The organism is Methylobacterium sp. AC315, assembly GCF_979253755.1.
Genome location: NZ_CEEDEA010000012.1, coordinates 1 through 56,132, shown reverse-complemented (window position 1 = coordinate 56,132; position 56,132 = coordinate 1). Strand labels below are relative to the sequence as shown.

Genomic DNA, 56,132 nt, shown 5'->3' with positions numbered 1-56,132 from the left:
GGTGAACGGCACGGCGGTGATCTCGGCCGACCCGGATCTCCTGGATTCGTTCCGCGTGGACGGGCACGCGCCGCGCACGGCCCTCGTGATCACGGTCGAGGCGGCGTATTTCCAATGCGCCCGGGCGATCATCCGCGCCCGGCTTTGGGAGCCCGACGCCCGGGTCGATCCGGCGGACCTGCCGAGCCCCGGGGCGATCCTGGCCGCGCTCACCGCGGGGGAGGTCGAAGGCCAGGTCTACGACGCGGAATGGCCGGGACGGGCCGCCAAGACGATGTGGTGACGCGGCGTTCGATTTTCTGGATCCGCCTGTAGAGTGCGTGCATTACGGGCGCATGCCGTCCATCGGATCGGCCATGCCGCTCGCCTCCGCTCACCCCACCAGGGCGAGACCCGGCTGGGAAAAATCCTGCGTCTCGGTCTCGGGGATCACATCGACCTCGACCTTCAGGCGCTGCTTGCCCGAGCCGCTGACGATGCCGTCCACCGGCGCCACGTCGCCGTAGTCGCGGCCTCGGGCCACCACGATGTGGTCGTCCCGCACCGCCACGCCGTTGGTCGGGTCGAGGCCGAGCCAGCCGTCGCCGCACCAGACCGCCACCCAGGCGTGGCTCGCATCCGCGCCGCGCAGGCGCGGCCGGCCCGGCGGCGGCACGGTCCGCAGGTAGCCGCTGACATAGGCGGCCGGCAGCCCCATGCCGCGCAGGCCCGCGATCATCACGTGGGCGAAATCCTGGCAGACCCCGGCCCGGAGCGCGAAGGATTCGGCGAGCGGCGTGCGCACAGTCGTGGCCTTGGCGTCGAACCGGAAGTCGGCGCGGATGCGCAGCATCAGGTCGTAGGCCGTCCCATAGGCGCTGCGGCCGGGCACGAAGCTGGCGCGGGCGTAGTCGGTGACATCGGGGACGAGGGGGACCCGGCCGCTCGGGAACAGGAAATGGACCGGCGCCCGGCCGCGGAGGTCGCACCCGGCCACAACGGCGTCGCGGACCCGCTCCCAGGGCTGGCCGGCCTCGGGCTCCGGCGGGACGCGGCGCTCGACCCGCACGGTGGACAGCGCCTCGACGCTGAAGGTGGTGTGGGGCGTATCGAGCGTGATCGCCACGGCCTCGATCCCGAAATAGTCGCGCCGCATCACCGCGGTGGTGGGGCTCGGATCGATGGTCACGGCGCTCGCCAGCACGCTCTGGCCCTCGCCGTCCTGCGGCTTGAGCCGCAGGGCGCAGCGGGCGAAGCGCACCGGCTTGCCGTAGCGGTAGGTGGTGCGGTGGCGCAGCGTGTAGATCATCGCGACGACCGCGCGCCGCGGGCCGTCCTCAAGGCGGCTTCAGGGGCGCACATCATCAAGCCAGGCCTGTCAGCTTTTCCGGGCGCAGCGCGTTCGGCCCGGCCGGAAAGTAGCGCACCGCGATGCCGTCGGCGAGGCGTTCGAGGTCGGTCTCCAGGGCCGTCAGGCGCACGGCGTCGAAATCGGCGGCCTCGCCGCTGCGCAGTTCCGCCAGGATCCGGGAGGCGATGCGGCGATGCGGCTCCGGGATGCCGTCGGCCGACAGGGCCGGCAGGTCGTCGAGGTGCCGGGCGATCGCCTCGGCCTGGAAGGCGATGGAACGCGGGTTGTAGGGGTCGAGCAACACCATGTCGCGGACCGGGTCGAGGGCCGCACCCTGCATGTAGCGCCGGCCGTAGCTGATCTGCGAGTCGCTGAGCGACAGCATCACCCCGAGGCAGCCCGGGGTCGCCTCGTCGTTGGCGAAGGACAGCGCGAAGGTGCAGGTGTTGACCGCCCGCTCGACGCGCCGGCCGAGCTCGACGAAGTGCCAGCCCTCCGCCCGGCTCATGTTCTCGTGGGTGAGCCCGGACAGGGCGGCGAGCTGGCTCAGCGCCCGCTCGGCCCGCCCGGCGAGCTGCGACTCGGTGAAGGCCCGCTCGGTGTCCAGCGACACGATCTCGATCAGGTCGGCCAGCACCCGCCAGGCCTCGCCGGAGAGGCGGGCGCGGAGCGCGGCGGCGTTGCGCCGGGCCGAGACGATGTGGGCGCGGGCCGAGCCGGAGCGCTCGCGCCCGGTCAGCGCCTCCTGGGCGAGCCGGGCCGTGGGCAGGTCGGTGGCGCCGGTGGCGCCCCATTCGTAGAGCAGCGCCCGCAGGGCCAGGGCGGCCGGCGTGTCGAGGGCCCCGGAGATGTCGGCCCCGACGGCGTCGCCGACGCTGCGCAGGTGCGCCAGGACCAGCCGGATCACCGCTTCGGCGCGCTCGAGGTAGCGGCCGAACCAGAACAGGCCGTCGGCGGCACGCGACGGCAGGTGGCCGCCGACCCGGCGCACCCGCGGGGCCGCGTGGGAGCCGATCAGCGGCGCCTCGACCGGGCTCTCGGACAGCACCCACAGGTCGGCCGAGCGGATGCCCAGCCGCATCTCGATCGGGTCGACGTCCTCGCGCTCCGAGACCCGGCAGAAGCCGCCCGGCATGACCTGCCAGCCCGCGGGGGTCCGGGCCGCGAAGACGCGCACCACGAAGGGGCGGGGCACCAGGTAGAGGCCGTTGTCGCCACGCTCCCAGCCCGGCATGGTCGAGAGCGGCGCGGCCTCCTGGGCGACGTAGTCGAACGGCCGGTCGCGCAGGGCCGCCACCACCCGGGCCCGCTCGGCCGCCAGGGCCTGGGGCGCCAGGATCGCGTCGCGGCCGGCCCCGCGCTGGGGCGTGGCGGCCGGGCGCAGGGTCAGGCTGTCGAGGTTGGCCTGGGCGTGGGCCAGGCCTTCGAGGTCGCCGCACCACCAGGCCCGGGGATGCCCGAGCCGCAGCGGCGCGCCCAGCAGCCGGCGGGCGATGCCGTCGAGATACGGGGCGAGCGCCGCGGATTCGACCAGCCCGGAGCCCGGCATGTTGGCCATCACCAGGGAGCCGTTGCGCAGGGCCTCGATCACTCCGGGCACGCCCAGGCGCGAGGCCGGGTTCAGTTCGAGGGGATCGAGATAGTCGGCATCGATCCGCCGCCACAGGGCGTCGGCCCGCTTCAGGCCCGAGACGGTGCGCACGTGCAGGGCGCCGTCGCGCATGACGAGGTCGTCGCCCTCGACCAGCATCAGGCCGAGATACCGGGCCAACGCCGCCTGCTCGACATAGGTGCTGCTGTAGGGCCCCGAGGTCAGCAGGCAGATGCGCGGGTCGGAGCGCTCGGCCCCGAGCGCCAGCCCCTCGCGGAAGGCCTGGAAGAAGGCCGGCAGGCGCTCGACGTGGAGGTCCTGGAAGAAGTCCGGGAAGGTCCGGGCCAGGACCATGCGGTTCTCCAGCGCCCAGCCGAGGCCCGAGGGGGCCTGCGTCCGGTCGGCCAGGACCTGCCAGCGCCCGTCCGGTCCCCGGCCGATATCGGCGGCGTAGAGCTTCAGGTAGTGCCCCCCCGGGGGTGCGACCCCGTGAAGGGGGTGGAGGAATTCGGGCGTCCCGGCCACGATCGCGGCGGGCAGCAGCCCGTCGGCGACCAGGCGGCCCTCGCCGTAGCAATCGGCAAGGATCGCCTCCATCAGCTCCGCGCGCTGGACGATCCCGGCGCTGAGGTCGCGCCACTCGGCGGCCTCGACCACCAGGGGCAGGCAGTCGAGCGGCCAGGGATGCTCGCGCTGGTCGCCGGAGATCCGGAACGAGATGCCGGCATCCCGGATGTGCCGCTCCGCCGAGACGAAGCGGGCCAGGATCTCCGGCTCGGTGAGCGCCCCGAGATGGTCGAGCAGGCGCGGCCACGCCCCCCGGGGGGCGCCGTCGCCGCCCAGGAACTCGTCGGGACGGCCGGAGACGGGCCGATAACCCGCGGTCCAGCGCGCGACGCGCTCCCGCGGGCTTTCGCGCACGTTCTCGCCCGCCTCGGTCCGGGCGGCGCCGGCCGCGAGCGCCGCCTCCATCACCGGGCTCCGGTCATGTCGGGGCCGGCATGCGCAGGTCGAGGGTCAGCGGGAACTCGGCGTTCGTCTCCGCGCGGGGCATCTCGACCCGGCCCGGCGTGTGACCGAGGGGCTCGAAGCGGGCGAGGCGGCGCCCCTCCGCCTCGTAGGCGTTGACCGGGTGGGTCTCGTAGTTCCGTCCGCCCGGGTGGGCGACGTGGTAGCGGCAGCCGCCGAGCGAACGTCCGCTCCAGACGTCGAGGATGTCGAAGGTCAGCGGCGAGTGGGCCGGGATCGTGGGGTGCAGCGAGGAGGCCGGCTGCCACGCCTTGAAGCGCAGGCCCGCCACGGCCTCGCCGCCACGGCCGGTGCCGGTCATGGGCAGCCGGCGCCCGTTGCAGGCGATGACGTGCCGCTCGGGCACGAACCCCTCGACCTTGACCTGAAGCCGCTCGACCGAGCTGTCGACGAAGCGCACGGTGCCCCCGCTGGTCCCTTCCTCGCCCATCACGTGCCAGGGCTCCAGCGCCTGGCGCAGTTCCATTCGGACCCCGCCCTGCTCCACCACGCCGAAGACGGGGAAGCGGAACTGGGCCTGCGCCTCGAACGCGACCGGGTCGAAAGCGTAGCCCGCCGCCCGCAGATCCTCCAGCACCCCGAGGAAGTCGGCCCAGAGGAAATGCGGCAGCATGAAGCGATCGTGGAGGTTCGTGCCCCAGCGGACACAACCCCCGGTCTGCGGCTCGCGCCACAGCCACGCCACCAGGGCCCGCAGCAGCAATTGCTGCGCGAGGCTCATGCGGGCGTCCGGCGGCATCTCGAAGGCCCGGAACTCCAGCAGGCCGAGACGCCCGGTCGGACCGTCCGGCGAGTACAGCTTGTCGATGCAGATCTCGGCCCGGTGGGTGTTGCCGGTGACGTCCACCAGGATGTTGCGGAACACCCGGTCGACCAGCCAGCGCGGGATGTTGGGCGCGTCGGCGGCCGGGATCTGGGCCAGCGCGATCTCCAGCTCGTAGAGCCCGTCATGGCGGGCCTCGTCCATGCGCGGGGCCTGGCTGGTCGGGCCGATGTAGAGGCCGGAGAACAGGTACGAGAGCGCCGGGTGGCGCTGCCAGTAGAGCACCAGGCTCTTCAGCAGGTCGGGCCGGCGCAGGAACGGCGAATCGTCCGGCGTGACGCCGCCCATGACCACGTGGTTGCCGCCGCCGGTGCCGGTGTGGCGCCCGTCGACCATGAATTTCTCCGCGCCGAGCCGGGTCTGCCGGGCTTCGGCGTAGAGGTCGGTGGTGATCGCCACCGCCTCGCGCCAGGACGCGGCCGGGTGGACGTTGACCTCGATCACGCCGGGATCGGGGGTGACCTTGATCAGGCCGATGCGCGCATCGTAGGGCGGCTCGTAGCCCTCGACATGGATCGGCAGCGCCAGCTCGGCGGCAGCCGCCTCGAGGTGGGCGGCGAGCTCGAGATACTCGTCGGCCCGCTGGGTCGGCGGCATGAACACGCGCACGATTCCGTCCCGGGGCTCGATCGCCAGCGCGGTGCGGACCGCGACGCCGGTGATGCCGGCCCCGTTGACCACCGTCGCGGCCTTGGGATCGTCGGGGAGCGGCCCGCGGGGCTCCAGCGGGTCCTGCGGCTGGTAGTAGGGATAGTGCTCGGGCGGCACGTAGGGCAGGGACGACAGGGGCAGGCGGAAGCCGAGGGGCGAATCACCCGGCACCAGGAAGGCCTGGCCCCGGCGGAACGCCCACTTCTCCGAGATCCAGACCCGGTCGGAATCGCCGTCCTTGCCGGTGGGCAGGCTCGCGAGCGGCAGGACGTAGCCCGCCGGCTCCCCGAGGCCGCGGGCGTAGACGCGCCGGATCCGGGCGTCGAACTCCACGGAGCCGGACTTGGCGGCGGCCGGCGTGACGTTGACCGGCAGGTCCGCCGCCTTCTTCTCCCAGAGCTCGCCGTCCTCGAAGGTCGGGAACACGTAGTCGGACAGCCCGAGCCGGCGGGCCAGCGCGTCGGCCAGCGCCTTGGCCTGCGCGATGGTGGCGGTACCGTGTGAATCTTGGCCTTCCGCCCCTTCGCCCACCTCGGGGGCGATCAGGGCCGGGTCGGTCCAGATCGGCTTGCCGTCCTTGCGCCAGTAGAGCGCGAAGGCCCAGCGCGGCAGGCTCTCGCCCGGGTACCACTTGCCCTGGCCGTAATGCAGCAGCCCGCCCGGGCCGAACCGGTCGCGCAGGCGCCGGATCAGCGTGTCGGCCATCCGCCGCTTGGTCGGGCCGACCGCGGCGATGTTCCATTCCGGCGCCTCGAAATCGTCCACCGACACGAAGGTCGGCTCGCCGCCCATGGTCAGGCGGACGTCCTGGGCCACGAGGTCGGCGTCGACCCGCTCACCCAGCGCGTCCATGGCCGACCAGACCGTCTCGGAATACGGCTTGGTGATCCGCGGCGTCTCGGCGACCCGGGTGATCCGCATCTCGAAGCCGAACTCGGTCTTGGCCGGCTCGGCCGCACCCGAGATCGGCGCCGCCGAGCGGTAATGCGGGGTCGCGGCGAGTGGGATGTGGCCCTCGCCGGTGAGCAGCCCGGAGGTCGCGTCCATGCCGATCCAGCCGGCGCCCGGCAGGTAGACCTCGGCCCAGGCGTGCAGGTCGGTGAAGTCCGCCGACGCGCCGGCGGGACCGTCGACCGCGGTGGTGTCGGGCACGAGCTGGATCAGGTAGCCGGAGACGAAGCGCGCCGCGAGCCCGATCCGGCGCAGCACCTGCACGAGCAGCCAGGCCGAATCGCGGCACGACCCGCTCTTGAGCCGCAGCGTCTCGGCCGGCGTCTGCACGCCCGGCTCCAGGCGCACGCCGTAGGCGATCTCGCGGGCGATCAGGCCGTTGAGCGCCACTAGGAACAGCACCGTGCTGGGCTCCTCGGGGAGCCGCGCGAGCAGCGCCTCGATCTCAGGCCCGTCCGCGTCCACGGGCATCAGGTAGGGCGCCAGCTCCTCCGACAGGTCCGGCTCGTACGCGAAGGTCCGAGCCTGCGCGTAATCCTCCACGAAGAAGTCGAACGGGTTGATCACCGCCATCTCGGCGGTGAGGTCGACCTCGATCTTCAGCTCGTCGGTCTTCTCCGGGAAGACCAGGCGGGCGAGCCAGTTGCCGCTCGGATCCTGCTGCCAGTTCAGGAAGTGGTTGGCGGGCGTCACCGTCAGCGCGTAGGCCGGAACCTTGGTGCGCGCGTGCGGAGCCGGGCGCAGGCGCACCACCTGGGGACCGAGGCTGATCGGCCGGTCGTAGCGGTAATGCGTGACGTGGTGCAGGGCGGCTTTGATCGACACGATGGCTCCGTCTGAAGGATCGAATGCGGTCTCGTAGCCGGCACCGGGCGCCGCGGCGGGTCGATCGCCGAGCCCACCGCGCGGTTATGTGCCAAGGACGGGGTCACAAGCAATTTTCGTGCGGTGCCCTCTGCGTCCGCGGAGCGCCGCCGACCTTGGCCGGAACTTTGCCGGTCGCGCTCATTTGATCGAAAAGTGGGCCGGTTGCCGGCCCGGGACCACGCGATGAAGCTCTTCCAGTGCCAGGCCTGCGACCAGCCGGTCACCTTCGAGGCGACCGCCTGCGAGAGCTGCGCGCGCCGGCTGGGCTATGTCTGCGCGGCGCACGAGGTCTCGGCCCTGGAGCCCATGGGCCTCTCCGCCCATCCGGCCATGGGCGGCGCCCAGACCTTCCACGCCTATGCGGGTTCCGGACGGCGCTACCGCTACTGCAGCAACGCCTCGTCGGGGGCCTGCAACTGGCTGGTGCCGGAGGACGAATCCGAGATCTTCTGCACCGCCTGCCGGCACAACCGAGTGGTGCCGGACCTGTCGCAATCCTGGAACCTCGCCCGCTGGCGCCAGATCGAGGCGGCCAAGCGCCGGCTGTTCTACTCGCTGCTGCGCCTCGAACTGCCGCTGGCGACCCGGGCCCAGTACACCGACGGGCTGGCCTTCGACTTCCTGGTCGATCCGTCGGAGAGCTTCTCGTACGGGCCGCCGGTGCTCACGGGCCACATCAACGGCCTGATCACCATGAACATCGCCGAGGCCGACGACGTCGAGCGCGAGCGGCGCCGGATCCTGTTCGGGGAGCATTACCGCACCCTGCTCGGCCATTTCCGGCACGAGATCGGGCATTACTTCTGGTACCTGCTGGTCATGAACGGGCCGACCATGGGCGCCTTCCGGGGGTTGTTCGGCGACGAGAACCTGAACTACGTCCGGGCCCTGCAGGACCACTACGCCCACGGCGCCCCGGCCGAGTGGGAGGATTCCTACGTCTCGGCCTACGCCACCGCCCATCCGTGGGAGGATTTCGCCGAGACGTTCGCGCATTACCTGCACATCGTCGACACGGTGGAGACCGCCTCGACCTTCGAGCTGCACGTGCGCCCGCGCCTGCGCAACGCCACGACGGCACCCACGGTGATCGATTTCGACCCCTACGACACCCACGACCTCGACCGGCTGATCGAGGCGTGGCTGCCGCTGACCTACGCGATCAACTCCCTGTCCCACAGCATGGGCCAGCCGGCGCTCTACCCGTTCAAGCTGACCCCCACGGTGATCGCCAAGCTCGCCTTCGTGCACGAGCGGATCTACGCCTCCCGCTCCGGCACCCTGCCGGATCCCGGCGAGGCCGGGGCCGAGATGCTGCGGGCGGTGATCCTGGGGTTGCGCCAGAAGGTGGCGGCGCCGACCGTGTGATCCGGTCGGCGGCCTGTCAGGGCCGTGGGCGCGGAATCGGCTTCAGGGTCATGAACCGGCACGTCCGGGACGAATCGGCCTCATCGACCTGCCAGACGGTTCTGACCCGTGGATCCGCGCCGGGACGGGCAGCGAGAGGGCCCTCGAAAGACGGCTCGATGGCCCGATAGGAATCCGCGCACATCCGGACGTCGGCCGTGATCGAACGGCGCATCGATCAGGGCGTCCGGATCACCCGGCGTGAATCCGCATGCGGCGAGGAAGCGACAATTCGCGGCCCCGTCCCGGTGGCTCGGATTGAGCAAGTCTGCGGTGACCTTGACCAGGGTGGCGAGGAAGCGGGACGGCCAACCGTCCGGATCGGTCACCCGACCACCCGCTCTACCGGGCACACGCCGCCCGCCTCGACCGTCGCCGGCATGTCGAACGGCTCCGTGAACTCGACCTCGAAGGCCTCGCCGTCGGCATAGACGGCGGCGACGTGCCTGTCGTGCCCGCCCGGGACCGGCACGTCGTCATCGCCCGAGACCGCCCGCAGGACGCGGCCGAGTTCGCCGGCCGGCGGCAGCGACACACACGATACGCCGTCCCGCATCGCACGCTATGCGCCCGGTCTCCGATCAGATCTCCTCCCGCCCCTCCACGAAGGCGCGGAACGCCGCCAGGGTCTCGGCGCTGACGTGGTGCTCGATCCCCTCGGCATCCCGCCGGGCGGTCTCGGGGCTGACCCCGAGGGTGCACAGGAAGCGCTCGACGATGCGGTGGCGCTCGCGCGCCTGGGCGGCCAGCCGGCGGCCAGCCTCGGTGAGGAACACGCCGCGATAGGGCCGCTGCTGGACGAAGCCGTCCTCGCACAGCCGCTTGAGCATCTTGGCGACGGTCGGCTGGGCCACGCCGAGGCGGGCGGCGATGTCGACCTGGCGCGCCTCGCCGCCGTCACCGATCAGGTCGTCGATCAGTTCGACGTAATCCTCGACGAGTTCGGAGCGCCGGGCCTCGCGGGCCTGGCGGAAGCTCTCCACGTGCCGCTCGGGATCGACCAGCGCGGTCTCGGGCAGGCCCTGGGTTTCGGAGGCACGCGGCTCGGACGGTTCCTGCATCGGCTCTCCCTCTCGCCGCCCCCCGGCGCCGCCCGACCCTTGTTAGCAAAATCCGCCCCGGGGAGGGGAGTCCCGCGACGCGGTTGCGGGCCTGTCTTAAATGCCCCCTTGAAACACGCGGCCGATCCCTTGAATATAGCCCAAGCTATATTTTTGAGAGAAGGGTGAGGCATGGCAACGCCGGATGCGGCGACGGTCCCGGGGGGCCAGATGCCCGAGGGACGTACGCCGACGGGAACGGTACCTCCGGCACCGGCGGGCCCTGCGCTCGGCAGGATGAGCCGGCGCACGGAGCAGGCGATCCGCGACACGCTCGACGGGCGGCCGGGCGGCCGCGGCCGGTTCCTGCTGTTCGTGGGCCCCGCCGTGACGGCGTCGATCGCCTACATGGACCCCGGCAACTTCGCGACCAACATCCAGGCCGGCGCCCGCTACGGCTACGGCCTGCTCTGGGTGGTGCTGCTCGCCAACATCACCGCGATGCTGTTCCAGGCGCTCTCGGCCAAGCTCGGGATCGTCACGGGCAAGAACCTCGCGGAGCATTGCCGCGACGCGACGCCGTTGCCGGTGCGGCTCGGCCTGTGGGGCATCAGCGAGGTCGCCGCCATGGCCACCGACCTCGCCGAGTTCCTGGGCGGCGCGATCGGGCTGTCGCTGCTCACCGGCATGCCGCTGATGGCCGGCATGGCGGTCACCGCGATCGTCACCTACGCGATCCTGCTGCTGGAGCAGGAGGGTTTTAGGCCGCTGGAGATCGCGATCGGCGTGATGGTCGGCACGATCGGCCTCTGCTACGCGGTCGAGCTCGCTATCGCCCCGGTGGACTGGGCCGACGCCGCCAAGGGTCTCGTCACCCCGCGGATCCCCGACGCGCAGGCGCTGACCATCGCGGTCGGGATCATCGGCGCCACCGTGATGCCGCACGCCCTGTTCCTGCATTCGGGCCTGACCCAGGGGCGGGGCAGCCCCCGCAACGACGCCGACCGGCGCCTGCTCGTGCGCTTCTCGAACCGCGAGGTGGTGGTGGCGCTGCTGCTGGCGGGCCTCGTCAACATGGCGATGGTGATCATGGCGGCCGCCGCCTTCCATGCCGGCCACAGCGAGGTCGCCGAGATCGACCAGGCCTATCGCACCCTGACCCCCCTGCTCGGGCCGGCGGCCGGGGCTGCCTTCCTGGTGTCGTTGCTGGCCTCCGGGATCTCCTCCTCGGTGGTGGGCACGCTCGCCGGCCAGATGGTGATGCAGGGCTTCACCGGCTGGCACATCCCGCTCATCGTCCGGCGGCTGGTGACCATGCTTCCGGCCTTCGTCGTGGTGGCGATCGGCGTCGACCCGACCCGGGCCCTGGTGCTGTCCCAGGTGGTGCTGTCGCTCGCCCTGCCGGTGCCGATGGTGGCTCTGGTGGTGTTCACCCGCCGCCGCAGCGTGATGGGCGCCTTCGCCAACGGCCCCCTGACCCAGGCCGCCGCCATGGCCGGGGCGGCCCTGGTGCTCGGCCTCAACATGGTGCTGCTGGCCGCCGCCTTCGGGGTGCCGATCCCGGGGCTGGAGTAGAGCCCACCGGGCCCCTTGCCCTGCCCTCAAGACTTGCCCATCCCGTTGGAGGGGCCTGCCCTAACGCCATGGGTTGAGCAGCGTCACGCCGGTCGCGGCGAAATCGGCGCTGTTGCGGGTGACGATCGTCAGGTCGTGAGCGAGGTCGGTCGCCGCGATCCGAGCATCGTGCTCGCGCCTGGGATCGGGGACGTGAAGTTGGGCGCCGCGCGATCGCGGTATCGATCGGCAGGATGGGGCCGGCGAAGGCCGGCATGCGCATGCCGGACCTCGCATGTCGGTCCAGACAGTCATTGGAGGCCCGGCAAGCGCCGTCAATCGGCTGCCGGGCCCTCGGACTCCGCCCGTGTTCGGGGTCGATGCCCCCGGGCGCCCCCGGTCAGCTCGCCCGGACCACCACCTCCACGAGGTTGGCGCCCCCTGACCGGATCCCGGCCTCGATCGCCGGGGCGATGTCGGCGGCCCGGGTCACCCGCCGCGACGGCACCCCCATGGAGGTGGCCAGCGCCAGGTAGTCGACGCGCGGGTCGGTGAGATCCATGGCGATGAAGCGGTTGGCGCGCACCGAGGCGTAGTGCGCCTGCCCCTTCATGAAGTTTTTCAGGATGTTGTACTCGGCGTTGTTGATCACCACGAAGGTGACCGGCAGCTTTTCGTGCGCGGCCGTCCAGAGTGCCTGGGGCGAGTACATGGCCGCCCCGTCGCCCACGACGCAGACCACGGGGGCGCGGTCGATGCCGAGGGAAAAACCGACCGCGGCCGGCATGCCCCAGCCGAGCACGCCGCCGCGCATCGCGGCGTATTGGTGGACGGAGTTGCTGTTCAGGAACGTGCGCAGGTGGGTCAGGGTCGCGGGCGCCTCGTCGATGATCGTGGTCTGCGCCCCCACGGCCCGGGCCACCTCGCGGGCGGCGACCAGGGGGGCGATCACCGGATCGTCGAAGGCGGCGTCCGCCGAGGCGGCGAGTTGCGCCCGGCGCTCGGCCTGGGCCGTCGTCGCCGCCGCGCGCAACTCCGCGAAGGCGCCGGTCCGGTCGGCCACGCGCGGCGCCAGCAGCGGCAGCAGCGCGTTCAGGGAGGCCTGGATGTCGCCCACCGTGGACAGGCTGGTGGCGTAGGTGCGCCCGAGGTCGCGGACATCCGCGGAGAGCTGGAACACCTGCGTCCCCGGCGGCACCGCCGAGACCTCCGAGTACAGGATGGTGATCAGCGACTTGCCGCCGAGCGCGAAGACCGCGTCGTAGCGCCCGAGGAGGTCGGCGATGGCGTCGGCCCGGGTCGGCAGGTTGCCGGCCCAGAGCGGGTGGGCGGTGGGGAACGGGATGTGGGCCGGCCAGGACGAGCCGTAGACCGGCGCGGCCAGCAGGTCGGCGAGCGCCACCATCTGGGCGGAGGCGTCCGAGGCGTCGATCTCGTCGCCGGCGATCAGCGCCAGGCGGCCGGGCGCGATGGCGGCAAGTTTCTCGGCCAGGCGATCGAGGGAGCCCGCCACCGCCCGCTGGTCGATGGTCGAGGTCTCGCCCGCCGGGGTCGTGGTCATCGCCTCCATGACGTCCATCGGCAGGGACAGGAAGACCGGACCGGACGGGGCGGCGCCGCAATCGTGGAAGGCCCGGCGCAGGAGCACCGGGATCTGGTCCGGGCTCGTGACCTCGCGCGCCCACTTCACCACCGGGTCGGCGATGGCGACGAGGTCGCCCATCAGCAGCGGGTCGGACAGGGCGTGGCGCAGGTCCTGCTGCCCGGCCGTCACCACGAGCGGCGTGCCGCTGACCTGGGCGTTCCACAGCGCACCCATGCCGTGGCCGAGGCCGCCGGCGGTGTGCAGGTTGAGGAAGGCGGGCCGGCGCGCGCCCTGCGCGTAGCCGTCGGCCATCGCCACCGCGGTCGCCTCCTGCAGGGCCAGGATATAGCCGATGTCCTGCGCCTCGGTGAGCGCGTCGATCAGCGGCAATTCGGTGGTGCCGGGATTGCCGAAGATGTAGCGCACGCCCTCCGAGCGCAGCACATCCAGCAGCAGGTCGGCGCCCCTCCGGCTCCCGGCGGCGTCCACGGTCTCGATCGGCATGCGCAAACCTCCTCCGCCCCCCGGCGGAATCAGCGCGACGCTACCCCATGGCCGCGCCGCGACGAAGACCTGCGGCGCGGGATCTGGTTTCCAAAGGGCGAGCCCTTCGGCGGGTTGTCAGGGTGGTGCCCCGACGACGCCGAACGTTACAGCCCCATCGGCAGCAACCCGGGTGCCAAGGCCGCGGCGGCCCGCGGCCCATCCTTGACCAGGCGAATCGCCGTGCGGGCGACGCGGTTGCGCAGGCGCCGGGCCCGCCAGAGCGCGCCCGTCTCCACGGCGAGGCCGCGGGCGTAGACGCTGGCGCGCAGGCTGCGGGCGTCGCAGGCCTGCTTGACCGGGTCGGCGTAGAAGCCGGCGATCTTGTCCCGGCCCATGCCGGGGGTCGCGAGCCAGGCCGGCACGTGGACCCGCGCGAGCTGGTCGGCATCGGTCAGCAGCTTGCCGATCCCGGTACCCGGGATCGGGCAGGCGGTCTGGAAGGCGTCGCCGATCAGCACCAGCCCGTCGCGCTCCACCCCGTCGGCCCGGGCGAGGTCGATCGGCCGGACTTCGAGGGGGCCGGACACCGACAGGTCCGGGCAGTGCCGCGCGAGGCGGGGCATCATCGCCCGCAGGACCGCCTCCGGGTCCCGGCGCAGGGCCGCGACCCACGGCTCGCCGGGATCGCGGTAGCAGAACAGGTTGGCCCGCATCACGTCCCCGATCGGGAACAGGGTCAGGTAGGCGTCGCGGCCGCCGAACCCCTCGGAGAAGTAGGTCATGGCCGGGAACGGGAAGGCGGCCCGGGGCGCCGCCATGTCGAAGCCGACCGCCAGCGAGTGACGCGGGCTCAGCGCCCGCTTGGTGATGCCGGCCTTGGCCAGCAGCGCCTGCCCGAGCCCGGTGGCGAGCACGACCAGGCGCGCCTCGATCCGGCGGCCGTCGCTCAGGGAGAGCATCTGGCGATCCGGCCCGAGGTCGAAATCGGCGACCCGGCCGGGGGTCAGCAGCCCCTCCGGCAGGGCGGCCCGGGCGGCCCCGACCAGCACCGGATAATGCGCGCCCCATTCGCGGGAGGCCTCCCGGTAGGCGAGGCGGCCGTAGCGCACCACCGCGACCTCCTCGGTCGCCGTCGTGCAGGCGGCGAGCGCCCGGCCGAAGCCGAGGCCCTCGAACAGCGCCATCTGGTCGGCCCCGAATTTCTCCGCCCGGAAGTCGCGGCGTGCCTCACCGCGCTCGGCCTGAGCGTCGATCAGCGTGACCCGGGTCCCGGCGCGGGCGAGCGCCCCGGCGAGGCAACTCCCGGCCAGCCCGGCCCCCACCACGGCCACGTCGCAGGTTTCCACCGCGCTGCCCATTGCTGTCATCTGAAAGTCGTCCTGCGGCCGCGCCAGAACCTGAACGCGCGAAAACGCATGAATGATAGCGATCGGGAACCCTGTAAAGCACGTACGTAATTTTTCGCGACCCCGGAAACATACGTTTACGCTGCCGCGCAGGCTCCGGCGGCATGCTCATCTTCTGATTGAATTGCTGCATCTTAGCGGATCTACCGCCCGGCCCGGATCTTCCTCGGCTCGATAGCGGCGCCCGCTCCGGTTGGGTTTTGACTTGCTCAGCGTTCCTTGCTGAGCGTTCCTTGCCGGGTGCTACTTGCAAGGTGCTACTTGCAAGGTGCTACTTGCCGGGCGCTACTTGCCGGAGCGGACTTCCGTGCAGGTGAGAGGGGGCTTGCCCGCCTCCGTCCAGGTGACGGTGCGCCCCTTGCCGCGCAGCTCATGGCTCGCGTCTCCGTACTGGATCCCATCCGCGTGCGGCTCGACCGGCAAGGTGACCGACGGGCCGGCGGGCGGGTGAACGACGGCCGGCCCGTTCAGGTCGGCGGTGTCGAACTCGACCGTGAGCGTCCGCCCCGCGGGACACGCGAACGCGACCCTGTTCATCGCGGACGATGCGGCGTGCGCCTGTTCCACCGCACCCGGAAGTCCCATGGCGAGAAGGAGGGCGATGCCGCCCCGGGAGAGCAAACGGTTCACGGTACCTCCTGCTGTGCTGATCCCGGCACCGCTCCGATGTGCGGGACATCGGAGAATCGGCCTTCGAAGACCGGGCGCGCAACCTACCGCGATTTCGCCGATCACATCAGGATCGATGGACTCGGGACGACGCTTCAGCCCCGCAGCTGCGCCACGAAGGCGCGCATGAACGGCGGCAGGCCGTCGAGGTCGCGCAGGCACAGGGTCAGGTCGCGACGGGCCCACGGATCGGAGAGCGGCACCACCGCGATGGCGAGGCCCTGAGCCGCCCGGGCGGCGGCGCTCTCGGGGAGCACCGCGAGCCCGACCCGGGCCTGGACCAGACGGCAGACGGCATCGAAGCCGCGCAACTGCACCCGCAGACGCATCGGCCGCCCCTCCCGCACTGCCTGGGCGACCAGGAACCGGCTGATGGCGCTGCGCCGGTCGAGGCCGACCAGGTCGTGGCCGAGCACCTCCACGAAGGGGATGTCGGCCCGCGCCGCCAGGGGATGGTCCCGGGCCGCCACCAGCACGAACCGGTCCTCCCGGAACGGGAAGGTCTGGAGCGAGCCGGTATCGACCGTGCCGGACAGGATGCCGAGATCGGCCGCGCCCTCGGCCACCAGCCCGACGATCTCCTCGGAGGTGCGCTCGTCGATCTCGACGCCGATCCCGGGATGGCCGGCCAGGAAGGCCGAGAGCGCGTCGGGCAGGAACTCGGTCAGCGCGTTGGTGTTGGCAAGCACCCGGATCTGCCCGGCCGCGCCGCCCGAGAACACCGCCATCTCCTCGCGCAGGCGCTCGACGCCGGCCAGGATCTCCCTTGCATGGGCCAGGAGCGTGCGCCCCGCCGGGGTCGGGCTGACGCCCTGCCGTCCTCGGGTGAGGAGCGCGGCGCCCAGCGAATCCTCCATGATCCGGATCCGCGTCGAGGCGGCCGCCAGGGCGAGGTTCGCCCGCGCCGCCCCGTGGGTGATCGAGCCGGCCTCGACCACGTGCCGGAACAGGCCGAGGTCGGTGAGATCGAACCGCATCATCGCCGAAGGCCCCTCTCAGCAGCGGCACCACCGGGCGCCTTGGTCCCGCAGCGACGGCGCGGGACGGTAGCGTCGCCCGGCACGCGTGTCAGCGACCGCCGGAGGCCGCGTCGCCCGAAGCCGCGTCGGCAACCGGAGCGGCGCAACGGGGGATCGGACACCGCAGAATCAACACAGGCACCGGATCGACATTTTTATCGGTCGATATCATTTGTAATCGCACTACTAATTCTGAAATATTACGTTCTCGATTCATAAAAGACTGCGTCAATCCAACCTCAATCTGATATTTACTGACGCATATCAAGTTATAATCTAAGAGCGCGAGGGCGAAATCATTTACTCCCCTTTAACGTGCACTATTCCAAATGTATCGCATCACCGCCGAGACTTCCCCGATCGCGGACGGCACCGTCACCCGCGATCGTCACCGGATCGGATCATGACCGCTTCCAGCCCTCCGGATCCGACGTCGGAGACCCGCGGCTCCCGGCGCCCGCGGGCTGCCGTGATCGCGGCGCCGACGCCCCGCCCGTCCTGCATCCGGACCGCCGAGCGAGGCGAGACGCCATGATGGACGCGCTCCTGGTTGACGACAGCGCAACCATGCGCCTGCGCCTGCGCCAGATGCTGGAGGCCAAGCCCGACGTCAGCGTGACCGACTACGCCGACCCGGCCGCCGCCCTCGTGGAGGCGCAGATGCGCGCCTTCGACATCGTGCTGGTCGACTACCACATGCCGGCCATGGACGGGATCGCGTTCATCCAGCGCATGCGCACCATCCCGCACTACGCGCAGGTGCCGATCGCGATGGTGACCAGCGACATCTCCGACGCGGTGCGGCTCGCCGCGCTCGAGGCCGGGGCGACCGACTTCCTCGACAAGTCCATGCGCGGCATCGAGCAGACCGTTCGGCTGCGCAACCTGATCCGCCTCGCCAAGGCGGTGCGGCGGCTGGCCGAGCAGGCCGCCTGGCTCGACGGCGAGGTCGAGGCGGCCCTGCGGCACATGCGCGAGCGCGAGGAGGAGATCATCTTCCGCCTGTCGCTGGCCGTGGAGTATCGCGACAACGACACCGGCGACCACACCTGGCGGGTCGCCCGCTACAGCCAGATCGTGGCCGAGGCGCTCGGCCTGCCGGCGGAGGCCTGCCGCAACCTGTACCTCGCCGCGCCGCTGCACGATGTCGGCAAGGTCGCCATCCCGGACGGCATCCTGCTGAAGCCCGGCCGGCTCGATCCGGACGAGTTCGCCCTGATCAAGACGCACGCGACCATCGGCCAGCGCATCCTGGGCGGCAGTTCCTCCGAGCTGATCCGGCTGGCCGCCGAGATCGCCGAGGCGCATCACGAGAAGTGGGACGGCAGCGGCTACTCGAAGGGGCTCGCGGGCGACGCGATCCCCCTGGCGGCCCGGATCGTCGCCGTGGCGGACGTGTTCGACGCCCTGACCACGCAGCGCCCCTACAAGGAGGCGATGCCGTTCGAGGCGGCGCTGGCCTGCATCCGGGCCGACAGCGGCCGCCATTTCGACCCGGCCTGCGTAAAGGCGTTCTGCGCGCGCTGGCCGGACGTCCTCGTGGCCGGCGGTCAGGAGCGGGCCACCGGCCGGCGGGACGCCCACGCCGTCACCGAGCCCTGGGCCCGGGTGCCGACCCTGCTCCGCGAGATCGCGGCCGAGACGCCCGTCCTGGCGAGCCGGCTCGTCGACAGCCCCGACGCCGACGAGCCCGCCTACAGGCGCCACGGATGAGGCCGCATACGTCCTGATCCCCGGAAATCCCGGCTTCGAACGGGCGAGACCTTTCGCGGGACCAAGGCAGAGCCCTGGTGCGCAGAGCCCTGGTGCATCGGGCCCACCGGGCGCGACACCGCCGGCACCGCGGACCGAGCCGGGGTGACGCGGCGCAAAGCTGCGCCTAACCTGCCCCCATGCGCGTCTTCCACACCGCCGCCTCCGCCCGGCACGATCCCGACCAGTATTTGCGGCGGGGCACGCCGATCCCGCATCCCGAGCAGGCCTCGCGCTACGCGATCCTGCACGAAGCGGCCCGGGACGGCGGCCACGCCCTCGCGGAGCCCGCCGATCACGGCCTCGACCCGATCCGGGCGGTGCACGATCCCGGCTACCTCGCGTTCCTGGCCGAGGCCTGGGCACGCCGGTCGGAGATCCCGGGGGTGGCCGACGAAATCCTCACGGGCAGCTTCGCGCGCCCGCAGATGCACCGGACGCCCGCCGGCCTGCTCGGGCTCGCCGGGCTCTACACCGCCGACACCTCGACGCCGATCCGGGCCGGAACCTGGGCGGCGGTCTACGGCGCGGCGCAATGCGCCGTCGCGGCCGCCGACGCGGCCCTTGCGGTCGGCCACGCCTACGCGCTGTGCCGGCCGCCCGGCCACCATGCCTACGCGGATTCGGCCGGCGGCTTCTGCTTCCTCAACAACAGCGCGATCGCGGCGGAGCGGATGCGGGCGGCCGGGGGCGGCCCCGTGGCGATCCTCGACATCGACGTGCACCACGGCAACGGCACGCAGGGGATTTTTTATGCCCGCGGGGACGTGCTTACCGTTTCGGTCCACGCCGACCCGTCGGACTACTTCCCATTCTTTGCCGGATATGCCGACGAGGCCGGGGCGGGGCCCGGCGCCGGCCTCAACCGCAACCTGCCGCTGCCGCCGGGCTCTGGCGACGCGCCCTGGCTCGCCGCCGTGGAGGCCGGGCTCGCGGCGATCGCGGCGTTCCGGCCGCGGGGCTTCGTGGTGGCCCTGGGCCTCGACGCCGCGGCGGACGACCCGATCGGCGTCCTCACGGTGACCGGAGCGGGCTTCGCCGCGGCGGCGCAGCGAATCGCACGCGCCGGGCTACCCACCGCGATCGTCCAGGAGGGCGGCTACCTCTGCGCGGCCCTGCCGGAGAACCTGACGACCTTCCTGGGCGCCTTCGACGCGGCCCGCTGAGCCGGGCCTCGGCGCAGCCCGGAGACTGCACGGCGTGGTGCGAATATGGCGCAGCACGACACGAATAGTGTCACCCAAGCCTCTGCACGCGCCGACGCGGCGGCGGCGACCTGTATACCTGCCGGGGAGGGGGCCGCGTCGGTTGCGGTCCCACCGGGAGGGCGCGAGCGATGCGTGGGGGCGATGTCCGGCTACCCGATGGGGCCAACGCACCCTGGCACGCCGGCCTGACCCGGCGGCACTGGCGCATTCTCTGGGGCAGCTATCTCGGCTGGATCTTCGACGGCTACGAGGCGGTCGCCCTGGTCTACGCGCTCCGCCCGGCCCTCGGATCGCTCCTCACCCCCGAGCAGGCCCAGGCGCCGGCCTTCTACGTGGGGGCGGCGATCGGGATTACCCTCCTGGGCTGGGGGCTCGGCGGGCTGATGGGCGGAATCGCGGCCGACTACATCGGCCGCAAGCGCATGATGATGCTGTCCATCCTCGGATACGCCCTGTTCACGGGGCTGACGGCGTTTGCCGGGAGCTTCGCTCAGCTCGCGATCCTGCGGTTCATCACCGGTCTCGCCATCGGCTCCGAATGGTCCACCGGCATCGCCCTGGTCGCCGAGACCTGGCCGAACCGGGCCCGGCCGAAGGGCTGCGGCTTCCTGCAATCGGGCTTCGGCGGCGGTGCGGTGCTCGCCGCGATCGTCTGGGCGCTGCTCGCCGCCTTCGAACCGCTCGGCCCGGAATCGTGGCGGATCATGTTCGCGCTGGGGGCGCTTCCGGCTTTCGTCTGCCTGTACCTCCGGCGCGCCCTGGAGGAGTCCGAGCAGTGGATGCAGGCCCTTCGCGAGCAGCGCTGGGCCGCCACCGCCGAGGACGCCGCGAGCACGCAGCGCAGGGGACGGCGTCCGTTCTCCCTGACGGAGATCTTCCGGGAACGCGAGAGCCGCCGGCGGGTCCTGCTCGCCACCCTGATGTCGTTCGCCACGACGGTGGGCTGGTGGGCGGTCTCGTCCTGGCTGCCGGCCTACACGGAGGGGCTGGCCAAGGTCGCAGGCGAACCCGCCAACGTGTGGGGCCCGCGCATGGGCATCATCTACAATGTCGGGGCGATCACCGCCTACCTGCTCTCCGGCTTCGTGGCGGATGCGGTCGGGCGGCGCACCTTCCTCCTGATCACGTATGCCGGCTGCATCGTCACCTCGCTCGCCTGCTATCTCTGGACGGGCGGGCTGGTGCCCTTCATGGGGCTCGCGTTCCTGAACGGGTTCTTCACCCTGGGCTTCGCCTTCTCGTGGATGGCGATCTACCTGGTGGAACTGTTCACCCCGGCGGTGCGGGCGACGGCAGCCAGCGCCGTGTTCAACGGTGCGCGACTGATCGCCTGGATCTTCCCGATCATCGCCGGGCAGATCGTCACCCTGTCGGGCGGCGTGGCCGCCGCGGCCCTGACCATGTCGAGCGTCTACGCGATCGGGCTGATCGTGCCGTGGTTCATGCCGGAGACGACCGGGAAGCCGCTCCCGGATTGACGGCCTCGGCCTGCCCGCCGGAGAAGGGGAGGGACGTCGGCGCACCTGCCGAGACGCCCATCGCGGATGCGCCCCTCGCCCACGGCGGGCGCGGGGCGCGGATCGCCGATCCTACGCCTCGTCGTCCTCGCCCTGATGCCGGCCCTTGAGCTTGGCGAAGACCGAATCGGCGTCGATCCGCTCCTCACGGCCGCCATGCTCGCCGGCGTCCTCGGCTTCGGGGGCCGTCGAGACCTCGGTGGGCAGCAGCGAGGCGCCGGAATCGGCCGCGAGCGCGGCCGGGCGGTCGGCCGCCGCGCGCTGGACCTCGAAGTCGAGGTTGATCTGGGTGGTCAGGCCCAGGGTCACCGGGTCCATCGGCTGGAGCGAGCCGGAATTCCAGTGGGTGCGCTCGCGGATCTGCTGGATCGTCGACTTGGTGGTGCCGACCAGGCGGATGACCTGCGAATCCTTCAGCTCGGGGTGGTTGCGCAGCAGCCACAGGATGGCGTTGGGCCGGTCCTGGCGGCGGGACAGCGGGGTGTAGCGGGGGCCCTTGGTGGTGCGCTTCACCTCAGGCAGCTTCACCTTGGAGACGGCCGGCTTGAGCTTGTAGTGAGGCGCCTTCTGGGCCTTCTCGATCTCGTCGCGGGTGAGCTGGCCGGTGGAGACCGGGTCGAGCCCCTTGATGCCGGCCGCGACCTCGCCGTCGGCGATGCCCTTCACCTCGAGCGGGTGCAGCTTGCAGAAGTCGGCGATCTGCTCGAAGGCCAGGGAGGTGTTCTCGACCAGCCAGACGGCGGTCGCCTTCGGCATCAGCGGACCCTGGGACATGTACTCTCGTGCTCCGGCCTGGCGGGACGGGGGCCGGGCACCGGGCCGCGGGCTCCGGATGCAGATCCAGAAGTCCCGTCTCACGCTGTCGAATGGGGATGAGCGACTATAGGGCCGCCCGGGGAAGGGCGCAATCGCGAGTTCGGGACGCCGGGCGCCGATTAACCGAAGCCCGAGCCCCGGCGACAAACCGGATGTGAGCCTGACCGACCCAGCGGCGAACGCCGCACGCGGCCCGATGCGGCCGGGAGTGCAGAGAATGGTCATCGTACTGGCATGGTCCAGAAAAGCGAATGGCGGTGGAGCTTCCGGCTCCGCCTCGCCATTCCTCTCTGGGCTTGGCTACACCTCAAGCAGGTGAATGCCAGGGATCGGCGGTAGCCGCCAATCCCGCTCCCGAACGTAACGCGGCCCGGAGCGGGCAACAATGTCCGGGCCGACGCCCTACTTCCCCGGCAGCCCGTGCACGATCGGGAAGAACGTGTCCTTCCAATCCTTGGGCTCGGCCTTGATGGTCTTCATCGCGTAGAAGTGCCGGGCCTGGAGCATGATCCCGTACGGGGTGGTGGAGAAGGTGGTGCCGGGCTCCTTCATGATCGCCACCAGCGTCTCGGGGGGCGTCTTGTCGTTGGTGGCGGCGACGTAGTCCTTGGCGGCCTGGAGCGGGTCCTTGGCGATCTCGGCATTCGCCTCGTCGATGGCGGCCACGATGGCGGCGGCGAGCTTGGGGTTGCGGGTGAACCAGCCGGTCCGGGCGTAGAAGATCGCGTTGCTCACCGGCTCGCCGACCAGCTCGTAGGAGTTGAGCACCGCGTGGATCGCCGGGTCCTGGAGCTCGCGCTGCTGGAACGGCGGCAGCGAGAAGTGGCTGTTGACCTCGTTCTGGGGGCTGGCCAGCGCCGCCACCGCGTCGGGATGGCCAAGCTGGACGGTGAGCGGATCGAGCTTGGTCGCCCCATCGGGGCCGAAAGCCTTCTTGGCGGCGATCTGGAGCAGCACCGCCTGGGACGAGACCTTCACGGAGGGCAGGGCGATCTTGTCCTTGCCGGAGAAGTCGCCGACCGTCTTCACGTCCGGGTTGCGGGTGAGCAGCAGCATCGGCGTGCTGCCGACGCCACACAGCCCCTTCACGTCGCCGCGGGTGCGGTCGTTCAGCAGCAGCATGTTGGTGGAGCCGCTGTCGACGATGTCGATGTTGCCCGAGAGCAGCGCGTCGTTGCCGGCTGCGCCGCTGGTCAGGTTCACCCACTCGACCGTGACGTCCCCGAGCCCGGCCGTCTTGGCCTGCTTCTCGATCAGCTTGTGCCGCTCGGCCAGCACCGCCGGCAGGTAGACGAAGCCGGGCTGCCGGCTGATCCGGACCTTGGCGTCGTCGGCCTGGGCCGGGACAGCGAGCGGGGCGGCGAGCGCCAGCCCGGCCAGCAGCAGGGCGGCGTGGCCGCCCCGGAAGAGGTGACGGCAGAGTCCCGGAATCGTCCTCGCCCGCAGCGCACGCACCATGTGTGTCCTCCCTGGCCCGCCGGCTTCATGTCCGGATGCGGGCTTTATTGGCGCCGAGTGGACAGCCTCATGCCGATAAGCGCAAGGCCCGGCGCGGTCTTCACGGCGCGGTAATGGTAACGTCGCACCGTCTCTCCGCGTGAAATTTTCGTTCCGGAGGGGGCCGAAGGGACCGTCCGCCGCGCCGACGCGCTCGACCGCCTGACCCGGGCCTTCGAGGCCCAAGGGGCGACCTGAGCCGGGGCCTCGCGGCGGCGGCCACCGAGGAGATGTCGGCCTCGGTCCAGGAGATCGCCGGGCAGGTGCACCGCACCTCGGAGGTCGTCGGACGCGCGGCCGAGACCACCCGCCAGGGGGAGGCGACCGCGCGGGCGCTCGCGGACGGCACCGAGCGGATCGGCGACGTGGTCGGGCTGATCGCGTCGATCGCCAGCCAAACCAACCTGCTGGCGCTCGATGCCACCATCGAGGCGGCCCGCACCGGCGAGGCCGGGCGCGGCTTCGCGGTGGTGGCCTCGGAGGGCAAGGCGCTGGCCGGGCAGACCGCCCGGGCCACCGACGAGATCGCGACCCAGATCGCCCGGATCCAGGGCGAGACCCGTCAGGCCGTGGCGGCGGTCGGCGAGGTCGGCCAGACCATCGAGGAGATGCGCAGCATCGCGGTCGGGGTCGCGGCCGCCATGGAAGAGCAGAACGCCGCGATCCAGGAGATTGTGCGCGGGGTGGTGAGCGCCAGGAGACCGGACGATCGGGCTCCCGAAGGACTCGGCCTTTCGCGGGGCATCGGGGCGGAGACCCGACCGTTCCAGCCAGACCCTGATCGCGGACGGGTTCAGGCGTACGGAAAACCCCGCACCGCGGCCCGCACCAGGGCGTCGATCATCGGGCGGACATCCGCCGCCCCGAGGGGCCCGAGGCCGCCGAGATCGGCCAGGTAGGTCATGCCGTGGACGCTCGACCAGAGCGCCCGGGCCATCACCGGAATCGCGGCCTCGGCGAGCTGGCCGCCATCGCGCAGCACCCCCTCCAGGACCCCGAACAGGGCCGCGATGTCGGCCTGGACCGAGGCGGGCGCCGCCACCGTGCGCCGCTCGAAGATCGCCACCCAGGCGGGATGGTGCTCGGCCGCGAACGCCAGGTAGGCGTCGGCCAGGCACAGCAGCCGGGCTTCGGTCTCCCGGGACGGGCAGGCGGAAAGCGCCGCCGCCAGGGCGTCCCGCAGGCGCCGCATCGTGATGGCGTTGGCCTCCAGCCGCAGCAGCTCCAGGCTGTCGAACTGCGTGTAGACCGAGCCGACCGCGGTGCCGGCCCGCTCGGCGACCGCACGGGCGGTGAGTGCCCCCGGCCCGCCCGCGTCCAGGATCGCCACCGCGGCCGCGATCAGCGCCTGACGATCCGCCTGGCGGTCGGTCTGCCCCTTGCGCGGGCGGCCCCTCAGTTTTTTCTGAACGTCGTTCATTTAATGCCTTGCCGGGCCCGTCGGGCTGTGCTTATGTCTTTCATGAACGGCGTTCAACAAATTCCGGACAGGGTCCGGTGCGCCGCTCCCCGAGGTGAACCGTGATGAGGACCCTCTCCCTCCTGATGCGCGGCGTGATCGCCGACAACGCCCAGGCGATCCACGACGCAAACGCGGTGACGATCCTGCGCCAGCAGATCCGGGAGGCGGCCGGAGCTGTGGCGACGGCCCGGCGCGAACTCGCCGTCGCCATGGCCTACCACGCCGCCGAGGCCCGCGCGCTGGACGCGATCGACGCCCGGATCGAGACCCTGTCGGACGGGGCGCGCCGGGCGCTCGCCGACGGACGCGCGGATCTCGGCAGCGAGGCGGCAATCCACATCGCCGCCCTGGTGGACGAGCGCTCCGACCGGCAAGCCGCCGCCGCCCGCTTCGGCGCCGAGATCGAGCGGCTGAAGCGCCTGGTCGGGCAGGGCGGCGACCGGCTTCGGGACCTCGACCGCGGCCTTCAGACCGCCCGGACCACCGAGGCGCTGCGGCGGGCGGGGATCCAGGGGCGCCGGGTCACGGCCTTGTCGGCGGGCGCCCTCGGTGAGGCCGAGCGGACGCTGGAGCGCCTGCGCGAGGCCCAGGCCGCCGAAGCGGATGCCGCCGAGGCCCTGGCGGGCCTGGAGGCCGAGGCGGCGTCCGGGATCGAGGCCGCCCTCGACGCCGCCGGCTACGGCCGTCCCCGCACCGACCCGCGGACGGTGCTCGACCGCCTCCGGGCCCAGGCCTGACCCGTCGTTCCGTTCGCCACCCGAAGAACCACCCGAGCAACCACCCGAGCCACAGGAGCACGACCTATGATGCCGCAGATGCCCCACACCGCCGCCTGGAAGACCTTCACGCTGGTGAGCTTCACCGCCGCCGCCGCCATGCTGGCGATCGGGATCTTCTTCCTGCCCGCCGATATCTGGATCAAGGGCTACCTCGCCATGGCGGCGCTCTTCCTCACCGGCACGACCTTCACCCTCGCCAAGACCCTGCGCGACGAGCACGAGGCGAGCCGGCTGATCAACAAGATCGAGGACGCCGCCGCCGAGCGGGTGCTGCGCGAGGCGGTGCCGGGCCGGCTGTGACGGCGGTCACCGCCCTGTCTCAGGCTGTGGCGGCCAGGAACGCCGCCACGGCGTCCGAGAATTCCGGGGTCCGCAGGTAGCCGTAGGATTTGTGCCGGTTCTCGGTGCCGTCCGGCCTGCGGTAGGCGTTGATCACCGGCACGTCCCGCACCCGCACTCCGGCGGCGTTGGGCGGGTAGGTCTCGGCGAGGTCGTCGCCCACCGTGGCGATGTCCTGGCGGTCCATCAGGTTGGTCCAGGCCGTGACCGCCTCCGGCACGCGCAGGTCGCCGTGTTCGTCCGCGAGCTTCAGCTTCAGCTCGGCGAGCCCCAGGGGCGAGCCGAGGGTGACCAGGGTGCAGCGGGGCAGGGGAGTCCCGTCCCGCTCGGCGGCCCGGAGCACGTCGTAGGCGATCAACCCACCCATCGAGTGCGCGGCGATCAGCACGTCGCGGTCGACCGTCTCGGTCAGGGCCTCGTGCAGGCGCGCGCGGGCTGCGGCCCGGAACGCCGCGTCCGCGTGATAGCCCCAGAGGTCGTCGAGGCGGTATTCCAGGATCAGGTCGTCGACCGGGGTGAACCCGGTGGCCTCCTCCAGGTACGAGAGGCCGCGATAGATCCGGTCGGTGAGCGTCGGCTCGGCCTGCTCGGGGTCCGGGGACGGGAACGGGCCAGTGCCGGGTTCGGCATCGTAGGGCTCGCGGTTGCGGTCGCCGGCCAGGGGCTGCGGGTAGCGCAGGTCCGCCCAGTACACGAAGGCGAACGGCACCTCGGGCGGCGCGGCGCCGCGATTGCGGGCGAGGCCTTCCAGGATCGCCGCGCGCCACCACGCGGCCTTCTCATCCCGGGGCGGCTTGTTGGCGAGCCCGTGGATGCCGATGAGTGTCGTCCGGCCCAGGGCCCGCCCTCCCGGATCGCGATGCATCCGCAGCCGGGAGGTAGCGCCGAAATCCCGCGCCGGAACTGCGACGAATGCTGCGCCGGCTGTGCGGCGCGTCGAAGACATGCCGCGCGTCTCCGCGGAGAACCCGCGCGGTCAGTCGAACAGGCTCGAAACGCTGGCCTCGGTGGCGGTCCGGCCGATCGCCTCGCCGAGCAGCGGCGCGATGGTCGCCACCCGGATGTTGCGGGCGAGCTTCACGGCCTGCGTCGGCTGGATCGAATCGGTGATCACCAGCTCCTTCATCCGCGAGGCGGCGATGCGCGAGACCGCGCCGCCGGAGAGCACGCCGTGCGTGATGTAGGCCGACACGTCCTTGGCGCCGGCGTTGAGCAGGGCCTCGGCGGCGTTGACCAGGGTGCCGCCGGAATCGACGATGTCGTCGACCAGGATGCAGGAGCGGCCCTCGACCTCGCCGATGATGTTCATCACCTCGGATTCGCCCGGGCGCTCCCGGCGCTTGTCGACGATGGCCAGCGGGCAGTCGATCCGCTTGGCGATGGCCCGGGCGCGCACGACGCCGCCGACATCCGGCGAGACCACCATGCGGTCGGCGCTCGGCAGCCGCTCCTTGATGTCGCGCACCATCACGGGGGCGGCGAACAGGTTGTCGGTGGGGATGTCGAAGAAGCCCTGAATCTGGCCGGCGTGCAGGTCGAGGGTCAGGACGCGGTCGGCCCCGGCCTCGGTGATCAGGTTCGCCACCAGCTTGGCCGAGATCGGGGTCCGGCCCGAGGTGCGCCGGTCCTGCCGGGCGTAGCCGAAATACGGGATCACCGCCGTGATGCGCCGGGCCGATGACCGACGCGCGGCGTCGATCATGATCAGCAGCTCCATCAGGTGGTCGTTGGCCGGGAACGAGGTCGACTGGACGATGAACACGTCCTCGCCGCGCACGTTCTCCTGGAGCTCGACGAAGATCTCCATGTCGGCGAAGCGCCGGACCATGCACTTGGCCAGCGGCAATTCGAGATAGGCGGCGATCGCCTCGGCCAAGGGCCGGCTCGCGTTGCCGGCGATGATCTTGATCGAGGATTTCATGACGTCCGCCCAATCGCGGCCGCGCTTCGCGCCGCGCTCCGAAAACCGGCCCGCACCGGGCCGGATGGATCTGATGACGGGCGAGGCTCTTAGCAGCGGGCCGAAGGTGTCACAATGCCTTCACGGGCGCGCCGCACAGGCGGGCGCCCGGACCGGCCGGTGCCGGAGGCCAGCTCAGGCGACCGGCGGCTCCAGTAGCCGGTGCAGGTGGACCACGAAGTAGCGCGTCTGCGCGCTGTCGACGGTGGCCTGCGCCTTGGCCCGCCAGGCGGCCTGTGCGGTGGCGTAGTCCGGGAAGATGCCGACGATGTCGAGGCCCTTGATGTCCCGGAACCGGACGCCGTCGAGGTCCTGCAACTCACCACCGAAGACCAGATGGAGCTTCTGATCGTTATCGATCGCCGTCGCCATGACCTCTCCTCTCGATGTCCCGCCCGCGGCGCTCGCAGATGGCAGCCGCCCGGTCAAGCCCGAATGTCCGTCCCCGCCCCATCACACAACCGGGAGCTGGCGTGCCCCGGGACGGCACCATCGCCGGTCCCCGACCCGGCCTCCACTGGAAGCCCCTGACGGAACCCGGGCGCGGCGACGCGGCAGGTACGAAACCGGCCCGCGTCCATGCTAGGGGCGAGGCATGACACGCATGCTACTCCGCGTCGCCACCCTCGCGCTCGGGCTCTGCGCCGTGCCGGCGCTGGGACAGCCGGCGGCCAAGGCGCCGGCTCGCGCGGGCCAGGATCGGACTGGCCAAGATCGGACTGGCCAAGATCGGGCGAGCCAAGATCGGACTGGGCACGACAAGGCCGCCTCGGACAGGAAGAATGCCGGGTCAGCCGGCGGACAGGTGATCGGCTGCCCGTCCCTGGCGAACTACCGGATGCTGATGCACGACGGCGCCCCCGCGGCGGCGGCCGTGCTGGCCGACCCCAAGGCGGACCATCTCGGCTGCACCCTGATGTCGCGCGCCGACATCACCGGCCTGGCCGACCGGGTGTCCCTGGGTGGGCGGAACTACGAGTGCGCCGGCGTGCCGGGGACCACGGCCTGCCACTGGATGGAGGCGGGGGCGGCCGGTCGCCCCGCTCCGGCGAGCCCGACGGGGCGCTGACCGGCCGCCTCAGCGCAGATGACCGCTCGCGCGAAGGTCCCGCTCGACGGCCTCGTGGACAGTCTGGAGAGGGTTGTCGTTGATGGCGGCCGGCGGGTGCAGCGGCTTCATCGGGCCGGGCCTCGGATCGTGGTCGAGCCGGATCGCGGGCACGTCGGCCGCGCGCGACGGCCACCGGGCGGCGAGCCTGCGCAGGGCCGCCTGGGCGCCCGGCGGGAGGAGCGGAAGGACCTTGTCGATCATGGCATGCGGGACGGTGCGGACCAGCGCGGGAGAACCCGGCGCGTCGGGCGGGCCCCCGGGGAAACGGGCCGGCGGATCCGCCGTTCCGTTTTCGAGCCGGACGGGGCGATTCGGGTTGGGGGATCGGCGCCTCATCGGCGGCCCGGGCCGAGGCGCGACAGGTCGGGCAGGAACGCGGGATCGGTCAGGGCGGCGGCCAGCACCGCGAGCAGCCCGAGATGCAGGCCCGCCGCGAGCGGGAGGCCCTGGACCGACCAGAGCCCGATCGCGCCCGCCGCCATGAGCGGCGGCCCGACGACGTAGATCGGCGTGCGCCATGGGCCGGCGGGCCGGGCGAGGCGCCAGAAGCAGCCCACGAAGGCCGCCAGCGCGAAGCCACCCTTCATCAATGCCATGAAGCGGAGCACCCGCACGAGATCGGGATCGACGGCCGTGCCGGGCCCCCGCGCCGCGATGGCGGCGGCGCCCAGGACGGCCAGGGCCGTCAGCAGGCCGAGCAGGCCCCGCGCGCGGCCGGAGGCGAAATCGAGGATTTGGTCGGCTGCAGCCGGTCGGCCGACCCGTTCTCCGGCCGTATCCCGGACGGCGGATCCCGGCCCGAACCAACGGTCCCCGCGTCCGCGGGGACGTGTTCCGAACGCCGGCAGCCAGCGTTCGGGACGATGCTCCAGGCCCTGCATCTCAGTCTCCTCCAGGGCGCACGGCCGGCCGGGCGATTCCGGGACCGGGTTCTCGGTCCAGGCGCATCCGCCCCCGCGAATTTCGCTCAGAAGTCGTATAACCGCTTTGGATTCTCGACAAGGATCCTGTCACGGGTGGCGCGCTCGGGCACCCAGGTGGCGAGCAGGTCGAGCAGGCGGCCGTCATCGATGTCCTGCGCGGGCGCGAGGTCCGTGGGCTTGCGGCCGGGCTTGGGCGTGCTGTCCGGATGCGGCCAGTCGCTGCCCCAGACCAGCCGCTCCGGGTTCGCCGCCACGAGGGCCCGGGCCAGCGGGGCCACGTCGGGATAGTCGGGCGCCCGGGTCGAGGCGCGGTAGGCGCCCGACAGCTTCACCCAGGCCTTTCCACCGCGCACGAGGTCGAGCACGTCGCCGAAGCCCGGCTGGTCGGGGCCGAGGGCCGCCTGCGCGCCGGCGAAGTGGTCGAACACCACCGGCACCGGCAGGGCGGCCAGCTGCGGCTTCAGCGGGCCGATCACCGACAGGCGGGCATAGACCTGGAGGTGCCAGGGCCGCTGCCCGATCTGCTGGACGGCGCTCTCCAGAGCCTTGGCCGAGGCCGCCGGATCGAACACGCCGGCCTGCTCCAGGTTGACCCGGATCCCGCGGATGCCGGCTTGGGCCAGCGCGTCGAGCTCGGCTGGGGTGGTCCCGGGCCCGATCACTGCAACGCCGCGGGCGCGCTTCGGGCCGAGCAGGCGCAGACCGTCGAGGGTGGCGGCGTTGTCGGTGCCGTAGACGCTGGGCGTCACGATCACGACCCGGTCGAGCTTGAGCGCGTGCTGGAGCGCGAGCAGGCTCTCGGGCGGATCGACCGGCGGGGTGTAGCCGCGCCCCGCCCAGAACGGGAACCTGGCCGGATCGGGGATGACGTGGACGTGGCAGTCGCAGGCCCCCGGTGGGACCTCGAACGAGACCGGGCTCCTGGCGGTCGGCGCGGTGGCCTGTCCCGCGGCCCGGGCCGCCGTGTCGGTCAGGGCGAGGCCGTTGGCGAGGGCCATGGCGAGCGTTTGCCGGCGTGACAGCATGGCGGGTCTCCTCCGGATTTTTGGGCGAACTTCTGCGAGCGCCTCATCCGGATCGGACCACCCTGGCGCGAGTCGCGCAAGCCGGTCCGGTGTCAAAGAGCCCGCGACGACCGCCGACAGGGACGGGAGCGCAGGCGCTTGGGCGCAGCGTCGAGCGCAGCCACGGTGACGGCGGCCCTGACCGCGATCGCAGCGGACGATCGCCGATCCGCGCGCCGGTGGGCGGCGGAGTTTCGCGGAAGCGGATTTGGCGGAAGCGGATGGGAATCGAACCCACCGTACGCTGTTGGCGTACCACTGGTTTTGAAGACCAGGGGGGCCACCAGACCCCGTTCGCCTCCGAGGGCGGGGGTACGGGCCACTTCCGGCGGGGTCAAGCAGGATGCTCTGCGGCGGAATGGATCACCGGTCGCCGCCCTGACGCCGCGATTCGTATTAATTCCGCCACACTGTTGTGGCCCTGCACCAGTCATGCCGTTCCTGCGACGCTCAAAGCCTGTGGAAGGCCCTGCGCCGGCCCCCGAGGGGGCTGCACCGTCGTCCGCTGAGCCGCCGGGCGAGGGGGCAGGCGATTGGGCGGGCGAGGATACCGCGGGGGATGCGGGCCAAGAGGCCGCATCCCAAGAAGCGGCATCCCAAGCAGCATCCCAGGAGACCACACCGGATTCGCCGCAGTCCCAGGAGCTGAGCACGCCGCTCGCGGAATCGCTGCGGCCCGGGCCGCGCGGGCCGGGCTGGATCGGCGCCGCCGTGGTGGTGACCGCGCTGATCTCGGCGCTGGCGACCTTCCTGATCCTGGCCGGGGTGATCCGGGTGACCCCGACGCCGGCCTACGGCGTCACGCTGCTCGGCATCAACGCCGTCCTGGTGCTCGGGCTGGTCTTCGTCATCGCCTGGGAGGCGCGGGTCTTCCTGCACGCCCGCAAGGCCAACGCTGCGGTGGCCCGGCTGCACTCGCGCATCGTCGGCCTGTTCTCGCTGATCGCGATCCTGCCCACCGTGCTGCTGGCCGTGGTGGCGTCGGTGACCATCGACCGGGGCCTGTCGCTCGGCTTCACCGACCGGGTCCGCGACGTGGTGCTCAAATCCGTCGAGGTGGCCGACGCCTACCAGGAGAACCAGTGCCAGTCGCTCGCCCGGGAGATCCGCATCCTGGTGGACGACCTGACCCGGGCGCGCCCGAACTTCGACCGGGACCGGGCCTGGTTCGAGAACTTCCTGACCACGCGGGCGACCAATCTCGGCCTGCCGGTGGCGCAGATCATGCGCGGGCCCACCGACGTGGTCGCCCGGGCCAAGATCGACGTGCTCAAGCAGGTGCGGCTGCCCTCGGCGGCGGCCTTCGAGGAGGCGGCGACATCGACCGACCCGATCTGCCTGCTGCCTTCGGAGGGCCGCGTCTTCGCCGCGCTCCTGCGGATGCCGGCCTACGACGACGCGGTGCTGATGGTGCAGCGGGAGGTCAGCCAGCTGGCCATCGAATTCCCGGGCGTCTCCCGAGCGGCGGCGGCCGAGTACCTGACCTACGATTCGCTCCGGCGCTCGATCCAGATCACCTTCGCGTCGGTGTTCCTGCTGATCGCCCTGATCGCGCTGCTGTCGGCGGTGTGGTTCGGGATGAACTTCGCCAACCGGTTCGTGGCGCCGATCCGGCGGCTGATCAACGCCGCCGACCAGGTCGCGTCCGGCAACTTCTACGCCCAGGTGCCGACCAAGAAGACCAGCGGCGACCTGGCCCATCTCGGCGAGGCGTTCAACAAGATGACGCAGGAGCTGCGCCGCCAGCATACCGGCCTGATCGCCGCCAACGACCTGATCGACACCCGCCGCCGCTTCACGGAGGCCGTTCTGTCGGGGGTCTCGCCCGGGGTGATCGGCCTCGACGCGGCGGGCTTCGTCACCATCGCCAACCCGGCCGCCGAGCGGATGCTCGACCTGGAGAGCGAGACCCTGATCGGCCAGCCGCTGGCCCGCGCGGTGCCGGAGCTCGCCCCCGTGCTCGCCGAGAGCGAGAACCGCCCGCGCGCCCTCCAGCAGCAGCAACTCCAGCTCACCCGGTCGCGGGGCGAGCGCACCGTGACCGTGCGGGTCACGAGCGAGCAGGCCCAGGGGACGTCGCGCGGCTCGGTGGTGACCCTTGACGACATCACCGACCTCGTCCAGGCGCAGCGCAGCTCCGCCTGGGGCGACGTCGCCCGCCGCATCGCCCACGAGATCAAGAACCCCCTGACCCCGATCCAACTCTCCGCCGAGCGCATCCGGCGCAAGTACGGCAAGGTCATCACCGCCGACAAGGAGGTGTTCGACCAGTGCACCGCCACGATCGTGCGCCAAGTGGACGAGATCAAGCGCATGGTCGACGAGTTCTCGGCCTTCGCCCGGATGCCCAAGCCGGCCATCGCGCCGAACGACCTCACAGAGATCGCCAAGCAGAACCTGTTCATGATGCGCGTGGCGCACCCGGACATCGACTTCGCGTTCTCGGCGCAGGGCGGGGCGGGCAACGCGGAGAAGATCGTGGCGGCCTTCGACATCAGGCTGCTCAGCCAGGTGATCACCAACATCCTGAAGAACGCCGTCGAGGCGGTGGCCGAGGTGCCGGCGGACGAGCTCGGCAAGGGCAAGATCGCGCTCGGTCTCGCGGTCGAGGACGGCTTCGCGGTCATCACGGTGACCGACAACGGCAAGGGTTTTCCGGTGGAGGGGCGCCAACGGCTGCTCGAGCCCTACATGACCACACGCGAAGGTGGCACCGGGCTGGGACTTGCTATCGTCAGCAAGGTGCTTGAGGAGCACGGCGGCGGGATCGCGCTGAACGACAACCCCGCCGGCCGTGGCGGGCAGGTGCAGATGCGGGTCCCGCGCGAGCACGGGCCCGAGCCGTCCGGCCCCGAGACCAGCCCCGTCACGACAGAGGAGAAGGGCGCCGCACCGACGGCCCCCCGGATCGCGGAGATGCACGCATGAGCGCCGATATCCTGATTGTCGACGACGAGGCCGACATCCGCGACCTCGTGGCGGGCATCCTCGACGACGAGGGCCACCGCTGCCGCACGGCCGGAGGCTCCGACGAGGCGCTCGCCGCCATCGAGGCGCGCCGGCCCCACCTGGTGTTCCTGGACATCTGGCTGCAGGGCTCGCGCCTCGACGGCCTGCAGGTGCTCGACCTGATCAAGGCCGCCAATCCCGACCTGCCGGTGGTGATGATCTCGGGCCACGGCAACATCGAGACCGCGGTCTCGGCCATCAAGGCGGGGGCCTACGACTTCATCGAGAAGCCGTTCAAGGCCGACCGGCTGATCCTGGTGGCCGAGCGGGCGCTGGAAGCCTCCCGGCTCCGGCGCGAGGTCCGCGACCTGACGGCGCGCTCCGGGAATCCCAACCGCATCGTCGGCGGCTCGCTGGCGATCAACCAGCTCCGCCAGACCATCGACCGGGTCGCGCCGACCAACGCCCGGGTGATGATCACCGGGGCGCTGGGCTCCGGCAAGGAACTCGCGGCGCGCAGCCTGCACAAGGCCTCGGCCCGCGCCAACGGCCCGTTCGTGCTGCTCAACGCGGCCGCGATCCTGCCCGAGACCATGGAGGCGGAGCTGTTCGGGGTCGAGGGCGAGTCCGGCCGACGGGTCGGTGCCCTGGAGGAGGCCCATGGCGGCACCCTCTACCTCGACGAGGTCGCCGACATGCCGCGCGAGAGCCAGAACCGGATCCTGCGCGTCCTGGTCGACCAGAATTTCCAGCGCGTCGGCGGCACCACCCGGGTCCACGTGGATGTCCGGATCATCTCGTCCTCGTCGCGGGATCTGGCCGAGGAAATCGCCGCGGGCCGCTTCCGCGAGGACCTGTTCCACCGGCTCTCGGTGGTGCCGGTGCGCGTGCCGGCCCTGTCGGAGCGCCGGGAGGACGTGCCCGAGCTGATCCAGTTCTTCATGGACAACATCTCGTCCCAGACCGGCCTGCCCAAGCGCGTGATCGCCGAGGACGCGATGGCGGTGCTCCAGTCGCACAACTGGCCGGGCAACGTCCGCCAGCTCAAGAACAACGTCGAGCGGCTGATGATCCTGACCCAGGCCGACCCGGACCAGGAGGTCACCTCCGAGATGCTGCCCTCCGAGATCGGCGCCCTGGTGCCGACCACCCCGGGGGGGGCGGGCGGCGAGAAGCTGATGAGCCTGGCCCTGCGCGAGGCGCGCGAGATCTTCGAGCGCGAGTATCTCGTGGCGCAGATCGCGCGGTTCTCGGGCAACATCTCGCGCACCGCCGAGTTCATCGGGATGGAGCGCTCGGCGCTGCACCGCAAGCTGAAGTCCCTGGGCATCGGCCCGTAGCACGCCGGGCCGAGAGGGGGCGGAGACGGGGGACGAACCGTGAAACTGAAGCCGATCCGTCACGGATCGGGCGGAACGGGGCTTGCTTGCCCCCGGGCTTTCACGCCGTCATGCTGTAGACTCGGTCCGTGCGGGATGATCGGACGATCCCGCACGTGACGGCCCCAACCACGTGACAGATTCCGACGTCGCGTACCCAACCCGAGCCTTTCGCGCCGGGACAACAAAAAGGCAAAAAAGATGGCGGGCGAACGCGCACAAAACCTTCAGGACACGTTCCTCAATCATGTCCGCAAGAACAAGATCCCGCTGACCATCTTCCTCGTCAACGGCGTCAAGCTCCAGGGTGTGGTCACCTGGTTCGACAATTTCTGCGTGCTGCTGCGCCGGGACGGCCATTCGCAGCTCGTCTACAAGCACGCGATCTCCACGATCATGCCGGGCCACCCGGTGCAGCTGTTCGAGCCGGACGAGACCGCCGAGAAGGCGTGATTGTCTTGTGGGGGAGGGCGGCTTTGCCTGTCTTCCTCTGTGGACTTGCGGAGTAGGCTGGCGGATCGACAGATCGCGTTCCGGATCATGCCAAGGCTGGAGAGGGCGCCTAGAGCGCCCGCCGCCGACGTGGAGGCCGGTCCGGCGTAAGCGAGCGCGTTACATCAAGGCCTTAGAGCTGGCCCCGATCGCATTGTGATCGGGACCAGCTCAAGCCCGGAGATGACAGGCGCCATTCCTCTCCCCTCTGCTCCTCTCCCCTCTGCGGGGATGGGCCGGCCGTCAGCCCGGCTCGGGTCGGGACGAAGTCCCGCAAGGGGGCAGCGCGACGGTTCGTGATTTCACGCCGGACACTGCCTTTCCGGAAGCGTTGCTTCCCTCTTCCGACCCGCTTCGCAGGCATCCCTCCTCCGCAGGCGGAGGACGAGGAACACGGAGTTTCCCGGTCGAACGGGCTCTCCGATCCCAACCTCTCGAATCCCGGCATCTTGAAGCCCGGCATCTTGAAGCCCGGCACCTTGGCCCGGCCCCGCCCAATCCCCATCTCGAAAATCCGAATTCTCGAACGAAGCTGCCGGCGCGCGGGCGGCGTTAAAGGTTGCATGAGTGAGACGCTGACGTCCGGCGAGGCCCGGCTCCAGGCACAGGCCGCGCCCGAGGGCGAGATCGCCGCGGCGACCCACACCTTGGTGATCGGGCCCTATCTGGCCCGCGGCGCCCCCGGGCCCGGGGGACCGGGTCACGGGCCCGCCCAGCCGACCCGCTCGGTGGAGGCGCGCCTCGACGAGGCGACCGGACTCGCCGCCGCGATCGAGCTCGACGTGGTCGAGAGCCTCGCGGTCAGCCTGCCGCGCATCCGCCCCTCGACCTATCTCGGCAAGGGCCGGGTCGAGGAGATCGCCGGAATGATCCGGGCCGGCGAGATCGGTCTCGTGGTGATGGATTGCGCGCTCTCGCCGGTGCAGCAGCGCAACCTCGAGAAGGCATGGGGCGCCAAGGTCATCGACCGCACCGGCCTGATCCTCGAGATCTTCGGCCGGCGCGCCTCGACCCGCGAGGGCACGCTTCAGGTCGAGCACGCCCACCTCGCCTACCAGAAGTCCCGCCTCGTCCGGTCCTGGACCCACTTGGAGCGCCAGCGCGGCGGCTTCGGCTTCCTGGGCGGCCCCGGCGAAACCCAGATCGAAGCCGACCGGCGCATGATCCAGGAGCGCATGACCCGGATCGAGCGCGACCTCGACGCGGTGGTGCGGACCCGCGGCCTGCACCGGCAGAGCCGGGCCCGGGTCCCGTACCCGATCGTCGCGCTGGTGGGCTACACCAATGCCGGAAAGTCGAGTCTGTTCAACACCCTGACCAGCGCCGAGGTCACCGCCAAGGACATGCTGTTCGCCACCCTCGACCCGACCGCGCGCGCGACCAAGCTGCCCCACGGCGAGACCGTGATCCTGTCGGACACGGTGGGCTTCATCTCCGACCTGCCGACCGCCCTGATCGCGGCGTTCCGGGCGACCCTGGAGGACGCGATCGAGGCCGACGTGCTGCTGCACGTGCGCGACGTCAGCCATGTCGATTCCGAGGCCCAGGCCGAGGATGTCGGCGAGGTGCTGCGCGAGCTCGGCATCGAGACCACGGCCGAGCGGATCATCGAGGTCTGGAACAAGTCCGATCTGCTCGACGACGACGAGCGCACCCGGCTGATGAACCTCAGCGGCCAGGCCAAGGCCCGCAACGACCGCGACAGCGACGCGCCGGTTCTGGTCTCGGCGCTGACCGGGGAGGGGCTCGCCGCGCTCACCGCCCGGATCGAGGCGCGGATCGGCCGCCACCGGACGAGCTTCGCGGTGTCGCTGCCCCCCGAGGACGGGGCGGCGCTCAACTGGCTCTACGAGAACGCCGAGATCCTGGACCGGCGCGCGGAAGCCGACGGCACCGTGCACCTCGCGATCCGGATCGCCCCCGAGAAGGAGCCGCGCTTCCTCAACCGCTTCAGCGCGGCCCGGCGCCTCGACCGGGGCGCGTGATGGCCACGGGCGGCGCCCGGACCCAGCCGCTCTGCGCCCCCAAGCCCGCCCGGGACCTCTCTGCGCGCAAGGCGGAGACGAGCCAGGACGACGCTGCGGTCCTGCGCGCCATGCAGGCGGGCGGCGGGCTGCGGCTGCTCGGGCTGCGGATCGTGATCGTGCTGGTGCTGCTGATGGCGGCCCAGGCTTATGACGGCTCGCTGCACGCCTTCAGCCACTGGTTCATCCTCGGCCTCTACGGCGTCGGCACGATCTGGTTCGGGCTCGGGGAGCGGGGCGGCGGCCCCGCGGCGGCGGCCTACAGCTGGGCCGGGACGCTGCTCAACGCCGGGCTCGCCGTCTACGTGATCATCGAGCACATGCTGGCCGGCGGCGGGGCCGGCCTCGGCGCCGACGCGGTGAGCCGCCTGCCGGCCTTCCTGCTCCTGCTCCAGACCGGCCTGAGCATGCGGGTCGCCCAGACCCTGCTGTTCTGCGGGGTGGTGACGGCGTGCTGGAGCGCGGCCTTCCTGGTCGGGCTGGCCGATCCCGGGCTGTTCCCGGGGCCGGATTCGTTCCCGACCGCGCAGGTCACCGGGCTCGCCACCTTCGTGGCGGCCGGGCTGCTCGTGGTCGACGGCATGACCCGCCTGCGCGAAGCGGTCACCCGGGCCCTGCGCATGGAGCACGAGCGCGCCCAGCTCGCGCGCTTCGTGCCCGACACGGTCGCCCTGGACCTCGCCGCGGAGGACGCCGACGCCGCCATGGGCATCCACCGGCGCCATGCCTGCCTGATGGTGCTGGACATCCGCGGCTTCTCCCGGTTGAGCCGGGAGCATCCGCCCGAGGCGATGGTGACGGCCCTGCTCGCCGTCCGGGCGGCCGCCCAGGCCGCGGTGGCCGAGCAGGGCGGCCTCGTGGACAAGTATGTCGGCGACGCCGTGCTGGTGCAGTTCGTGGTCGGCCGACCGCGCGCGCAGGCCCGTGCGGCGCTGGCCTGCGCCCTGTCGCTCCAGGACCGGATCGCCGCCCTCAACGAAGCGCGGGCCGAGGCGGGGATGTTCACCCTGCGGGTGGTGGTCGCCCTGCATGCCGGCGACCTCCTGGTCGGCGTGTTCGACGACGGGGTGCGGGCCGAGTACACCGTGCTGGGCCCCGCCATGAACGCCCTGTCGCGCCTCGAGGCCCGGGCCAAGGCCGCCGAGCTCGAGATCGCCGCCTCGGGGGATTTCCTGGATCTGCTCGGAGGGCCGCTGCCATCGCGCATCCGGGCGGTCCCGGTGCCGGACGCGAAGGACGTGCAGCCCGCCCTGTTCGCGATCGTGGAGGGTCCGGCCGCCTGACGGCCCGGAACTTGCGCATCACTGATCCGTTCGGTCGGCGCGGCGCAGGGTCGCGAAGGGACCGGACCCCATGAACAAGATCCTCCTCGGCGCGACCCTCGCGCTCGGCCTCGTCCTGGGCGCCGCCAGCCCGAGCCTCGCCGCCCCGGGCGACGGCCTCGACCGGAACGCTGCCGCCACCGGCAACGGCAATTTCGGTGGCATGCACCGCGGTGCCCGGATGTCCTCCCGGGGCGTGATGCGGAGCCGCCATCACATGATGCGCCGGCACCATCGCCGCCACATGATGCGCCGCCACGGCCGCTGAGCCCAGGCCTTCCGCATCGCGGCTGGCTCGGTCGCCCCGCCTTCACGATCCCGCCGCGCGTGACTCAGGCCACGCGCGGCCCGCGTCTCACCACTTGTAGCTCACGCTCGCCAGGACCCGCCTCGCGTCGCCGTAGAAGCAGGAGGTCGAGGTCTGGCAGGACGAGACGAAGCGGCGGTCGCCGATATTCGTCGCGTTGACCTGCAGGCGCCAGCGCTCCCAGTCGTAGTGGACCTGCGCGTCGAACAGCACGTAGTCCGGCACCCGCAGGGTGTTGCCGACGTCGGCGAAGGACCGCCCGACGTAGCGCACGCCACCACCGAAGCCGAAGCCGCGCAGGTCGCCGTTCGGGATGGTGTAGTCGACGAACACGTTGGCGAAGTTCTCCGGGATGTTGACCGGGACCTTGCCGATCAGCTCCGGGCCGCCCCGCTCGTTGGTCAGCCCGTAGATCGTGTACGAGGCCGCCACGTTGAGGCCCTCGGCCAAGCTCGCGACCAGCTGGGCCTCGAAGCCTGTGGACCGCACCTCGGCCAGCTGGGCGTTGAACAGCGGGTTGCCGGGATTGGCGGTCAGCACGTTCTGGCGGTGGATGTCGAAGCCCGCCAGGGTGAGGAAGTAGCCCTGGCCCGGGGGCTCGAACTTGACGCCGCCCTCCACCTGCTTGCCGGTCTCGGGCTTGAAGGTCTGGTTGTTGATGTCGGTGCCGATCAGCGGCTGGAACGTGGTCGAGAGGCTGACATAGGGGGCGAGCCCGTTGTCGAAGTTGTAGATCAGTGCGGTCCGGTAGGTCGTGCCGTTGTCGCTGCGTCCATTGTTGCCCAGACCGTTGTTGAGCTTGTCGACCACCCGGTTGTCCGCGAAGTCCTGGCGGCCGCCGACCAGCAGGGTGAGCCGGTCGGTGACCTTGATCTGGTCCTGCAGGTAGAGGCCGAGCTGCTTGAACGCGTCGGAATTGATCAGGTACGGCGACGGCGTCCCGGTGGGCAGGCCGTAGACCGGGGCCAGGATGTTCAGGTCGCTCGCGGGGAACAGCGACGCCTGGTTGTCGTTCAGGCGGTAATCCTTGTAGTCCAAGCCCATCAGCAGGTCGTGACGGAAGTATCCATCGAAGAACCGCGCCTCGGCCTGGTTGTCGACCTGGAACAGGTTGACCTTGGCGCTGTCGCGGAACTGGTAGCGGGCGAGCAGCGTCTGGGCCGGGTTGCTGTAGCCGAGCTGGCCGATATCCGAGTTCTGGAAGCTCTTGAGGAACGAGTACCGGAGGTTCTGCCGGAAGGTCCACGTCTCGTTGAAGTCGTGCTCGAACTCGTAGCCCAGGAACGCCTGGTCGCGCTGGAAGGTGTTGAAGCCGGCATCGCCGACGTTGAGCGAGCGCGGGATCCGAAGCCCGGAGGCGTTGGGCCGCACGGTCCCGAGATACGGCAGGAAGTTCGACGTCACCGCGGTGTTGTCGTGCTGGAAGCTCGACAGGAAGGTGAAGCGCGTCGCCCCGTCCGGCTTATAGGTGACGGCCGGTGCGATGTAGAAGCTGTCGTCCGGGGCGCCCTCGACCTGCGTCCCGCCCTGGCGGCCGTAGCCGGTCAGCCGGTAGAACCAGTGGCCCTCCTGGTCGGCCGGGCCGCCGAAGTCGAAGGCGGCGTATTTCTGGCCGAACGAGCCGCCGCCGACCTCGGCATAGCCGAACGGATCGAGCGTCGGGCGCTTGGTGACCTGGTTGACGATGCCGCCGGGGCTGCCGGCCCCGAACAGGACCGCGGCGGGGCCGCGCAGCACCTCGATGCGCTCGAGCCCGAACGTGTTGGTCTTGAAGTAGCCGAAGCCGTAGTTCAGCTGCTGCAGCCCGTCCCGGTAGATGCCGAAATCGCTCACCACGAAGCCGCGCAGGGTGAGGTAGTCGATGCGCGAATCCGCGCCGAACACGCCGCCATAGGCCCCCGCGACGTACTGGGTGGCCTGGGTCAAAGTCTGGGCGTTCTGGGCGTCGAGCTGCTGGCGCCCGATCACGGTGATCGATTGCGGCGCCTCGATCAGCGGGGTGTTGGTCTTCGTCGCGGTGTTCGAGCGCTTCGCCACGAACCCGTCGATTGGGCCGGTCGGGCTCTCCACGCTGCGCGAGGCCGTATTGGAGCGCCCCGCCTGGACCGGGCCGCCCCCACGGCTCTCGACGCTGATCTCGTCGAGCTGCACGCTGCCCCCGGCGGGTGGATTGGCGATGCCGCGGCGCGGCGGCGTCGCGTCCTGGGAGAGGGCCGGGACGACCTGCGCCAGAACGGCCAGGGAGGCGCCGGCCAGGAAGGCGCCGGCGCGGCGGGCGCGCAGGGCGCCGGGACGGGGGTGAACGACTGGCATCTGACTGGGCCCTGCACGACGCTTCGGGCAGCCGCCCGCATGCGCCGGGACGGGCCCGGCGGGGCTGCCCCGCTCTTTAGAATTGTGATAAACTGCTGTTATTATTGAGGTTTCTACAACTTTCAGTACGAGCCGCCACGCTTGGCCGCAAGCGGGTCGCGCGCGGAAGGCGAGTGCTGTTGCGGTTTCAACACGCAGCGATGGAGGGGCCGCCAGAGCGGGGAGGGCGCTGTCGCCGACGCTGCGGCGGAAATGCCTGTGGACGCCGGGGGATGCGCCGCGGCGCCTGATCCCGAGGCGGCTACTTCACGCGGCCCGCGATCCAGGCGGCCACGGCATCCGCCACGGCGTCGCTGTTGGACTCGAGCATCACCATGTGGCCGTTGCCGTGAAGGCCCCGCTCGGCCAGCCGGATCGCGTCGGGCTTGGCGCCGGCCTGGGTCAGGAATGCGACCGTGCAGGCATCGTAGGTGGCGTGGAACGAGGCCTCGGCGGTCACCAATGCGGCCGGCACCTTGGCGAGGTTCGGCAGGGTCCGGGCCGGCTCGGCCTGCAGCCAGCAGCGGATCTGGCCCTCCGCCGCCTTGGGATCGGATCCTTTCGCCTGCTGCGCCACCATCAGATCCTCCGGCGCCTTGACCGGCGGGTCGAAGGTCAGGGGCATGCGGGTCAACCCATAGGCGCGGGCGCGGCCGTCGCCGGACTTCTCCCAGAACTCCTTGCCACCGCGGAACTGCACGTCGAAGAAGGGCGGCCCGTTCGGCTCCACGGTGACGTGGGCCTTCACCAGATCGGGCCGCGCATCCGAGGCCGCCCAGCCGAACAGGGCGCCCTGGCCGTGCGTGAGCAGGATTGCCGGCCCGACCTTCTCCAGGAGCGCGAGCAGGGCCGGGGCGACGAGTTCCTCGGTCTGCTGGCTGTTGGCCAGGAACGGGACCTGGCTGGCGAAGAACTGGTCGAACCCGGCATTGCCCTGCACCCCGGTACCGCCCGGCCATTGCGTGTGGAGCTTCGCCTGCGGGAACAGGTCGTAGACCTCCGGTGCCGTGTAGGTCTTCTCGAGGGTGCGGGTGCCGAGCCGGTCGTAGGGGCCGTAGACCTCCGGGTTGGTGCCCGAACGCCCGCGTCCGACCTGATCGACCACGTAAACCTGATAGCCCTTCTCGACGAAGCGCTGCACCCAGCCGGGCCGGCCGTCCGGGGTGGCCAGGAAGTTCACTCCGGTCTGGGCGAGACCGTGCACCATCACCACCGGGTAGGGCTGGGTGATCTCGGCCGGCGCACGCGCCTGCACGAACATCTGGCCGACCATCACGGTCTTGTCGCCGAGCTTCTGATACCGCCCGCCGATGTAGAAATAACTCGCCCGGGTGACCGGCCCGGGGGCGGGCGCCTCGGCCCGCACCGGCAGCGCGGCCAGGATCGTGCCCTGAACGGCCAGCAACGCTCCAAAAATGCGGCCCGCGATCCCCGCAGCGATCCCGTTACCGGCCATACGTCCCTCCCCGGATGCGCGTCGCATCGCGCGGGCTTATTGCGGGAATCGGGGCGTACGGCCAGCACCTCCGGTTGACGCAGGATCCGGCCCGGTAACGGAGAGCCCGAACCCACACGCATGCCAGGCCCACCACGGCGACGCTGGTGAAAGCCCGGCCGCGCGCCCACCTTCCTGTCATCGCAGGCGCCGGGATCGGCGCCCCTCGCCCGGTCAGCCCGCGGCGAGACGAGCTAAGGACGTCACGCCGTGGACCCCGCTACCGCCAAGATTCTGGTTTCCGCAGCCCTGGTCGCCTCGATCGCCCTGTTCAGCCTCATGTCGATCCAGGCCTTCATCGCCCAGGTCGCGTCCGATCTGCGTGCCGCCAAACCCGTGCGCGCCACGGTCCGCGCGGAGCCTCGGCAGCCCCCGCAGGCCTGAATGAGGCCGCTCAGGCCTCGTCCTGACGGGCCCGCTCGCGCAGGATGAATTTCTGGACCTTTCCCGTGGAGGTCTTCGGCAGGTCGCCGAAGATCACGTGGCGGGGCAGCTTGTAGGCGGCCAGCCGCCCGCGGCACCACTGGATCAGTTCGTCGGCGCTGGGCGACGCGCCCGGCTTCAGCTCCACGAAGGCGCAGGGCGTCTCCCCCCATTTCGGGTCGGGCTTGGCCACCACCGCGGCGGCCGACACCGCCGGATGCTTGAACAGCGCGTCCTCCACTTCGATCGACGAGATGTTCTCGCCGCCCGAGATGATGATGTCCTTCGAGCGGTCCTTGAGCTGGATGTAGCCGTCCGGATGCTTCACCCCGAGGTCGCCGGTGCGGAACCAGCCGCCCTTGAAGGCGGCCTGCGTGGCCGCCGGATTCTTGAGGTAGCCGCGCATCACCACGTTGCCGCGCATCATCACCTCGCCGATCGTCGTGCCGTCGGCCGGCACCGGCGCCATCGTGTCCGGGTCGCGCACGTCGAGCGCCTCGAGGACCGGGTAGCGCACCCCCTGGCGGGCCTTCTTGGCCGCCCGCTGGTCGGCCGCGAGCGCGTCCCAATCCGCGTTCCAGGCGTTGACCACGGCCGGACCGTAGCTCTCGGTCAGGCCGTACAGGTGGGTCACGTCGAACCCGGCCTCCGACATGCCGGCCAGCACCGCCTCGGGCGGCGGGGCGGCGGCGGTGAAGAACGCGACCCGCCGGGGCAGCTCCCGGCGCTCGGCATCGGGGGCGTTGATCAGCATCTGCATCACGATCGGCGCACCGCAGAGATGCGTGACCCCGTGCTCGGCCATCAGCCGGTACATCGCCTCCGCGCGGACCTGGCGCAGGCAGACATGGGTGCCGGCCACGATCGACAGGGTCCAGGGGAAGCACCAGCCGTTGCAGTGGAACATCGGCAGCGTCCAGAGATAGACCGGGTGCTGCCCGAGCCCCCCGGTGATGACGTTGCCGAGCGCCAGCAGCGCCGCGCCCCGGTGGTGGTAGACCACGCCCTTCGGATCGCCGGTGGTGCCCGAGGTGTAGTTCAGCGTGATCGCGTCCCACTCGTCGTCGGGCAGCGCCCAGTCGTGCTCCGGGTCCCCGCCCGCCAGGAACGCCTCGTAGTCGGTCTCGCCGAGGCGCGCGCCGGGGCCGTCGTAATCCGGGTCGTCGACGTCGATCACGAACGGTTTCGTCGCAAGACCCTCGAGGGCCGCAGCGGCGGTCTTCGAGAACTCGCGATCGGTGATCAGCACCTTGGCCTCCCCGTGCTCCAGGCAGAACCGGATCGCGGCGGCGTCGAGACGGGTGTTGAGGGTGTTGAGCACCGCCCCGGTCATCGGCACGCCGTAATGGCACTCGACCATCTCGGGGGTGTTGGCCAGGAACGCCGCCACGGTATCCCCGCGGCCGAGCCCGCGCCGCGCCAGCGCCGACGCCAGGCGCCGGGCGCGGGCGTAGAGGTCCCGGTACGAGCGCCGCAGGGGGCCGTGGACCACCGCGACCTGGTCGGGAAACACCCGCGCCGCCCGGTCGAGATAGAGCAGGGGGGTCAGCGGCTGGTGGTTGGCCGGCACACGGTCGAGATCGCGGTCGTAGATCGTGTCGCGGGCCATCGGAATCCTCCCGGCAAAGTCTTGCCGGGACCGTAGCTTGGGGGCGTGGGCGCGATCAATCGCACTTCGACCCTGCGCACGGGCTCGGGCGCGGCATCGTCTTGGGCCGAATGCCGGAACCCATCGTTCGGGGCGTTGCGCTCAGTGGCGCGGCTCGTCCTCGGGCTCCGGCAGGAACCGGGCGAGCTCGAAGCCGATCTCGATCATCAGGCGCTCGATCCGCTCGACCAGCGCCGGCCGCTCCAGGACGTGGGCGAGGTCGCGCAGGGCGATGACGTGCTCGGCCATCCGGTTCACCACCCGCTCGCTCTGCACGAGGTTGGCCGCCTGCACCTCGGTCCGGTCGATGGCGATGCCGCGCCCCTGGAGCGTGCGGCCCGAGGGATCGCGGTCGATCCGGCCGCGCATCAGCAAGGTGCGGACGCCGGTGCGGGTGTCACGGGTGCGGAACTCCGCCTCCAAGGTGCCGCCGGTCTCCGACACCGCGTGCAGGTAGCTCTCGATCCGGATGCGGTCCTCCGGATGGGTGCGGTCGAGGAACGCCGCGAGGGACACCCCCGTGGCGGCCGCCACCGGGTCGAGGCCGAGCAGCCCCGCCAGGGAGCCCGAGAGCGCCAGCCGATCGGCCCAGTGATCGTGGACCCACGTCCCGACCACGCCGGAGGCGTCCAGAACGGATTGCGGGATCGGGGCGTCGGCCATGCCATTCCTCGCCGGGGTTTCGAACGCCGCCAAACCTGAGGTTATAAAATCCATCGCAGCTCCGGCGCCGGCTACCTTGACGCTACGGCATCCTAGAGCTGCTGAAAAGGCCGTTCCGGAACAAGACTGCCGACATATGAACCTGAGGTTTAGATTGCATGCGATGACCGAACACCCTGACCCGATCCGGCGGTGCACCGGCGGCAGGACATCTTAACGCCTCGTTAACCATGTCGGACGCACCGTGCCGCTCGACATCCTTGGGTCACAGGATCGCGGCAGCCCGTGATTGCGCACCTGAGGTTGCCCGACGAGGGCGCGGCATTCGTGAATGCCAGCGCTTCCGGCGGATGCGCGGGGCCTTCTGGAGGATGCCCAGGATGAAAGCCATCACCTTCGTCACGCAGAAGGGCGGCAGCGGCAAGAGCACGCTGTGCATCTCCCTGGCGGTCGCCGCCCGCGAGGCGGGCCACACGGTCTGCATCCTGGAGATGGACCGCCAGGCCACGATCTCGGATTGGCTGGACCACCGCACCGCCGACGGTCCCGAGGTCGCGCAGATCGACGCGACGCAGATCGACGCCGTGATGGAGCGCCTGCGCGACTCGGCCTACGACTACGTGTTCATCGATACGCCGGGGGTCGATTCAACCGGCACGCTCTCGGCCATCCGTGCGGCGGACCTGTGCATCATCCCGTGCCGGCCGACCCCGGCCGACCTGCGGGCGTTCAAGCCGACGCTGGCGGCGGTCTACCGGCTCGAAAAGAAGTTCGCCTTCGTGCTGAACCAGACCCCGCCCCGCTCCTACCGGGTCCGGGACGCAGCCGACGGGCTGGCGGTGCTCGGCATCCTGCCGGACGTGAACATCGTCGCCCGCACCGACCACCAGGACGCGATCGGCCTCGGCCAGGGCGTCACCGAATTCAACCCCAAGGGCCAGGCCGCCGGAGAGGTCCGGCGCCTCTGGTCGTGGATCGAGCGCCGCACGCAGTCGCTGAAGACGGGCCGACATGTCCAAGCCGCCTAAGCTCAGCCTTGCGGCGATCGTCGCCTCGGCGAACCCGCCGGACCGGCACGCGGCCCGGCCGCAGGGCGCCGAGATCGTGACCCTGGCGCTGGCGCCCCCGGCGGCGAAGCCCGCCGCCACGCTGAAGCAGCGCGCCCGGCAGATGTCGGTCTACCTGGAGCCCCCGGTCTACGACCAGCTCCGGGACCTCGCCTATGCCGAGCGGACCAAGATGCACGCCCTGATGCTGGAAGGGCTCGACCTGCTGTTCAAGCAGCGCGGCGCCCGCTCCATCGCGCAGCTGACCGACACCCCGCCGCGCTGACCCCGGCGAGGCTCAACCCTGCCTCCGCACAGGGTCCCGAACGCGATCCGTGCAGGGTGTTTGCAGAGGCAGCTCTGACAACAACCCCGTCATCGGGGCCGCGCAGCCAAGCCCCGAAATGACGGGGCGGATGCCGATGCGTCCTCGGACATCCGGGATCCGTAGCGGGTCGCCCGTTTCCGTGCAGACCCTTCGGCAGCCACCCGGGCGATGGATGCGCCCGGGCCATCAGGCCGGTCCTGCGCGCTCTCGACCGCCCGGCGCCGCTGGCGCGGGTCTTTTCGGGCAGCGCAATGCGAGCACCTCGAGAGCGCCCGGTCTTGATTACATAAACCTCAAAGCATCCATTTATCAGAGCCTTGCTGGCAAATCCTGATGTGGCACGCGAGGTTTTAGAGCGGCTCGGCTGCAACGCCTGAACCGCGACAGCCGACATCGTTCAGGCTTCCTTTACGCGACCGCTACAATTCTGGGTGGACTGGCTGAGCCCTTGGGGCGCGGCCGGTGCCGGCCCGTTTCCGGGCCGTTGTCCCGCGTCGCGTTTGGTGAACCCCGATATGGTGCGCACGACCCTTCCCCGGCCTGCGCGCCTCGCCCTGCGGCTCTTGGCCGTCTCGGGCGTGGCCCTGGCCACGGCCAACTGCGCCACCAATCCCCAGCAGCAGAAGCTCAGCTCCGGCAACGGCATCGACCCGAAATACGGGGTCAAGGCGAGCCCGCGCCTCTACAACGAGGGCGACGTGATCCCGAAGGGCGGCGGGCGCCGCTACACCGGCAAGCCCTACGTGGTGGCCGGCCAGACCTATGTGCCCAAGGAGGATCCCCGCGGCTACGTGCGAGAGGGCTTGGCCTCCTGGTACGGCTCGGCCTTCCACGGCCGCATGACCGCCAACGGCGAGGTGTTCGACCGCCACTCGATCGCGGCCGCCCACCCGACCCTGCCGCTGCCGAGCTACGCCCGGGTGACCAACCTCGACAACGGCGCCTCGATGATCGTGCGGGTCAACGACCGGGGCCCCTACCATGCCGGCCGCGTCATGGACGTCTCCGAGGAGGCGGCCGAGGCCCTGGGCTTTCACCGGCGCGGCACCGCGCGGGTGCGGGTCGAGTATGCCGGCAAGGCCGCGGTCGCCGGCAGCGACGACCGCAAGCTGCTCGCCAGCCTGCGCACCGACGGGCAGCCGGCCGGCCGCTCGACCGTGATGATGGCGGATCTCGGCCCCTCGGAGGAGCCTGAGCGCTACGCCCGCTCGGCCGCCGAGCCATTGGCCTTCAAGCCGCCCCCCGAGCGGGCGCAGTCCGACGAGGCCCCGGCGTCGCGGCCCGAGCGGCCGGCCCCGGTGCGCGCTCCGATCGTGCTCGCCTCGGCCGCCATGCGGGTACCGGCGGCCGTCCAGCCGACCGCCCAGAAGGTGCGGGATTTCCGGCCCGCGCCGATCCAGGTCGCCGAGCATGCGGGGGCCGGCGCTAAAGGCGCGAGCCTCAAGGGGGCGGACCTGAAAGTCGCGGGCCTCAACCCGGCCCAGGGTCACGGCGCGGCCGCGAAGACCGCCGTCGCCGCCGGCCGGCCGGCACGGCCCGGAACGCCCGCCCCGACGAAACTCGCCGCGGCGGCCCCCGCGGCGCTGCCGGCCTCGGCCAAGTCCACCCTGGCGCATCTGGCCTCCGGCGCCGCCAAGGGGTCGACGATGCTCGCCTCCAAGACCGCGGCCCCGGCCTCGGCCAAGGCGGCGGTGCCAACCAAGGTCGCGGCGGCCGCGAAGGCTCCGGCCCCTGTGAAAGCCGGGACCCCCACCCGGACGGCGTCGGGCGGGGGGCATGCCCGCCTCGCCGGGATCTATTGAGGGCAGCCCCGGCGCGTCCCGGACGGCACGCCGTTCCGCAATGCGGCATTTCGCGTTCGATCCGGCGCTGAAACCGTAATATGGTCACGCTTGTTATCCGGATGCGGCGGGAGTTTCTCCGGCCGGGCGGCAGGCGCGGGACGGACCGGTGATGCGCAGGACCCTTCTCACCCTTCTGGCGGCCGCTTGCGCGCTGGGCGCCGGCCTCGCGGGCGCGACCGCTCAGGGCTTCCAGACGGCGGCCCCGCACGCGATCCTGATCGATGCGGATTCCGGCTCGGTGCTGTTCGAGAAGGCCGCCGACGAGCGGTTCTCCCCGGCCAGCATGGCCAAATTGATGACCACCGACATCGTGTTCGAGGCGCTGAAATCCGGCCGCCTGGCGATGGATACGGAGTTCACCGTCACCGAGGACGCCTGGAAGCGGGGCGGGGCGGGCGGCGGCGGCTCATCGATGTTCGCCCAGGTCAACAGCCGCATCAAGATGTCGGACCTGCTGCGCGGGCTGATCGTCCAGTCGGGCAACGACGCCGCGATCACCATCGCGGAGAACATGGCCGGCACCGAGGATTCCTTCGCCGGGCTGATGAACCGGCGGGCCAAGGAGATCGGGCTGACGAATTCGACCTTCCGCAACGCCACCGGCTACTCGGCCCCCGACCAGAAGGTCACGGCCCGGGACATGGCCAAGCTCGCGATCCACCTGATCGACACCTACCCGGACCTGTACAAGATCTTCGCCGAGAAGGAGTTCACCTGGAACAAGATCCGCCAGCAGAACCGCAACCCGCTCCTGGCGCTCGACATCGGCGCCGACGGGCTGAAGACCGGCTACCTGGAGGAATCCGGCTACGCGCTGACCGGCTCGGCGGTGCAGAACGGCCAGCGCCTGGTGCTGGTGATCTCGGGGCTCAAGACCGCCCGGGACCGGGCCTCCGAGGCGCGCAAGCTGATGGAATGGGGTTTCCGCGCGTTCGAGACGCGGCAGATCTTCGGGGCCGGCGAGACGGTCGCCGACGCCTCCGTGTTCGGCGGCCAGGCGGGCTCCGTTCCGCTGGTCTCGAAGAAGCCGGTGCGGGTCCTGCTGCCCCGCGGCTCCAGCGACCGGGTCAGCGCCAAGGTGGTCTATACCGGGCCGCTGATGGCCCCCGTCGAGGAGGGCCAGCAGGTCGGCACCCTGCGGATCCAGCGCGGCGACACGGTCGCCCTCGACCAGCCGCTCTTCGCCGGCGCGACGGTGGAGCCCGGCACGCTGTCGCAGCGGGCGATGGACGCGGCGCTGGAGTTCGGTACCAGCCTCGTGCGCAAGGCCTTCGACCGCGTCGGCAAGAAGGACGCGAAGTCCGGCGAGCGTACGGCCGATCCGACGTGATTGGACGCCCGTGATCGTGCCAGGCTTCGAGGACGCTTCGCAGCGAACCTTCATCACCTTCGAAGGCGGGGAGGGCGCCGGCAAGTCGACCCAGGTCGCCCGCCTGGCCGCGACCCTGCGGTCCCGCTCGGGCCGGGAGGTCCGCGTGACCCGCGAGCCCGGCGGCTCGCCCCGGGCCGAGGAAATCCGCGTGGCCCTGCTCGGCGGCGTCGCCAAGCCCTACGGCCCCTTCGCGGAGGCGCTGCTGTTCAGCGCAGCCCGGATCGACCACCTCGACCGCCTGATCCGCCCGGCCCTGCGCCGGGGCGAGATCGTGCTGTGCGACCGCTTCATCGACTCGACCCGGGCCTACCAGGGCGCGGCGGGCGGCCTCGACCCGGCGGTGATCGCCGCCCTGGAGCGGGTCGTGGTCGGCCCGACCCGGCCCGACCTGACCCTGATCCTCGATCTGCCGCCCGAAGCCGGGCTCGCCCGTGCGGCCGGGCGCAGCGCCGGGACGGGGCAGGGGGCCGACCGGTTCGAGGCGGAATCGCTGGCCTTCCACACGCGGCTGCGCGACGCCTTCCTGGCGATCGCCCGGGCCGAGCCGCAACGTTGCGCGGTGATCGATGCCGGTCGCGACCCCGATGCGGTGGAAGCCGCGATCCGCGCCGCGGTGGCCTCCCGCCTGCCGGGCCTGCTGCCGCTCAAGGAAAGCCGCGGCGATGCCGCCTGACCCCCGCGCCATGAAATTGGCAGACCGCGCCGCCGACGACGTCGAGCCCGGCGACCTCCCCGGTATCGCGCGCCCGCGGGAGACCCGGGCGCTGGTCGGCCACGCGGCCGCGGCGGCCGCCTTCGCGGAGGGAATCGCGGCGGGGCGCCTGCACCATGCCTGGCTGATCGGCGGCGCGCCCGGGATCGGCAAGGCGACGCTGGCCTACCGGGTCGCCCGCCGCCTGCTGGCCTATCCCGCCGGCGGCGGGCCGGCCGGGCTCGATGTGCCGGACGAGAACCCCGTCGCCGGCAAGGTCGCGGGCCTGTCGCATCCGAACCTCGTGGTCCTGCGCCGCCACCGCACCGTCGGCGCCAAGACGCTGCCCACCAAGATCTCGGTCGACATGGTCCGCCGGGCCCTGGACCTGTTCGCCTCGACCGCCACCGATTCCGGCTGGCGGGTCTGCATCCTCGACAGCGCCGACGACCTCAACGCCAACGCGGCCAACGCCCTGCTCAAGGTCCTGGAGGAGCCGCCGCCGCGCGCCCTGTTCCTGATCCTGGCCCACCAGCCCGGCCGACTGCTGCCGACGATCCGATCCCGCTGCCGGGTGCTGATGCTGCGCCCGCTGGCGCCCGAGGCGGTGGCCCAGGTGGTGCGCGGCCTGCCCGAGCCGTTCCCGCAGCCGGAGGAGGCCGCCCTGGCCCGGGCGGTCGCCCAGTGCGAGGGCTCGGTCGCCCGGGCGCTGGCGATGCTCGACCCGGTCACGGCCGGCCTCGTCGCCGAGGTCGAGACCCTGCTCGCCCGGGCGCAGACGCCCGATTGGGGCCGGGTGCTCAAGCTCGCCGAGACCCTGGCCGGGCGCGACGCCGAGGTGCGGTTCGAGGCCGCCCAGGACGCGGTCCTGCGCTTCGTCTCGGCCGAACTCGACCGCCGCCGGAACGAGCCGCCCGCCCGCCTCGCCGCCCTGGTGGACGTCGCGGACCGGTTCGGCCGCGCCGCCCGGGAGGCGGCGATCTACAATCTCGACCGGCGCCCGGTGGTGCTGTCACTGTTCGGCGATCTCGCCGAGGCGGCCTCGTAACCCCTCTGCGCGCCGGGACGACCAGGGCGCTGCCCTGGACCCGCAAAAGGTCCCGGATCGTCTGGGGTCACGATCGTCCGCGCGGTTCCCGATCCCGGCGGCTGTTGCGTCCCCGCCGCTGCCGCGCGACAACGCGGGCAACCTCCTGCGATGATCCGGAACACCCCGACGTGACGTCCAACGCCCCGGCGCACTCCAAAAAAACCTTCGGCCTCTCGACCGCGATCTCCTACCCCAACGGCGCGCCGCATATCGGTCACGCCTACGAGGTGATCGCCGCCGACGCCATCGCCCGCTTCCACCGGCTCGACGGCTACGACGTGCTGTTCTCCACCGGCACGGACGAGCACGGCCTCAAGATCCAGCAGGCGGCGACCCGGGCCGGCACCAGCCCGCGCGCGTATGTCGACGGCACCGCAGCGCGCTTCCAGGCGATGGCCGACCGGATGGACTGCGCCTACGACCGCTTCATCCGCACCACCGAGCCCGGCCACTACGAAGCCGCGCAGGAGATCTGGCGGCGGATGGAGGCCAACGGCGACATCTACCTCGACACGTATGCCGGCTGGTACTCGGTGCGCGACGAGGCCTATTACGACGAGGCCGAGACCCGCCTGCTCGAGGATGGCAGCCGCCGCAGCCTCGCCACCGACACCCCGGTCGTGTGGATGGAGGAGGAGAATTTTCTCTTCAGATTGTCCGCCTATCAGGACCGGCTGCTGAAGCTCTACGAGGACCAGCCCGACTTCATCGGCCCGGAAACCCGAAGGAACGAGGTGGCGAGCTTCGTGCGCTCCGGCCTCAAGGACCTCTCGGTCAGCCGCACCAATTTCGACTGGGGGGTACCGGTGCCGGGGCATCCCGGCCACGTCATGTATGTCTGGGTCGACGCCCTGACCAACTACCTGAGCGTCACCGGCTTCCCCGACGCGGAGAATCCCCTGAAGAAGTTCTGGCCGATGGACCTGCACGTCATCGGCAAGGACATCGTCCGGTTCCACGCGGTCTACTGGCCGGCCTTCCTGATGGCGGCCGGGCTGCCCCTGCCCAAGCGCGTCTTCGGCCACGGCTTCCTGCTCTCCAAGGGCGAGAAGATGTCGAAGTCGCTCGGCAACGTGCTCGACCCGTTCGAGCTCGCTGACACCTACGGGGTCGACCCGGTGCGCTACTTCGTGCTGCGCGAGGTGCCGTTCGGCGGCGACGGCAGCTACAGCCACGAGGCGATCATCGGCCGGATCAACGCCGATCTCGCCAACGACCTCGGCAACCTCGCCCAGCGCTCGCTCTCGATGGTCGCCAAGAATTGCGACGGCGCGGTGCCGGATCCCGGGGCCCTGCCGGGTTCCTTGGACGCGGCCGATCGCGCCCTGCTGGCCCAGGCCGACGCTCTCCCGGACAGGGTGCGGAGCCTGATGGGCGATCTCGCGCTCCACAGCGTCCTGGCCGAGATCTGGGCGGTGGTGGCCGAGGCCAACCGCTACTTTGCCGGGCAGGAGCCGTGGCGCCTGCGCAAGTCCGATCCGGCCCGGATGAACGCGGTGCTCTACACGACGCTGGAATCGCTGCGGGCGTTCGGCATCCTGGTCCAGCCGTTCGTTCCGACCGCGGCCTCCAAGCTCCTGGACCTGCTGGCCGTTCCGGCGGACCGGCGCAACCTCGCCGATGCGGGGGAGGGCGGACGCCTGGTACCCGGCACGGCGCTCCCCGCCCCGGCTCCGGTCTTCCCGAGGTTCGAGCGGCCCGAAGCGCCGGCGGCCTGACAGCGATCCGAGACACGATGCTGATCGACAGCCACTGCCATCTGGATTTCCCGGATTTCGCCGCCGACCTGCCGGGGGTGATCGCCCGTGCCCGGGAGGCGGGCGTCACCGGGATGCTGACCATCTCGACCCGGGTCGCCCGGGCCGGGACCTACCGGGCGATCGCCGAGGCCCACCCCGAGATCTGGTTCACCGTCGGCACCCATCCGGACGGGGCCGCCGAGGAGCCGGATGTGCCCGCCGAGACGATCGCGGGCCTCGCGCGCGCACATCCCCGCTGCGTCGGGATCGGCGAGGCCGGGCTCGACTACCACTTCCCCGACGGCGCCCCCGAGGCCGTGCAGGAACGGGTGCTGCGCGCCCATATCGAGGCGGCGCGCCTGTCCGGCCTGCCGCTCGTCATCCACGCCCGGGATGCCGACGAGCACATGGAGCGGGTGCTCACCGACGAGATGGGTCGGACGCCGTTCCGGGCGGTGCTGCACTGCTTCTCGTCGGGCCGGCGCCTCGCCGAGGCCGGGCTCGAGCTCGGGCTGTCGATCTCGTTCTCCGGCATCGTCACCTTCCGGCGCGCGCACGCGTTGCGCGACATCGCCCGGAGCGTGCCCCTCGACCGGATCCTGGTGGAGACCGACGCGCCGTTCCTCGCCCCCGAGCCGCATCGCGGGCGCACCAACGAGCCGGCCTACACCGCCGACACCGCCCGGACGCTGGCCGAGACCCTGGGGCTGTCCGCCGAGGACTTCGCCCGGATCACCACCGCGAATTTCTTCACCCTGTTCGACAAGGCTAAACCCGGGGAGGCAGCGTGACGACTTCGGAGGATGCGCCGGCAACGCTGACTCTGCGCATCCTCGGCTGCGGCTCCTCCGGTGGGGTGCCGCGGGTCGCCAGCGGCTGGGGCGCCTGCGATCCGGAGGATCCGCGCAACCGCCGCCGCCGCTGCTCGATCCTCGTCGAGCGTGAATCCGGGGGAGGGCGGACCAGCCTGCTGGTCGATACCTCGCCGGACCTGCGCGAGCAGCTCATCGACGCGGGCGTGCGACGCCTCGACGGCGTGCTCTACACCCACGCCCATGCCGACCACACCCACGGTATCGACGACCTGCGCCCGCTGGTGATCGCCATGCGGGGGCGCATCCCGGTCTATGCCGACAGCCTGACCCGGTCGCTGCTGACCACGCGGTTCGGCTACTGTTTCGAGACGCCCCCCGGCAGCGCCTATCCGCCGATCCTCGATGTGCGCGACCTGCCCGATGCGCTCAGCCTCGACGGGCCGGGCGGTGCGATCACGGCCGAATCGCTCCTGGTCGAGCACGGTACGGAGGCCGCCCTCGGCTTCCGCTTCGGCCAAGCCGCCTACATCCCCGATGTCAGCCTGATCCCGGAGGCGAGCCTGGATCGGCTCCATGGTCTCGATCTCCTGATCATCGACGCGCTGCGTGACACGCCGCATCCCACGCACTTCTCCGTCGCGGACGCCCTCGCGCTGATCGAGACGGTCCGGCCCCGGCGCGCCGTGCTCACCAACCTCCACACCGACCTCGACTATGCGGCGCTGGCAGCGCGCCTGCCGGAAGGGGTGGCCCCGGCCTATGACGGCATGAGCCTGAGCCTCGACGACTGAACCGCCCTTCGCGGGGGGGGGCGAATCGGGCGTCACACGGCCGTCGCCGCCGGAGTCCAAGAAAATCGGCTCCGCCCCGGAACAACCCTGTTGACGGCGCGGATAGCGCTGCGTATACACCGCTCATCGGCGCCGGCCGCGGAAGTGGCCCGGGCGCTGAGGCATCTTCTGACAATTCAGCGGGATTGGCCGGCTTAAGCGCCGGGCGATCGGCTGTCTGTCTCTGGTAGGCGGGTCTGCGGATCTGATCGACCGGTCTTTGACATTGTTGGATTTGAGGAAGGGAGACGCGGACGGCGTTTGTCCTTGCGGCTGGAGCTTTGGCTTCGGCAAGTGAGAGACTAGTGCCGATCGTCGTGTTTCTCTTTTTGAGCTCACCGACCGGGTCGCGCTGTGAAGCGCTGCTTGGTCGATTGTGAGGCTCCGTCTGAGAACTACGTGATCGGCCAGATCAATCTCTTCAACGTGAGAGTTTGATCCTGGCTCAGAGCGAACGCTGGCGGCAGGCTTAACACATGCAAGTCGA

48 protein-coding genes, 1 tRNA gene and 1 rRNA gene (1 of these 50 running past the window's edge) are annotated in these 56,132 nt (G+C 71.3%); 27 read left to right on the top strand and 23 right to left on the bottom strand.

Annotated features, from left to right (window positions below; translation table 11 throughout):
* Positions 1 to 283: the end of a pyridoxamine 5'-phosphate oxidase family protein gene (locus tag AC0IY0_RS19260; RefSeq protein WP_471765104.1), read on the top strand. It extends 329 nt beyond the left edge of the window; only the last 283 of its 612 coding nucleotides appear in the window; its start codon lies beyond the left edge, outside the window; its stop codon occupies positions 281 to 283.
* Positions 284 to 373: 90 nt separating this feature from the next.
* Here AC0IY0_RS19260 and AC0IY0_RS19255 read toward each other — a convergent pair whose 3' ends face one another.
* From AC0IY0_RS19255 to AC0IY0_RS19245, 3 genes are read right to left on the bottom strand one after another with little or no spacing between them, the layout of a single operon-like run.
* The gene (locus AC0IY0_RS19255; protein WP_147939534.1) at positions 374 to 1,288 is read right to left on the bottom strand and encodes a transglutaminase family protein; all 915 of its coding nucleotides are present in this window, start codon (positions 1,286 to 1,288) and stop codon (positions 374 to 376) included.
* 55 nt (positions 1,289 to 1,343) lie between these two features.
* Positions 1,344 to 3,893, bottom strand: a complete 2,550-nt coding sequence (locus AC0IY0_RS19250) for a circularly permuted type 2 ATP-grasp protein (RefSeq protein ID WP_246693268.1) — start codon at positions 3,891 to 3,893, stop codon at positions 1,344 to 1,346.
* Between the two features lie 13 nt (positions 3,894 to 3,906).
* Positions 3,907 to 7,200 (bottom strand): transglutaminase family protein, encoded by a 3,294-nt coding sequence (locus tag AC0IY0_RS19245; RefSeq protein ID WP_147907844.1) that lies wholly within the window; start codon positions 7,198 to 7,200, stop codon positions 3,907 to 3,909.
* 225 nt (positions 7,201 to 7,425) lie between these two features.
* Here AC0IY0_RS19245 and AC0IY0_RS19240 point away from each other — a divergent pair, with 225 nt between their 5' ends.
* Positions 7,426 to 8,610, top strand: a complete 1,185-nt coding sequence (locus AC0IY0_RS19240) for a zinc-binding metallopeptidase family protein (protein ID WP_147907843.1) — start codon at positions 7,426 to 7,428, stop codon at positions 8,608 to 8,610.
* Between the two features lie 364 nt (positions 8,611 to 8,974).
* On the opposite strand, the gene AC0IY0_RS19235 is transcribed toward AC0IY0_RS19240, so the two are convergent.
* Positions 8,975 to 9,184 carry a hypothetical protein gene (locus AC0IY0_RS19235; protein WP_471765021.1) on the bottom strand — a complete coding sequence of 70 codons (210 nt, stop codon included), beginning with the start codon at positions 9,182 to 9,184 and terminating at the stop codon, positions 8,975 to 8,977.
* Positions 9,185 to 9,230: 46 nt separating this feature from the next.
* Entirely contained in the window at positions 9,231 to 9,710 is a 480-nt protein-coding gene (gene mntR, locus AC0IY0_RS19230) for a manganese-binding transcriptional regulator MntR (protein WP_147907841.1), read from the bottom strand.
* A 171-nt stretch (positions 9,711 to 9,881) separates the two neighbouring features.
* On the opposite strand from mntR, the gene AC0IY0_RS19225 reads away from it, so the two are divergent.
* A complete protein-coding gene (locus AC0IY0_RS19225; protein ID WP_147907840.1) occupies positions 9,882 to 11,264 on the top strand; it encodes an Nramp family divalent metal transporter in 1,383 nt (460 codons plus the stop codon).
* A gap of 379 nt (positions 11,265 to 11,643) precedes the next feature.
* Here AC0IY0_RS19225 and AC0IY0_RS19220 read toward each other — a convergent pair whose 3' ends face one another.
* The 4 genes from AC0IY0_RS19220 to AC0IY0_RS19205 all read right to left on the bottom strand — a co-directional run bounded on the left by AC0IY0_RS19220 (position 11,644) and on the right by AC0IY0_RS19205 (position 16,369).
* Entirely contained in the window at positions 11,644 to 13,332 is a 1,689-nt protein-coding gene (locus AC0IY0_RS19220; RefSeq protein ID WP_471765019.1) for a thiamine pyrophosphate-binding protein, read from the bottom strand.
* A gap of 146 nt (positions 13,333 to 13,478) precedes the next feature.
* Entirely contained in the window at positions 13,479 to 14,681 is a 1,203-nt protein-coding gene (locus AC0IY0_RS19215) for an FAD-dependent oxidoreductase (protein WP_147907838.1), read from the bottom strand.
* Between the two features lie 324 nt (positions 14,682 to 15,005).
* Positions 15,006 to 15,350, bottom strand: a complete 345-nt coding sequence (locus tag AC0IY0_RS19210; RefSeq protein ID WP_471765018.1) for an MliC family protein — start codon at positions 15,348 to 15,350, stop codon at positions 15,006 to 15,008.
* A 134-nt stretch (positions 15,351 to 15,484) separates the two neighbouring features.
* The gene (locus AC0IY0_RS19205) at positions 15,485 to 16,369 is read right to left on the bottom strand and encodes a LysR family transcriptional regulator (protein WP_147907836.1); all 885 of its coding nucleotides are present in this window, start codon (positions 16,367 to 16,369) and stop codon (positions 15,485 to 15,487) included.
* Between the two features lie 573 nt (positions 16,370 to 16,942).
* Between AC0IY0_RS19205 and AC0IY0_RS19200 the strand changes: the two genes are divergently transcribed.
* From AC0IY0_RS19200 to AC0IY0_RS19190, 3 genes are all read left to right on the top strand, one after another.
* Entirely contained in the window at positions 16,943 to 18,121 is a 1,179-nt protein-coding gene (locus AC0IY0_RS19200) for an HD domain-containing phosphohydrolase (protein WP_471765103.1), read from the top strand.
* A 179-nt stretch (positions 18,122 to 18,300) separates the two neighbouring features.
* On the top strand, positions 18,301 to 19,326 hold the full coding sequence (locus AC0IY0_RS19195; RefSeq protein WP_471765016.1) for a histone deacetylase family protein: 1,026 nt from the start codon (positions 18,301 to 18,303) through the stop codon (positions 19,324 to 19,326).
* Between the two features lie 170 nt (positions 19,327 to 19,496).
* The gene (locus AC0IY0_RS19190) at positions 19,497 to 20,846 is read left to right on the top strand and encodes an MFS transporter (protein WP_147907833.1); all 1,350 of its coding nucleotides are present in this window, start codon (positions 19,497 to 19,499) and stop codon (positions 20,844 to 20,846) included.
* Positions 20,847 to 20,957: 111 nt separating this feature from the next.
* On the opposite strand, the gene AC0IY0_RS19185 is transcribed toward AC0IY0_RS19190, so the two are convergent.
* Both AC0IY0_RS19185 and AC0IY0_RS19180 read right to left on the bottom strand, forming a co-directional pair.
* Positions 20,958 to 21,659, bottom strand: a complete 702-nt coding sequence (locus AC0IY0_RS19185; RefSeq protein WP_147907832.1) for a DUF1013 domain-containing protein — start codon at positions 21,657 to 21,659, stop codon at positions 20,958 to 20,960.
* Positions 21,660 to 22,103: 444 nt separating this feature from the next.
* Entirely contained in the window at positions 22,104 to 23,159 is a 1,056-nt protein-coding gene (locus AC0IY0_RS19180; protein WP_471765014.1) for an ABC transporter substrate-binding protein, read from the bottom strand.
* A 269-nt stretch (positions 23,160 to 23,428) separates the two neighbouring features.
* On the opposite strand from AC0IY0_RS19180, the gene AC0IY0_RS19175 reads away from it, so the two are divergent.
* Positions 23,429 to 24,097: a methyl-accepting chemotaxis protein gene (locus AC0IY0_RS19175; protein WP_471765013.1), complete on the top strand. Its 669-nt coding sequence runs from the start codon at positions 23,429 to 23,431 to the stop codon at positions 24,095 to 24,097.
* Here AC0IY0_RS19175 and AC0IY0_RS19170 read toward each other — a convergent pair.
* Positions 23,992 to 24,618, bottom strand: coding sequence for a TetR/AcrR family transcriptional regulator (locus tag AC0IY0_RS19170; protein ID WP_471765011.1), 627 nt, complete (start codon positions 24,616 to 24,618; stop codon positions 23,992 to 23,994). The two genes, AC0IY0_RS19175 and AC0IY0_RS19170, sit on opposite strands and share 106 nt — an antisense overlap.
* Positions 24,619 to 24,722: 104 nt before the next feature.
* Here AC0IY0_RS19170 and AC0IY0_RS19165 point away from each other — a divergent pair, with 104 nt between their 5' ends.
* Positions 24,723 to 25,397 (top strand): PspA/IM30 family protein, encoded by a 675-nt coding sequence (locus tag AC0IY0_RS19165; protein ID WP_147907829.1) that lies wholly within the window; start codon positions 24,723 to 24,725, stop codon positions 25,395 to 25,397.
* A 66-nt stretch (positions 25,398 to 25,463) separates the two neighbouring features.
* Entirely contained in the window at positions 25,464 to 25,739 is a 276-nt protein-coding gene (locus AC0IY0_RS19160; RefSeq protein WP_007563059.1) for a YiaA/YiaB family inner membrane protein, read from the top strand.
* Positions 25,740 to 25,758: 19 nt separating this feature from the next.
* Here AC0IY0_RS19160 and AC0IY0_RS19155 read toward each other — a convergent pair whose 3' ends face one another.
* The 3 genes from AC0IY0_RS19155 to AC0IY0_RS19145 all read right to left on the bottom strand — a co-directional run bounded on the left by AC0IY0_RS19155 (position 25,759) and on the right by AC0IY0_RS19145 (position 28,110).
* Complete coding sequence (locus tag AC0IY0_RS19155) at positions 25,759 to 26,643, bottom strand: hypothetical protein (RefSeq protein ID WP_471765102.1); 885 nt, start codon at positions 26,641 to 26,643, stop codon at positions 25,759 to 25,761.
* Between the two features lie 111 nt (positions 26,644 to 26,754).
* A complete protein-coding gene (locus AC0IY0_RS19150) occupies positions 26,755 to 27,699 on the bottom strand; it encodes a ribose-phosphate pyrophosphokinase (protein WP_147907828.1) in 945 nt (314 codons plus the stop codon).
* A 174-nt stretch (positions 27,700 to 27,873) separates the two neighbouring features.
* On the bottom strand, positions 27,874 to 28,110 hold the full coding sequence (locus tag AC0IY0_RS19145) for a DUF4170 domain-containing protein (RefSeq protein ID WP_147939526.1): 237 nt from the start codon (positions 28,108 to 28,110) through the stop codon (positions 27,874 to 27,876).
* Positions 28,111 to 28,333: 223 nt separating this feature from the next.
* Here AC0IY0_RS19145 and AC0IY0_RS19140 point away from each other — a divergent pair, with 223 nt between their 5' ends.
* Complete coding sequence (locus AC0IY0_RS19140; protein ID WP_471765008.1) at positions 28,334 to 28,807, top strand: hypothetical protein; 474 nt, start codon at positions 28,334 to 28,336, stop codon at positions 28,805 to 28,807.
* 9 nt (positions 28,808 to 28,816) lie between these two features.
* Here AC0IY0_RS19140 and AC0IY0_RS19135 read toward each other — a convergent pair whose 3' ends face one another.
* The 4 genes from AC0IY0_RS19135 to AC0IY0_RS19120 form a co-directional block, all read right to left on the bottom strand.
* Positions 28,817 to 29,050, bottom strand: coding sequence for a hypothetical protein (locus AC0IY0_RS19135; RefSeq protein WP_147939524.1), 234 nt, complete (start codon positions 29,048 to 29,050; stop codon positions 28,817 to 28,819).
* A 131-nt stretch (positions 29,051 to 29,181) separates the two neighbouring features.
* Positions 29,182 to 29,730 (bottom strand): hypothetical protein, encoded by a 549-nt coding sequence (locus AC0IY0_RS19130; protein WP_246692295.1) that lies wholly within the window; start codon positions 29,728 to 29,730, stop codon positions 29,182 to 29,184.
* A gap of 86 nt (positions 29,731 to 29,816) precedes the next feature.
* Positions 29,817 to 30,797 carry an amidohydrolase family protein gene (locus tag AC0IY0_RS19125; protein ID WP_471765006.1) on the bottom strand — a complete coding sequence of 327 codons (981 nt, stop codon included), beginning with the start codon at positions 30,795 to 30,797 and terminating at the stop codon, positions 29,817 to 29,819.
* 248 nt (positions 30,798 to 31,045) lie between these two features.
* Positions 31,046 to 31,138: transfer RNA gene (locus AC0IY0_RS19120), tRNA-Sec, on the bottom strand.
* A 130-nt stretch (positions 31,139 to 31,268) separates the two neighbouring features.
* On the opposite strand from AC0IY0_RS19120, the gene AC0IY0_RS19115 reads away from it, so the two are divergent.
* From AC0IY0_RS19115 to AC0IY0_RS19090, 6 genes are all read left to right on the top strand, one after another.
* A complete protein-coding gene (locus AC0IY0_RS19115) occupies positions 31,269 to 33,764 on the top strand; it encodes a sensor histidine kinase NtrY-like (protein WP_471765004.1) in 2,496 nt (831 codons plus the stop codon).
* Positions 33,761 to 35,125: a nitrogen assimilation response regulator NtrX gene (gene ntrX, locus AC0IY0_RS19110; RefSeq protein WP_147907822.1), complete on the top strand. Its 1,365-nt coding sequence runs from the start codon at positions 33,761 to 33,763 to the stop codon at positions 35,123 to 35,125. Before AC0IY0_RS19115 ends, ntrX begins: the two co-directional genes overlap by 4 nt.
* A gap of 240 nt (positions 35,126 to 35,365) precedes the next feature.
* Entirely contained in the window at positions 35,366 to 35,617 is a 252-nt protein-coding gene (gene hfq, locus AC0IY0_RS19105; RefSeq protein WP_007563033.1) for an RNA chaperone Hfq, read from the top strand.
* A gap of 602 nt (positions 35,618 to 36,219) precedes the next feature.
* On the top strand, positions 36,220 to 37,641 hold the full coding sequence (hflX, locus tag AC0IY0_RS19100) for a GTPase HflX (RefSeq protein ID WP_147907821.1): 1,422 nt from the start codon (positions 36,220 to 36,222) through the stop codon (positions 37,639 to 37,641).
* A complete protein-coding gene (locus AC0IY0_RS19095) occupies positions 37,641 to 38,963 on the top strand; it encodes an adenylate/guanylate cyclase domain-containing protein (RefSeq protein WP_471765000.1) in 1,323 nt (440 codons plus the stop codon). Before hflX ends, AC0IY0_RS19095 begins: the two co-directional genes overlap by 1 nt.
* A 70-nt stretch (positions 38,964 to 39,033) precedes the next feature.
* Positions 39,034 to 39,270: a hypothetical protein gene (locus AC0IY0_RS19090; protein WP_147907819.1), complete on the top strand. Its 237-nt coding sequence runs from the start codon at positions 39,034 to 39,036 to the stop codon at positions 39,268 to 39,270.
* Between the two features lie 87 nt (positions 39,271 to 39,357).
* Here the strand turns inward: AC0IY0_RS19090 and AC0IY0_RS19085 are convergent, their stop codons facing one another.
* Together AC0IY0_RS19085 and AC0IY0_RS19080 are read right to left on the bottom strand one after the other, a co-directional pair.
* Positions 39,358 to 41,622, bottom strand: coding sequence for a TonB-dependent siderophore receptor (locus AC0IY0_RS19085; protein WP_471764998.1), 2,265 nt, complete (start codon positions 41,620 to 41,622; stop codon positions 39,358 to 39,360).
* 301 nt (positions 41,623 to 41,923) lie between these two features.
* Positions 41,924 to 43,117 carry an alpha/beta hydrolase gene (locus tag AC0IY0_RS19080; protein WP_147941114.1) on the bottom strand — a complete coding sequence of 398 codons (1,194 nt, stop codon included), beginning with the start codon at positions 43,115 to 43,117 and terminating at the stop codon, positions 41,924 to 41,926.
* A 249-nt stretch (positions 43,118 to 43,366) separates the two neighbouring features.
* Between AC0IY0_RS19080 and AC0IY0_RS19075 the strand changes: the two genes are divergently transcribed.
* Positions 43,367 to 43,540 (top strand): hypothetical protein, encoded by a 174-nt coding sequence (locus AC0IY0_RS19075; protein WP_187193607.1) that lies wholly within the window; start codon positions 43,367 to 43,369, stop codon positions 43,538 to 43,540.
* Between the two features lie 10 nt (positions 43,541 to 43,550).
* On the opposite strand, the gene AC0IY0_RS19070 is transcribed toward AC0IY0_RS19075, so the two are convergent.
* The gene (locus tag AC0IY0_RS19070; RefSeq protein WP_471764995.1) at positions 43,551 to 45,188 is read right to left on the bottom strand and encodes an acyl-CoA synthetase; all 1,638 of its coding nucleotides are present in this window, start codon (positions 45,186 to 45,188) and stop codon (positions 43,551 to 43,553) included.
* 141 nt (positions 45,189 to 45,329) lie between these two features.
* A complete protein-coding gene (locus AC0IY0_RS19065) occupies positions 45,330 to 45,890 on the bottom strand; it encodes a PAS domain-containing protein (RefSeq protein ID WP_147941115.1) in 561 nt (186 codons plus the stop codon).
* 380 nt (positions 45,891 to 46,270) lie between these two features.
* On the opposite strand from AC0IY0_RS19065, the gene AC0IY0_RS19060 reads away from it, so the two are divergent.
* From AC0IY0_RS19060 to AC0IY0_RS19015, 10 genes are all read left to right on the top strand, one after another.
* Complete coding sequence (locus AC0IY0_RS19060) at positions 46,271 to 46,918, top strand: ParA family protein (protein WP_147907815.1); 648 nt, start codon at positions 46,271 to 46,273, stop codon at positions 46,916 to 46,918.
* Positions 46,902 to 47,222: a ribbon-helix-helix domain-containing protein gene (locus tag AC0IY0_RS19055; RefSeq protein ID WP_050736065.1), complete on the top strand. Its 321-nt coding sequence runs from the start codon at positions 46,902 to 46,904 to the stop codon at positions 47,220 to 47,222. Before AC0IY0_RS19060 ends, AC0IY0_RS19055 begins: the two co-directional genes overlap by 17 nt.
* Positions 47,223 to 47,779: 557 nt before the next feature.
* Positions 47,780 to 49,066: a septal ring lytic transglycosylase RlpA family protein gene (locus AC0IY0_RS19050; protein ID WP_471764992.1), complete on the top strand. Its 1,287-nt coding sequence runs from the start codon at positions 47,780 to 47,782 to the stop codon at positions 49,064 to 49,066.
* Between the two features lie 151 nt (positions 49,067 to 49,217).
* Entirely contained in the window at positions 49,218 to 50,438 is a 1,221-nt protein-coding gene (locus AC0IY0_RS19045) for a D-alanyl-D-alanine carboxypeptidase family protein (protein ID WP_471764990.1), read from the top strand.
* A gap of 10 nt (positions 50,439 to 50,448) precedes the next feature.
* Complete coding sequence (gene tmk, locus AC0IY0_RS19040; RefSeq protein ID WP_147941695.1) at positions 50,449 to 51,153, top strand: dTMP kinase; 705 nt, start codon at positions 50,449 to 50,451, stop codon at positions 51,151 to 51,153.
* A 10-nt stretch (positions 51,154 to 51,163) separates the two neighbouring features.
* The gene (locus AC0IY0_RS19035) at positions 51,164 to 52,219 is read left to right on the top strand and encodes a DNA polymerase III subunit delta' (protein ID WP_147941694.1); all 1,056 of its coding nucleotides are present in this window, start codon (positions 51,164 to 51,166) and stop codon (positions 52,217 to 52,219) included.
* A 170-nt stretch (positions 52,220 to 52,389) separates the two neighbouring features.
* Positions 52,390 to 53,979: a methionine--tRNA ligase gene (gene metG / locus AC0IY0_RS19030; RefSeq protein ID WP_147941693.1), complete on the top strand. Its 1,590-nt coding sequence runs from the start codon at positions 52,390 to 52,392 to the stop codon at positions 53,977 to 53,979.
* 17 nt (positions 53,980 to 53,996) lie between these two features.
* Positions 53,997 to 54,791, top strand: coding sequence for a TatD family hydrolase (locus AC0IY0_RS19025; RefSeq protein ID WP_147910710.1), 795 nt, complete (start codon positions 53,997 to 53,999; stop codon positions 54,789 to 54,791).
* On the top strand, positions 54,788 to 55,606 hold the full coding sequence (locus AC0IY0_RS19020; RefSeq protein WP_147910709.1) for an MBL fold metallo-hydrolase: 819 nt from the start codon (positions 54,788 to 54,790) through the stop codon (positions 55,604 to 55,606). Before AC0IY0_RS19025 ends, AC0IY0_RS19020 begins: the two co-directional genes overlap by 4 nt.
* 461 nt (positions 55,607 to 56,067) lie before the next feature.
* Positions 56,068 to 56,132: ribosomal RNA gene (locus tag AC0IY0_RS19015) — 16S ribosomal RNA — on the top strand; the annotation flags it as partial.

Excerpts from the sequence above, each read along its gene's own strand:
- AC0IY0_RS19080 (WP_147941114.1), bottom strand. The coding sequence starts at position 43,117 with ATGGCCGGTAACGGGATCGCTGCGGGGATCGCGGGCCGCATTTTTGGA.
- AC0IY0_RS19130 (WP_246692295.1), bottom strand. The coding sequence starts at position 29,730 with ATGCAGGGCCTGGAGCATCGTCCCGAACGCTGGCTGCCGGCGTTCGGA.
- AC0IY0_RS19225 (WP_147907840.1), top strand. The coding sequence starts at position 9,882 with ATGGCAACGCCGGATGCGGCGACGGTCCCGGGGGGCCAGATGCCCGAG.
- AC0IY0_RS19125 (WP_471765006.1), bottom strand. The coding sequence starts at position 30,797 with ATGCTGTCACGCCGGCAAACGCTCGCCATGGCCCTCGCCAACGGCCTC.
- AC0IY0_RS19205 (WP_147907836.1), bottom strand. The coding sequence starts at position 16,369 with ATGATGCGGTTCGATCTCACCGACCTCGGCCTGTTCCGGCACGTGGTC.
- ntrX (WP_147907822.1), top strand. The coding sequence starts at position 33,761 with ATGAGCGCCGATATCCTGATTGTCGACGACGAGGCCGACATCCGCGAC.
- AC0IY0_RS19045 (WP_471764990.1), top strand. The coding sequence starts at position 49,218 with ATGCGCAGGACCCTTCTCACCCTTCTGGCGGCCGCTTGCGCGCTGGGC.
- AC0IY0_RS19250 (WP_246693268.1), bottom strand. The coding sequence starts at position 3,893 with ATGGAGGCGGCGCTCGCGGCCGGCGCCGCCCGGACCGAGGCGGGCGAG.
- AC0IY0_RS19170 (WP_471765011.1), bottom strand. The coding sequence starts at position 24,618 with ATGAACGACGTTCAGAAAAAACTGAGGGGCCGCCCGCGCAAGGGGCAG.
- AC0IY0_RS19135 (WP_147939524.1), bottom strand. The coding sequence starts at position 29,050 with ATGATCGACAAGGTCCTTCCGCTCCTCCCGCCGGGCGCCCAGGCGGCC.
- AC0IY0_RS19095 (WP_471765000.1), top strand. The coding sequence starts at position 37,641 with ATGGCCACGGGCGGCGCCCGGACCCAGCCGCTCTGCGCCCCCAAGCCC.
- hflX (WP_147907821.1), top strand. The coding sequence starts at position 36,220 with ATGAGTGAGACGCTGACGTCCGGCGAGGCCCGGCTCCAGGCACAGGCC.
- AC0IY0_RS19025 (WP_147910710.1), top strand. The coding sequence starts at position 53,997 with ATGCTGATCGACAGCCACTGCCATCTGGATTTCCCGGATTTCGCCGCC.
- AC0IY0_RS19150 (WP_147907828.1), bottom strand. The coding sequence starts at position 27,699 with ATGAAATCCTCGATCAAGATCATCGCCGGCAACGCGAGCCGGCCCTTG.
- AC0IY0_RS19065 (WP_147941115.1), bottom strand. The coding sequence starts at position 45,890 with ATGGCCGACGCCCCGATCCCGCAATCCGTTCTGGACGCCTCCGGCGTG.
- AC0IY0_RS19175 (WP_471765013.1), top strand. The coding sequence starts at position 23,429 with ATGTCGGCCTCGGTCCAGGAGATCGCCGGGCAGGTGCACCGCACCTCG.
- AC0IY0_RS19190 (WP_147907833.1), top strand. The coding sequence starts at position 19,497 with ATGCGTGGGGGCGATGTCCGGCTACCCGATGGGGCCAACGCACCCTGG.
- AC0IY0_RS19255 (WP_147939534.1), bottom strand. The coding sequence starts at position 1,288 with ATGATCTACACGCTGCGCCACCGCACCACCTACCGCTACGGCAAGCCG.
- AC0IY0_RS19240 (WP_147907843.1), top strand. The coding sequence starts at position 7,426 with ATGAAGCTCTTCCAGTGCCAGGCCTGCGACCAGCCGGTCACCTTCGAG.
- AC0IY0_RS19180 (WP_471765014.1), bottom strand. The coding sequence starts at position 23,159 with ATGGTGCGTGCGCTGCGGGCGAGGACGATTCCGGGACTCTGCCGTCAC.
- AC0IY0_RS19070 (WP_471764995.1), bottom strand. The coding sequence starts at position 45,188 with ATGGCCCGCGACACGATCTACGACCGCGATCTCGACCGTGTGCCGGCC.
- AC0IY0_RS19200 (WP_471765103.1), top strand. The coding sequence starts at position 16,943 with ATGGACGCGCTCCTGGTTGACGACAGCGCAACCATGCGCCTGCGCCTG.
- AC0IY0_RS19185 (WP_147907832.1), bottom strand. The coding sequence starts at position 21,659 with ATGTCCCAGGGTCCGCTGATGCCGAAGGCGACCGCCGTCTGGCTGGTC.
- AC0IY0_RS19055 (WP_050736065.1), top strand. The coding sequence starts at position 46,902 with ATGTCCAAGCCGCCTAAGCTCAGCCTTGCGGCGATCGTCGCCTCGGCG.
- AC0IY0_RS19155 (WP_471765102.1), bottom strand. The coding sequence starts at position 26,643 with ATGCATCGCGATCCGGGAGGGCGGGCCCTGGGCCGGACGACACTCATC.
- AC0IY0_RS19060 (WP_147907815.1), top strand. The coding sequence starts at position 46,271 with ATGAAAGCCATCACCTTCGTCACGCAGAAGGGCGGCAGCGGCAAGAGC.
- AC0IY0_RS19220 (WP_471765019.1), bottom strand. The coding sequence starts at position 13,332 with ATGCCGATCGAGACCGTGGACGCCGCCGGGAGCCGGAGGGGCGCCGAC.
- AC0IY0_RS19140 (WP_471765008.1), top strand. The coding sequence starts at position 28,334 with ATGACACGCATGCTACTCCGCGTCGCCACCCTCGCGCTCGGGCTCTGC.
- mntR (WP_147907841.1), bottom strand. The coding sequence starts at position 9,710 with ATGCAGGAACCGTCCGAGCCGCGTGCCTCCGAAACCCAGGGCCTGCCC.
- AC0IY0_RS19090 (WP_147907819.1), top strand. The coding sequence starts at position 39,034 with ATGAACAAGATCCTCCTCGGCGCGACCCTCGCGCTCGGCCTCGTCCTG.
- AC0IY0_RS19195 (WP_471765016.1), top strand. The coding sequence starts at position 18,301 with ATGCGCGTCTTCCACACCGCCGCCTCCGCCCGGCACGATCCCGACCAG.
- AC0IY0_RS19085 (WP_471764998.1), bottom strand. The coding sequence starts at position 41,622 with ATGCCAGTCGTTCACCCCCGTCCCGGCGCCCTGCGCGCCCGCCGCGCC.
- AC0IY0_RS19035 (WP_147941694.1), top strand. The coding sequence starts at position 51,164 with ATGAAATTGGCAGACCGCGCCGCCGACGACGTCGAGCCCGGCGACCTC.
- hfq (WP_007563033.1), top strand. The coding sequence starts at position 35,366 with ATGGCGGGCGAACGCGCACAAAACCTTCAGGACACGTTCCTCAATCAT.
- AC0IY0_RS19215 (WP_147907838.1), bottom strand. The coding sequence starts at position 14,681 with ATGACAGCAATGGGCAGCGCGGTGGAAACCTGCGACGTGGCCGTGGTG.
- AC0IY0_RS19145 (WP_147939526.1), bottom strand. The coding sequence starts at position 28,110 with ATGGCGACGGCGATCGATAACGATCAGAAGCTCCATCTGGTCTTCGGT.
- AC0IY0_RS19050 (WP_471764992.1), top strand. The coding sequence starts at position 47,780 with ATGGTGCGCACGACCCTTCCCCGGCCTGCGCGCCTCGCCCTGCGGCTC.
- AC0IY0_RS19115 (WP_471765004.1), top strand. The coding sequence starts at position 31,269 with ATGCCGTTCCTGCGACGCTCAAAGCCTGTGGAAGGCCCTGCGCCGGCC.
- AC0IY0_RS19165 (WP_147907829.1), top strand. The coding sequence starts at position 24,723 with ATGAGGACCCTCTCCCTCCTGATGCGCGGCGTGATCGCCGACAACGCC.
- AC0IY0_RS19160 (WP_007563059.1), top strand. The coding sequence starts at position 25,464 with ATGATGCCGCAGATGCCCCACACCGCCGCCTGGAAGACCTTCACGCTG.